The sequence below is a fragment of the Bacteroidetes Order II. bacterium genome (assembly GCA_016788705.1).
In the GTDB taxonomy this organism is placed as follows: domain Bacteria; phylum Bacteroidota; class Rhodothermia; order Rhodothermales; family UBA2364; genus UBA2364.
This window is the reverse complement of record JAEUSQ010000032.1, coordinates 1-57,671: the sequence shown is the minus strand read 5'-3', so window position 1 is coordinate 57,671 and position 57,671 is coordinate 1. Positions and strand designations below refer to the sequence as shown.

Below are 57,671 nucleotides of genomic sequence, written 5' to 3'. Positions count from 1 at the left end.
AATCGCCATATCGCCAAAAATGGTTTCTGGGCGTTGTGTAGCAATAACCAACGTCTCGCCGGTTTCTAATACATACCGTACATACCACAAGTTAGAGTCCACCTCTTTATTGTCCACCTCCTCGTCCGAGAGCGCGGTCAGATCGGAAGGACACCAATTTACGATATACTCGCCTCGGTACAACAAACCTGCTTCATAGAGCTTCACAAAAACCGTCTGAACGGCATGAACATAGCCCTCATCAAGGGTAAACCGCTCGCGTTTCCAGTCGCAAGAATCCCCCAACAGGCGTTTTTGTTTGAGGATAATCCCGCCATATTCTTCTTTCCACGCCCAGACCCGATCCACAAAGGCTTCTCGGCCCAAGTCATGGCGGCTTTTGCCTTCATTGGCCTTTAGTTCCCGTTCCACTACGTTTTGGGTGGCAATCCCTGCATGGTCCATTCCGGGCATCCAAAGGGCATCAAAGCCCTGCATCCGCCGCATCCGCGTCAACACATCTTGAACAGTATCCTGCAAGGCATGACCCATGTGGAGTTTCCCCGTAACATTCGGTGGCGGCATCATGATCACATGAGGCGGTTTGCCGGAGTGTAGGTCGGTATCGAAATAGCCGTTTGACTCCCAATACGAATACCATTTTTGTTCAATTTCTTTTGGATTATAGGCGGACATAAGTTCTTGGGGTAGTGAATCTGTAAGAATGCGCACCATTTGGTACGAAGTGAGAGAAGATACAAGTCTTAGTAGAGGGCGGGATGTAAAATATGAAGGAAAACGAAGCACACCAAAAGGCATACAACCATTTTTTCAAGATCAAAATACCTCGATCTCATCACAAAAAAAAGCCCTGTACCAATCATGTGGCCAAGGCGGTGATGCGATTTTCGCGGTGGTGGTGCGACAAGGTATCGGGGGCGCAACATCGTCGGGAAGGGGTGGTGAGAGTAGTGGTGTTTCCCGTCGGCGTTGGCTAATGGTCGCAATATCCGAAAAAATTACATGGATATACCGTCACCTTTAGATGAACCCATGTTTTACTTCGACCGATTATCCACTCAGGGCGATGAACAAGTTTATTCTAACAGAAAAAGGCCATTTCTTGTGAAACAGCCTCCATTCAAAACATGTCATGATTTATCAAGCGACTTGTTTCGTCATTTGGACGTCCAAGACCAGTTTTACGTCGTCGGACACCACAATCCCGCCCGCTTCGGTTACAGCATCCCATTTTAGATCGAACGCTTTCCGACTGATATTGCCAGAAACCTCGAAGCCTGCTTTTGTCTGACCATAAAAATCCGTCATGGTTCCACCATAAGTTGCCTTGAGGGTCAGGGGCAGGGTCACATCACGGATGGTAAGGTTGCCGGTCATTTCGTAGGTGTCTTCACTTTTGGCATGGAATGCGGTGGAGACAAAACGGAGGGTAGGAAATGCAGATGCATGGAAGAAATCTTCACTTTTCAAGTGGCCGTCGCGTTGCTCAACACCCGTCTCAATGCTATCCACCTCGGCCTCGAACTGAAGGCTTGCATTTTCCCAGGCATCGCCCTCGGTGGTGGCCGTCGCGGAAAAACGACGAAATTGGCCTTTTACCGTTGAAATCATGAGGTGTTTTACCCGGAACCCAATTTCGGAATGAGTGGGGTCTATGGTCCATATAGTTGCCATGATGGTCTCCTGTTTGTTAAAGATAAATATTACGTGTTACGACACACAATATACAAAGAGCGTGTTACAACACACAATTTTTTATCTGTGTCTGACGAATATTTCACGAGATGACAAAGGTCTTGGATTGTGAAAAAGCCTTTACACCCCAACAATTTGGTATCAGCTAAGTATTTTTATCAGCAAAAACCCATTCGGGGTTAAAATCCAATAAAGGAGTGTATATAATGAGACCGAACGTCGTGGCTTTAGGGCATGGCTATTGGGGCCGTAATATTGTGCGCAATTTGGCTTCCTTGGAAGTTTTGCGTGGTATCTATGAGCCCGATGAAGCCATGCGCAACGAAGCCAAGATATTATACCCTAACACCTTGTTTTATCAGCACGAACAAGAGATTTGGGAAGATGACAAAGCCATTGCTGTGGCCATCGGAACACCCGCCATACACCATGCCAGACTTGCATTAAGGGCAATGGCTGCTGGAAAAGATGTTTTTGTGGAAAAACCGCTTGCATTAACCTTGGATGAAGGACAAAGGATGGTCACAGCCGCGCAAGAGACCAACCGGGTATTGATGGTAGGACATCTCCTCGAATATCATCCGGCCATTACCCAACTCCGGCAGTGGATAGACGAAGGCATATTGGGAGATTTACAATACATCTATTCCAATCGGTTGAATTTGGGGAAATTCCGGCGCGAAGAAAACATCTTATGGAGTTTTGCACCCCATGACCTTGCCATTCTCCTGCGGCTGATCCAGCAGATGCCCACGGAAGTCGTTGCAACTGGCGGGGCCTATTTGACGCCAGGTGTGGCTGATATTACCACAACGAATTTGCGATTTGATAACGGTATCCAAGCCCATATTTTTGTATCGTGGCTACATCCGTATAAAGAACAAAAATTAGTGGTGGTTGGCTCGCAAAAAATGGTTGTTTTTGACGACCAAGCCCCGTGGGATCAAAAACTCACCTTGTTTGATAAAGGGGCAGACTGGGTGGATAACGTACCGATTCCACGCCAAGGTATTGGACGCTCGGTGACGCTTTTGCCCAAAGAACCTTTGTTAGAGGAGCTTCGCCACTTCATAGATCGGGTAGGAGACCGGAAACCACCTCTTACGGATGGTGACAGCGGCCTGCGGGTGCTAAAAGTCTTACATGCAGCCCAATATTCGCTCCAACAAAATGGGATTCCCGTTTCCGTCCACCCATAAAACCGTCTTTTACACATGGATCATCTTAAGTCACCTTTTGTCCATCCTACTGCTATCGTGGAGGATGGGGCAAAAGTAGGTAATGGAACACGTATCTGGCATTTTAGCCATATTTTATCGGAAGCAGAGATTGGGGAAAACTGCACTTTGGGGCAAAATGTGATGGTGGGAAAAGGGGTAAAAATTGGTCATGGATGCAAAATACAAAACAATGTCTCGGTGTATGAGGGAGTTATTTTAGAGGACTTTGTCTTCTGCGGTCCCAGCATGGTTTTCACCAATGTACGGACACCCCGCTCGGAATTTCCAAGAAATACGTCGGCGGATTATGCAACCACTCACGTTAAGCGCGGGGCCAGTATTGGCGCAAATGCGACCATTGTTTGTGGTATTACCCTGCACGAATGCGCCTTTGTGGCTGCTGGGGCGGTCGTTACCAAAGACGTTCCGGCCTATGCGATGGTGGCGGGTGTTCCCGCCCAACAAATTGGTTGGATGAGTGCCTATGGCGACATTATGGATTTTAGCCATAATACCGAATTTACCGATAGTATCGGACACTGTTATGTATGGCAAGAGGGTGCTGTGCAACGTGTCTCCTAAATATCGTAAACCAAACCTAACTACCCATGAACACAAAATCTTCCCTAATCCCCGTATTAGATCTTTCTCCGGAAATCGAGCGGCTTTGGCCACAACTAAACGAAGCCATTCAGCGCGTACTAAAGTCCGGCCAATTCATCATGGGACCAGATGTCAAACTGTTCGAGGAAGAAGTAGCCCAGTATTTAGCGGTAAAACATGCCATAGCCGTAAATTCTGGCACAGATGCCCTTGTGATTGGTCTTCGTTCGCTGGGTATTGGGCCTGGCGATGAAGTTATTACAACCCCATTCACCTTCTTTGCGACGGCTGAAAGCATCTCGGCTATAGGAGCAAAGCCTGTTTTTGTGGATATTGACGAAACAACTTTTAATATTGATCCGCTCAAAATAGAGGCCGCCATTACCCCCAAAACCAAGGCCATCCTGCCAGTTCATCTTTATGGCCGTCCTTGTCGGATGGACCATATTACCGCTATTGCCCGAGAACACCGTCTGAGAGTGGTCGAGGATTGCGCCCAATCGTTTGGGGCACGTTTTAAAGGACAACAGACGGGTACTATAGGAGACGTTGGTGCATACTCGTTTTTCCCTTCTAAAAACTTAGGCGGTTTTGGAGACGGCGGCTTGATTGTGACCAACGACGACGCGACCGCCAAAATGGCCCGAATGCTTCGCGTTCACGGAGCGGTAAAAAAATACCATAACGAGATACTGGGGTATAACTCCCGCTTAGACACGCTACAAGCGGCCCTGTTACGGGTAAAACTACCCCATATAGACGCACAGAACACGGGGCGTTTGAACGCCGCCATTCGTTATAACCAACTCCTACAACATCCAAAGATTCTTCCTCCAGAGGTGATAGAAGGTCATGTTTTTCATCAATATACCATCCGAATTTTACAGGGCGACCGGAATTTATTACAGAAGCACCTTGCAGAATTGGGTATTGGCAGCATGATTTATTACCCGATCCCACAAGATCGCCTCCCGATCTACAAAGACCAATATCCCCCCAACCCCTTAAGTGATGTATTAACCACACAAGTAATTAGCCTCCCAATCTGGCCAGAAATCACGGAAGATATTCAAAAACGAGTCTGTGAAGCGATTTTGGCTTTTCTGCATTCGTAACCAACCGTTGATCCATCCTACTCTATATGAAACTCATCATTCCAATGGCTGGTCGTGGAACACGCCTCCGCCCCCACACACATGTTACGCCCAAACCCCTTCTTCCGGTGCTCGGTATTACCATTGTTGAACGTATTGTGCGAACTTTTGTGGACTTAGTCCCCGAAAAAATTACTGATGTCGTCTTTGTATTGGGCGATTTCCCCGCCGAAGTACAGGAAAAACTTACCGAAATGTGTACCAAAATGGGCATTGGCGCAGCATTTGGTTTCCAAAAAGAAGCATTAGGCACTGCTCATGCCGTGTATTGTGCGGCAGAACACTTAGACGGTGAGTTGATCGTTATTTTTGCTGATACCCTGTTCTATACGCATGACCCACTCAATACCGAGGCCGATATTGTGGCTTATGTAAAACAAGTGGAAGACCCCAGACGGTTTGGAGTTGTTGCACGTGATGCAGCAGGAAGGGTGACCGAATTGATCGAGAAACCCAGTCATGACCGATTTAAAGAGGCCCTGATCGGAATCTATTATATTAAAAATGGCGCCCAGTTCCGTGACACCATTGCCTATATGATGGAACATAAACTAGTGGGAACCCGTGGAGAATATGAAGTGACCGATGCCTTAGATATGATGATGAAAGCAGGCGCGGCATTGGAAACCGCTTCCGTAACCGATTGGCTGGATTGTGGTACCTTACCTGCACTTGCAGAAACCACGCAGTTCATCTTGGATCGGGAGGGCAATCAACTTTTGGGTGACCTCATCAACACGACGGTGATCGAGCCTGTTTACGTAGGTCCGGGTGTTACCGTGCGCAACTCTGTTATCGGGCCTTATACGTCCATCGAGTCGGGCGCAGAAGTTAACGGATCGGTTGTAAAAGATTCCATTATTTTCTCGAATGCCGAAGTCGCAAATGTGGTTATGGACCGGTCTTTTATCGGACATTCGGCTGTGATTAAACAGCGTGCATTCAGCGCCAATATCGGCGACCATACCGTCATTGAGTATCTAAATTAACCCCTCCACAAAAGTTCATACACCAATAATAATATGCCGCCCATGCCTGCCCACCATACGCACACAACTGGTCTTGTCATACAAGCACGCATGGGTTCGGTACGGTTAAGGGGGAAAGTCCTAAAACCATTTGATGGCCCTGTTTCTATCCTACAAATGCTCATCCGGCGATTTGGCGCGGCGTTTCCAGCGATGCCCTTACTCGTAGCAACATCCACAGCCTCCACTGATGATATAGTGACAGAACGTGCCATAGCAGAGGGCGCACTTGTTTTTAGGGGATCAGAAGAAGACGTACTGGATCGGTTTATTGGGGCGATGGAAGCAAATGGCCTCTCGGCGTGCTTGCGTATTTGTGCCGACAATCCTTTTTTGATTACCGACTTTGCAAAAGAACTTTTGGATGCAAGCAAGTGTAGCAACCACGATTATATGAGCCACCGGGTTTCTGGGACTCCGGCCATGCAAACACATTACGGGGTTTTTACGGAATACGTCACCTTGGCAGCCTTAACAAAAGCATCCACAATGCCAATTCCACCCGACGACAGGCAGCACGTCACCAAATTCTTATACGAGCATCCGGACCTATTCGACGTCAGGTGGTTAGACGCCGATATAAGCATGGAAGGAGTCGAAGACATTCGAATGACGGTGGATACCTTACAAGATTTTGAAATTAGCCAGACCTTGTGGCGGCAAATAAACACACCAAACGAACACTTAGACTGGCCCAGCCTAAAACAGCAACTGCTACAAGAAACCGAACTCAGAAACCGTATGTGGCTGGAACGATCCAAACAACCCAAATGATGGAAACCTATTTTATTTGTGAAGCCGGACAAAATCATAACGGCTCTATGGAAATTGCACGCCAATTGATTGATGTAGCGGCCATGCGGGTTTTTGATCCGTTGTTCGATACCCCATTAGGCGGCGCCAATGCCATCAAATTCACCAAACGCGACCTAAACGAAGAATTGAGCGCTTCTCAGATGGCCCGCCCTTATCAAAGTGCCCACGCATTTGGAGCAACGTATGGCGAACACCGTGCTAAACTGGAACTGGATGACGAACAACATGCCGAGTTGTTCCAGTATGCAAAAGCCAAGGGGCTGGACTTCATAGAGACATTGTGTGCGCGTGGATGCCTTTCGATGTTTCGGTTATTTGTGCCAGATCGCCTCAAAGTGGCCTCGCGAGACCTGACCAATCTGCCGTTGTTGGAAGCATTGGCCGAGACACAGATTCCAATTATCCTCTCTACAGGAATGGCCGATCAGCGGGCATTAGCCGAGGCATTGGCGGTTATTACCCGTCACCACAACCAAATTTCTATTTTGCATTGCCTATCCCAATACCCTGCCGAATACCCAAACATCAATCTACGCACCATTACGTGGTTACAAAAAGAATATCCGTCACACACCATTGGCTATTCTGACCATTCTATTGGAATCATGGCTCCTGTTGCAGCAGTAGCACTTGGCGCGCAAATGATCGAAAAGCACATTACCTTAGACAGAACCATGAAAGGATCAGATCATTGGGGATCATTGGAGCCGGATGGCCTGAGACGGGTCTTGCGCGACATTCGCAATCTGGAACGGGCGCTGGGAGAGGAAAAAATGTCTTTAGATCCGGTTGTAACGGCAACCCGCACCAAATTGGAACGCTCCATTGCTTCACTACGAAAAATCCCTGCTGGAACACGTCTTGTGGCAGAAGATCTGCACCTCCTAAGCCCTGGTGATGGCTTTAAGTGGCGCGACCTTCACGAGGTAATAGGCAGAATGGCCGCACAAGATATTCCCGCCAACGAAGTAATTTATCCACACATGCTCCAGAACACACCTTTAAACGGCAGGATTTAACTTGGTAAAGGATAGCACTTAAGCACCCTTAATGCCCGGAGCGTATTCCATCGGCTTGGTTGTCTGGGTTTTTCCATCTCGAAATGAACTTGTCCGAGGTGTTTGGTCTGCAACTTCCACCAACCCTCCGGCTTACGTTTGCTCAGTAGTAACCGTAATGCATCTTCCATGCGTGGATCGTAGGGTAATCCCACTTGCTGAAAATAATCTAAGGCGCGTAAAATATCGTATTTCCAGCGACTTGGAAAAGAAAGCATCGTCATTTTAGGATCAATAACGACCCCTGTTTTGTCCGATTTGTACAAACGGTGCATTAATAGAAATTCCTGCGAACTGCCTGCCGCCGCTTGTAATTCCGGAAGGCGATAACCATATCCATTCCGTTCATATTCGGCAATCCCTTCCAAAACCGAAAGGGTAGAATGTAATGAACTGTGTACGCACCCTTTGCGGTTAGAGTGGCAATTAAAACCACCATCACCCACTTTCTCGGAGAGCAAAAAATCCACCATAGAAGCCAAGTCAGATGCCTCTGCTCCAAAATAGGAAGCAATATTTAAGAACATCCCGTTTACGCAAACATCACTTTTTTGAGTAGTACCAATGGGCAAAATCCCCCCATCCTTGCCCTTTTCAGTCTGTAATACGAGTCGGATGGTTTCTTGAATTTCGGGGGTGTCTGGAGTAATGCCCAGGTTTTTGAGGTCGAGCAAAGTGTAGTGTGTGGAAATCCACTTGGGTTGGTAATAAGACTGTCCCCAATGCCCACTAGATGTTCTTTTCTCCAAAAAAGATTTTCCCCAGCCTTCGCTATGAATACGTTCTTGGAGTTCGGGCACCCACTGGTGCTTCAAATCACGCATGACCTGAAATTGAATGGCCACATCCCCATCCAAAAGCCATCGGATAAGCGCATCAGATTTCATTTTTCACACCTGTTAGGTATTTTTCAAACGTTATCACTGGCATCGTTAAGGATGAACAAGATCATCACACAAGCAGTTTAATAGGCTCACGCAGGATGGTTTTCAACCGATGTTCAGGCGTTTTCCGGAAGTCCGAGAGGTAGATTTCGTGGTGCAACCCATTATGGGTAAAGTTGTTTTCTTCCATAAACTGATGCAATTTTTGCAGCGATGCAGGCTCGTCGGCAAAGGCACCTAAGTGTAGTATCTGAACGGATGGTCCTTCTGTCATTTCATAAAACCGGACGTTTGCCGCGTGGAGTTTTTTCTTTTTGGAAACCACCTCTTCTATGGCTTTTTCTACCCCGCTTTCTGTCACATAATGGGGCATTCGGAGGAGCAGACGATACGACCACTCGCTTCGGGGAACTTTTGCAGGGGCCGAGGCAAGGTCTGGCATACCAAATTTTTCCATATCGAACCACCATTGACCTTCCAGTTTAGGCACAATAAAATCTTGGCCCAACACGTTAAAATAGAACTTAATGGCGTATGCAACCGGAAAAAGGGCCTCTAAGTCGGTGGCAAAGGCTTCTCCGGATGGATCGCCCTTGCCCTCGATGACAACATATCGGGCAGGCCCAATGTTCACCAGTTCTGGCATGGGCTTGGCCGAGTAATAAGATTTGTATTGTTTGGTCAGATCAAGTTTTTCCATCCACTTTTCCAAGAAGCGTGGGAGGAATATCCATGAACTCCAAAGTCACGTTACTCAGGGTCATAGGCCCATTTTAAATAACTGGCGCCCCATGTAAACCCGCCACCGAAGGCCGCCAAGACCAGGTTTTCGCCTTTCCGCAACCGAGGCTGCCATTCATAGAGGCACAGCGGAATGGTGGCCGCTGTCGTATTCCCATACCGTTCGATGTTGAGCATCACCTTTTCAATAGAAAGACCCATACGGCGCGCGGTAGCATCAATAATGCGTAGGTTTGCCTGATGCGGAACCAGCCATGAAACATCCTCACCACTCAGGTTATTGCGTTCCATGATCTCGGCGGCGGCATCTGCCATCCCCTTTACAGCTAGTTTAAAAACTGGCTGCCCCTCTTGACGAATGTAATGCCAGCGGTTCTCGATAGTTTGGACGCTAGGTGGATGGAGGGAACCCCCACCCAGCATACATAAGTACTCCCAGTTATTGCCATCGGTACGGTGAACTGTATCCATAAGACCATTTCCATCGGTATCGGCCTCCAATAACACACCCGCTGCCGCGTCACCAAAAAGAATACAAGTAGAGCGGTCGGTATAGTCCACAATCCGGCTCATGTGGTCTGCGCCAATCACCATTACTTTTTTATAGCGACCACTTTCCACCAACCCCGCTCCGGTGGTGAGGGCAAACAAAAAGCCGCTACAAGCTGCAGAAAGATCAAACCCCCAAGCCTTGGTGGCGCCAATCTCTTTCTGTACCAAACTGGCCGTTGGCGGAAAAAACATGTCTGGCGTTACCGTCGCCACAATAATAGCATCCACCTCTTCTGCATCAATCCCCCGATTTTGGAGAATCTCTTTGGCACACTCGGCGGCCATGAAAGAGGTGGCTTTTTCGGGGTCGCGCAAAATGCGCCGTTCACGAATGCCCGTTCTGGAACGGATCCATTCGTCGTTGGTATCCACCATTTTTTCCAATTCGGCATTGGTTAAAATTTCTTCGGGCACATAATGGCCAACGGCAGTTATGGCAGCACGTATCATACAAGGTTTTGATTATATCGTTATTTTTAGATGATTCAAACCGGTGAAGCTGCAAAGGCTTCGGCGATGGCTTGCGGAAGTTTGGACTCGGCCAACTCCACACCGCGATAGATGATCTGTTCAAACGCCATCTCTTTTGAAGACCCGTGCATAATGAGGACGTTCCCATTTACGCCCAATAAAGGCGCACCGCCTACTTCTTGGTAATCAAAACGGCGAATGGCGCCCCGAACCACTTGGTCAATATGTCGTTGTTCTTCTTCAGGAAGGTTACGAGCGATCATTTCGGCCTCGGCCATTTCACGGATGGCTGTGGCAATGCCTTCACCCAGTTTGAGCATCACATTTCCCACGAATCCATCGGTAACCACCACATCTGCTGCATGATGCAGAAGGTCGCGCCCTTCAATATTCCCCAAAAACCGAATACCTTTTTGCGTCTTGAGCATTTCGTATGCAGCTTTCACCAGCTCGTTTCCTTTCCCAGGTTCTTCGCCAATGTTCATCAGGCCCACCGACGGGGCTTCTACTTTCATAATTTTTTGTACAAAAACAGCACCCATCTGTGCAAACTGTACTAGATGCTCAGGCTTACAATCTACATTCGTCCCCGCATCCACAATGATACACCATCCTTGTGTGGTGGGGTAATAACCCATTACGGAAGGGCGCATCACACCGGGCAACCGTCCCAATATGAATAACGAAGCACCCAAGACTGCACCCGTATTCCCTGCACTAATAAAGACATCTGCCTTGCCCGCTTTTTGCAATCCTGCACCAATATGGATGGATGAGCGGGGCTTGGTTTTAACAGCCACCGCAGGAGATTCGCCCATTTCGATGACTTCCGGTGCGTCTATGAGATGAAGACCACCACCATCATAGCCCGCAGCTTCCAGCGCTTTTTCTAACGCTGCCTGCTGGCCCACCAATAGTATTTCTACTTTATTACCCAATTGACGTCGCGCATTCACGGCGCCAAGGACGGCTTTTTCGGGAGCATAGTCGCCTCCCATTGCATCAAGTGCGATTCGTATGGCCATACCGATTGTTAGATGGTATTATGGTGAATAAGAATTAGGGTACAAATCATATGAGCATACTGCAAAAAAGGTGGATTGTGCACCACGTTCCGGCGAATTTGCCCATTGCAAGCAACGTCTTCTAAAACCCGTACCCAAGTATTTCTTACGGTCAAAAACGAACACTTGCCCAGCAGCCTTCAGGACGAAACAAACAGTCACCCAATGTCCGGCCATTTTACAAACAAGAAAAGGCCACGTTGAAATTACTAAACGTGACCTGAAAGCCGAATGAATTTTGCAAAACGTGCAGATTACCTTTAGAGTGCGTCTTGGCCTTCGATTACGGCACGACCACGGTAATGTCCGCACTTAGAACAGGCGCGGTGGTATTCTTTAGGCTCACCACAGTTCGAACAGGTGGTGAGTTGCGGGATGTTTTGCGCCTTATATTGCGAACGGCGGAGCGCCGTACGGGCTTTGGAGTGTTTACGTCGTGGGTTTGCCATGGCTGTAAGAGTTAAAACGTTAAATTAATTATCAGTAGAAAGATTCAGACCCCGGAGTGCTGCCCAGCGCAGGTCTGATGGTTCATCTTCGTCATTCGGCCCACCGAACGAGAGTTGAATGTCTTGTTCTTCGGCATTAGGAGCAACTCTTCGAATGGGTAGCGCCAATAAAAGTGTGTCGCGTACAGGCTCTGTCAGGCTTAACACTAAGGTACTGTGTGGGAACGGCCACAAATCTTCCCCACGTTCATGTTCAGGCATGGTTACCGCCTTATCAGAATACAAGACCTGAAACGCTCCAGATACCGTTTGATCGAACGCTTGTAAGGTTCGGTCGCAGATGAGGTGTGCAATGCCCGTAACCTGAAACGAAACCAGCGCTTGGCCAACTTTTAAGTCTAATTTCAAGGAAAGGGACAAGTCTGAAAAGTCATCCCCGGCTAACTCTAAAGCTTCGGCTGGGAATGTATCAGAAAACTCGTGTAAGCCTTCCTTCAAAGAAGCAATTCGCAAAACTAAACCATGTGGCTTAAGAACCTTCAAAGACACGGTAAAAACAGTTTTAGTCCAAAGAGCGTGTTTTGTATTTTATACCAGAACGACTAAGATAAGAATTCTTGAAGTGGATAGCAAAGTTCAGAAGGGGGGGCAGAAGGCATTATCATTGTTAAATTCAACTTTTCATCATCATTCCTTCTTGATCATTAAGCCTGATGATGTATTTTGGGAACAAGTGAACCATAAAAAGAATCATAAGTCTTTTATAAATATTTATTTGCATTTATCTTTAATAGACTCATGGCAAGCAATGCCCCCCTAAAGCGGAGAGTAACATCCTGCCAATTATGAAAAACGAATCTCGACTTAAAAACATTCGGTTAACCCGATGGTTTTTTTTCCTCAATATGCTAACTTCTTACACCGATTGGTAAGCCCTCCTCGTGCCAATCGCTCCCAATAAGTTTCTGCCTCTCGGCTTTGATACCTCCTTAAAATACACCATGCTGGACGCTGCTCATCATATTTGGCAAGAATGTCTTACAATTATCCGGGATAATGTGGACAAGCGGAGCTATAAGACATGGTTCGAGCCTATTAAGCCGTTACGCTTGGAAGAAACTCCTAATGACCGAACGCTGACCATTCAGGTCCCAAGTCGTTTTTACTATGAATGGCTGGAAGAGCACTATGCCTCTTTATTGCGCAAGACCGTCAGCAAAGTAATGGGCCCCTCTTCTCGCCTGATCTACGATATTTTAATGGAGCGCGACCGCCCTGAAGAAAAGAGTCGTCACATTCGGCTTCCGGCCAATCCTTCTGGACGGGCAATGAACCCTCCCGTACATCACCAACGCCCTTACCCACATGGCTTGCAGCAACAAGCCAACTTACAGCAAAGTGGTACACCACCCCAACCAGGAACAGGAGGAGGCGCTACACCACAGACACCACATCCCGTTAATCCGCCGCCCAATCTTTCCAGTCCATTCGTCATCCCTGGAATACGAAGCCCTAAGGTTGACAGCCAATTAAATAGCAATTACACCTTCGATCGGTTTATTGAGGGAGATTGTAACCGTTTGGCAAGAAGTGCGGCTTGGGCAATTGCAGAACGGCCAAGCGAGACCAGTTTTAATCCATTCTTGGTCTATGGGGGCGTAGGTCTTGGAAAGACACACCTTATCCAAGCCATTGGAAACTACGCCAAGCAGCACCAAAAAATTGAATCTATCCTTTATATTTCTTCTGAGCGTTTTACAAATGAATTCGTACAATCCATCCAATACAACAGGGTTTCGGAGTTTTCACTTTTTTATCGGCAGATAGATTTGTTGATTGTGGACGACATTCAGTTTTTTGGAAAAAAAGAAAAGACCCAAGAAGAGTTCTTCCATATCTTTAATGCTCTACACCAGGCGGGTAAACAGATCATCCTTTCGGCAGATCGTCCGCCAAAAGACATTGTGGGCATTGAAGAGCGTTTGTTGTCTCGGTTCCAGTGGGGGCTTACGGCTGATGTGCAACCGCCGGATTTGGAAACCCGGATCGCAATTTTACAACGTAAAGCCGAGGATGATGGTATTCAGATTTCTTATGACATCATTGAATTCATTGCCCATAACATCACCTCGAATATACGGGAATTGGAAGGAGCCTTGATTCGTTTGCTGGCCCACTCCACCCTCCGGCGGGAGGAAATTGATTTGTCCTTTGCCAAAGAGGTGCTCAAGGACCTGATCAAAGAAGTGAAGGTAAGTTTGAGTATCGAAGAAATATTACAGATTGTATGCCACTATTTTCAGATTCCAGAAGATCAGGTACGTGCGAAAACCCGTAAACAGGAAGTTGTGCAAGCCAGACAAGTAGCGATGTACTTTGCAAAGCAGTTTACCAAGCATTCATTAAAAACCATTGGCCTGCATTTTGGTGGCCGGGATCATTCTACGGTGATACATGGTATCCAGAGTGTGGAAGGCTACATGGAGACGGATCCAAAGTTTGCGGATACCATCCGAGACATCCAGCACAAGATCAAGATCCAAAGTCGTTCATAGCCGTTTTGGCAATCCTTTTAAGAAAAGATCCATTATACGAACCATATACAACCTTCTATGCGTTTTACCCTTTCGAGCAGTGAACTTTTACGCGCCCTCAATATGGTGGCAGGCGCTGTTCCCGGAAAAAGCACTATGCCCATTCTGGAGTGTATTTTATTAGAGAAAGACGGTGGTCGTCTGATCCTAAGTGCCACCGATCTGGAAATTTCCATCAGCCAGAATCTGGAAATCCAGTTCGATGCCGAAGGTTCTGAGGCCATAGAGCGAATCGCTGTGCCGGCCAAACGGCTTATCGAGACCCTACGGGCACTACCAGACCTCCCAGTAACCTTCAGCAGCTCCGAGGATTACCATGTAGAACTCAAGACCGATCAGGGGCAATATAAAATGGTGGGCTATGATGGAGCCGATTACCCCAGCCAGCCCCAGCTTGCAGAAAGTACCGCCCTGCAAACAGATGGTGGTATCTTGCGAAGAACCTTCCAAAAAACCAGTTTTGCCGTAAGTAAAGATGCACTCCGTCCTGCCATGATGGGGGTTTTCTTTAAAATTGGGGCAGAATATAGTGAGGCAGTTGCCACAGATGGTCATCGTCTGGTCAGAAACCGACAGTATGAATTAAAAAACAGCGATCCAATCTCTTTTATTGTCCCGGAAAAGGCCTTAAATCTGGTAGGAAAGATCGCTACAGACGGTCCCTGTACCATTTATGTATCTGAAGGCTTTATTGCTTTTGATTTTGAGGATGTACGCTTGGTGACACGTGTAATCGAAGAGCGTTATCCAAATTACGAAGCCGTCATTCCGAAAGACAATACAAAGCAACTATTAATTAGCCGTGCCGCCTTATTGGCTGCCGTTAAGCGCGTAGGGCTCTATTCATCCTCCCTGACCCATCAAATCCGGCTTACCATTACACCAGATGAAGTGCTAATCTCTGCAGAAGACATTGAACGAGCTTCCGAAGCAAAAGAACGCATTCTTTGTGAATACAACGACGAGCCGATGGAAATTGGATTCAATTCTGTTTACTTGGTCGAAATGCTGAATAATGTGGATACCGCCGAGGTGATCATGAACTTCAGCTCCCCCAACCGCGCAGGGATTGTTCACCCTTCCGATCAACATGAAAACGAGGAGTTGATGATGCTGATCATGCCTGTAATGTTAACGAGTTACACCTAATTTCCTTGGAAAGTACTGATTCATTGCGGGATGTTGTCAGATCCGACACATCCCGTTTTTGGTTTTGTTGCCCTTTCGTTTTTGTATCCGGAAGGGTGGGTGGGGATGAACGATAAAATATCCGTATATTTGGCAACTCACCTCCTTCTTTAGTGCCATGGAACTTGTTGAACCAGCTCAAAACCCGACTCCTCCTCCTAAGAAGCGCACACGCTGGCTCCGTTGGCTATTGTGGCGTCCGCTATTATTTGTACTGATCCTATTCTGGTTCCTGGCCAGTACGTGGGGAACCCTACAAACCCGCTGGGGAAGTGATCAGTTTCGTCGTTTTGTGGTGGCCCAACTAAATGAACAGTTGAATGGCACGTTAGAGATCGGGCATGTGGATGGTTCATACTGGCGCAACATCCGGGCGACCAATCTGGTTATTTGGCAAAAAGGCGAGGCAATTGTTCGGATCAAGGAGGTCCGGGCTGCCTATACGCCTTTGGATATTTTAGGTGGAACCTTGCACATTACCGACTTACAGGTTCTGCGGCCAGAACTTGTTGGACGACAACTTGCCGATAGCACTTGGAACCTCTTGGGCCTGTTAAAATCGCAACCAGAAACAGGTGCCTCCTCTCAACAAACCATTCTCGTGGATCACTTACGCATCTTAGATGGTAATGGAAAATTGGTGGTCTTAACCAATCCCCTTTCTACAAAACCACCTCATGAGCAACCCGAAGTTGAACGAACGGCAACATATCAAGGGCTGAGGTTCGAGGCCCGTAACCTGATTTACAAAGCGCCCGGACTTACGGGAGATGTACAAGACCTCCAGCTAACTTCTCGTCTGCCGAGCCGAAAAGACGACCTCGAAATGCAGTTCTCTGGCAAAATTACCGAGTCTTCTGCTCATATACGGTCTTTCAAACTTTCTTCTGCCTTTTCAAAAGTATCTGCCGAAGGATATGTGGCCCTACCACGCAAGGACGGTCATAATTTCTCCAATTTTCAGTTAAAAGCCGCACCGTTTGCTTTTAAAGAAATTGCTCCGTTTGCTCCATTCTTAGACCCCGAAGAGATCCTTGAGAGTGATATTCGGGTTTCGGCACCAAATGGCACATGGCGTGCAGAAACCCAAGGCCAGTTCAAACGAGCAGGCACATGGGACTTGGTTGCAGTAACTGATTTCCGAACACCCGCCCAAATCGCCTTGACGGGCGAGATTGGTCAACTCAATTTGGCCTATCTCACCGCACAAGCATCTTATGCCTCGAATCTGACCGGACGCATACAGGCACAATTGTCTGGATCATCTTTGCAGGCATTAAATGGAGCATATGCGCTCACTTTAGAGGATGGCGGTCGTTGGCAGCAATATATGCTTCGCAAAATCAACCTAAAAGGAAGCGCCCATGATGGGAAAATGGCCTTCCAACTCCAAGGTGGTATAGGAGATGCTGCGTTGGATATAAATGGCACAGCAAGACCTTTTGATGTCCTCCCTGTATATGACCTGTCTGGTAGGGTAACGCAATTTACCCCAGCGTACCTAAATCCTGCTTTCAATTATGGCACCTTTGGTGGCCAGTTTGAATTACGTGGTCAAGGAATTGACCCAGACTTGGCCACCTTATCCGGCCAACTAAAACTAATGCCTACAGAATTTCACTATTCTCCGTACCAGTTACCCATTAGACAGACACAAATAGGCTTTTCTTATGATAAAGGCACGGGGAAGTTTGATTTTTCTTCGGAGGTCGGTTCTGGATTTATTGCGGCGCAAGGTGGGATCGTATTGGGCGAGCAGTTAGAGTACTACATCAAAAATGGCAGTATCCGGCATCTCAACGTAAGAGAATTTATCGGGAATGAGATTCCCCCAGGAGACATCAATACACGCTTTTCCTTACAAGGAACCGGAGGTGATACCAACGATCTGCGTCTTACCATACAGGCCGAAGTACAGCCTTCCCGTTTTGACATATACAACATACGGTCAGGAAACCTGACTGCCTCTTTATCAAATGGTACTCTACGGTACCAAACCAATGCTACCATTGGAGAAAGCCACCTATCGCTTGCCGGAATTGGAAAACCTTTTGATCGGGTACCTGTTTTTACGATTTCTGAAGGCGCCTTTACAAACCTAAACCTCGACGACTTTGTTTTAGATCAATCTTTGGATACACATCTGAACGGACGATTTACGGCTAATGTAACGGGAACCACTCCAAAAACGATGACGATTTCATCTGCATTTACGTTGGGACCTTCGCAGTTTCGGGCTTATCAAATAGAAGGCTTACGCGGGAATATTACCTTGGTGCAAAATCTTTTGCGTTACGACGTAGATTTCCGTTCGGCGTTTGGCAATGCCATACTTAAAGGACGCGCACAACCGTTTTCGCAACCGCTTATGGCACAGGTTGAAGAAGGCCGCTTCTCGGCGGTAAACCTTGCAGCCATTACCGGACAAGCAAACCTACAGTCACACCTGAATGGCGCCATCACGGAAGGGCAGTTCACGGCTTCTGATGAACAAAATTTTGCAGGGCAACTCTTGCTTCGGTTGGAAGAAAGTCGCTTTAACTGCGAAACGGTACGTTCTGGATTTCTGGAGCTAAAAGGAAACACGCAACAACTCGATTATCGCTTACAAATTAATCCTGACAGTGGGGGGATTACCTTGGCTGGCACAGGAGGCCTAAAAGAAAATGAGCCTTTCTATCAGGTTAAAGGTAACTTAGTAAATATTTCACTGGCCAAGTGGCTCAATCTTCCGGATACGGTAGAAACCCGAATAAACGTAGATTTAGACCTAGCAGGACGAGGGATTACCGCCGAGACCATGCAGCTACAAGGATTGATCTCGTTGAAGAACAGCCATTGGGACACCCTGCTGCTGTCCTCCGCATGGGGAAACTTCCAATATCTCGACGGCACCCTCCAGTTGGACTCCTTGCTGGTACACAGCAATTTGGGTACATTTTCAGGACAAGGCCCGCTTGCTGTTTATGACAACCTGATGGGAACGGAGTCGGACATGCAATTTTCAGGATACATTAAGACCTTGGCACCTCTTTCTGGCTTGGCCGCCGCCCAACTAACCGGAAGAGGCCAGATTCGAGGCAGTATTCGGGGGCAGATAAATGCTTGGCGCATTCGATTTGATACGGTGGATGATGGGCTTACCATTCTATCTTATGATGATCTTCATATCGGAAAAGCACGTGGAAGGGCAACCGTCGAGTACGAATCTGGCGTTCCTATCTTCCAAACACGTGCCGAACTGGAAAATATATCGGTACCGGGCTATGTACTGGAAGGTGCAACTCTCGAAGCAGGGTTAAGAGACAGTGTGGTCACTTTTGGTGGAAAATTCAAACTCGACGAACGATTATCGGGCAATGGAAATGGCGCCTTTACACTCCTCCCACATGGCCAACAACTCGACTTGGAAACCATTCGCATGGAATTGGGAGGAAAAAGATGGCAAATAGAACGGCCAACCCAAATTTTCTGGAACCAAGAACGACTTTTCTTCAACGACTTTTTATTAATCGCCGACGACCAGCGAATTGCAGCCAAAGGTGGGCTCGCAAGAGACGGGACGGGAGTCTTAAATGCCGTTGTAGAGCGAGTAGATGTAGCAGCCATTGCTAATATACTCAAATTCCCTGCATTGGGTGGTGTACTTAGCGGGAAACTGGAAATAAGCGGAACCTTAGACGCTCCCTTGATGCATGGAGACTTGGGCCTAGAACGGATTACTTCTTCTGGGAAGCCTGTAGGGGGGGCCATTGGACAACTTATTTATAAAGACCGACGCCTCAGCCTAAATTTGGGGTTAAGCCATATCGAAGGCCAAAACTTGTCACTTTCCGGGTTTTTACCTTTCAACCTCGGACAACTCTCCAAGCCGCTCGTAGGACCCGTTGACCTGAGGTTAAAAACAGAGCGCTTTAATCTGGATTGGGCCAATCCCTTTATGGATGAATCGTTTATGCGCGATATAAAAGGCCGCGTATCAGGTGACATGACCATTGGTGGGACGTTCGATACTCCCGACTTCAGAGGCGCCCTTTCGGTTCGGAATACCCAGTTTTATCTGCCTTTTTTGGGAATTCAATACAACGAGGCCGAGGCCGATCTTGTTTTCGGAGGCGATGTAGCACAAGTCCAAAATCTGTCTGTCCGGACGGGCAAAGGAGGACTGAAAGGAACAGGTACCATTTCGCTGTCTAAACTCAACCTCGGCTATTTAGATCTGGCACTCGAAGCAGATGGTTTCCAGATGATCCGTGATAATACTTTTCGTGTTACAGGAACCGGAAAAGCGAGCCTAAAGGGGACTACAACAAGACCCGTTTTGGATGGGGATGTGGTCTTAAATGAATGTGATGTCCAACTCAACGCAGAACTCATGCAGTCTGCACGAGAAACCATCCAACTTTCAGAGGAAGATTTACGTGAGGTAGAGGCACGTTTTGGAAAGCAGGCCAATATTGCGGATACTTCTACCGTCACCTTTTATGATGCGACCGACGTGAAACTGAGGGTTCGTTCAAATGGGAATTCTTGGCTCAGGAGCCGATATAATCCTCGGATGGATATCGAAATGACTGGAGATTTAGAGTTCCGAAAACCATATCGAAGCCCCGAAGTGGTCGTAGGACGCCTGAAAGCCGTTCCGGGAAGAAGCCGCGTAGAATTTGGGCGACGGTTTGACCTTACCGCTGGTGACATTCTTTTCAATGGCGATATGCTCAATCCGGTACTGAATATCAGCGCAACATATAAAGCGGGAGCAGGCGGATGGGGAGACGATCAGGCCATTTCCATGGAAATCAGTGGAGATGTAAATAATACCAATTTCCGGTTTTCTTCTAATCCACCAATGGAGGATACAGAGATTCTCAGTTATCTGGCTTTTGGAAGACCTGCACAATCGGCTTTTTCATTGGACAATGGGATTGTAGGGGATCTACTCTCCACCTACGGCTACAATTTGGTTGAATCCCTCTTGTCTCAGCGTGTACAAGAAAGTGGTCTGGCAGATGTCGTCGAATTAACCTCCGCTAACGGAGAACCCTCCCTCAAAATTGGCAAGTACATCTCCCGTCGGTTCTTCATCGCTTTAGACTCTAAAATTCTCGGTGGAACGGGGGGATCCGGATTTTTATTAGAATACCAAGCACAAAAATGGGCCCTCTTGAGAATACAACAATTTCCGAGTACCGACGACCTACAGGACCGCACCTTGGGGTTATATGTCTTGCTCGAATATGCTTATTAACCCCGCTTAGACCGAATACACTGGCGATAATAAGGATTAGAGACCTTGTAAAAATGATTCACTAAATATTCAACATTAAAAATGGCAGAAATTTACCCACCTGCATGTTTTACAAACCTTACTGGAGGCACAAAGAAGAAGCAAAAAATCGTTTGTACTTAAAGGCTCCTATATACCGCGATTATTAACCCCATAAGGGGATTTCGCATATCATAAAACGGGGTTGATTAAAAAAAACTTCCAAATTAAACCTTTCTTTAAGGTGCTCCGTCTGAAAGATAACCACACCCACTACCACATCTTTCTGAGCAACCTCGGATGAATTTGTTCAACCGAGTAAATTTTGAGGGCATGTTCTTTTGAACATGGAACCAAATTTATGACAGGATTCAGGAGCAGGCCGTTCGCAGCCTGTTGCGGCCTGTCGTTTGGTTTAGTACCTTCAAGCCTGTGTGTTCCTCCAAACTTACACACAAGAAGCATCCCTTGCCTTAAAACGGGAAGCTGGCCGCAACCATGCAGGCCTCACCACCACTGCTCACCCAATGTTAGGCCGAACTATGCTCGACAACATTAAACAACTACCTTCACGACAAGGGCCAAGCGATCTGGAGTTGGTCCGCCGATTTAAACAAGGAGACCGGGACTTGGCATTCGACCAATTGGTCCGTCGCTATCAAGAACGTATCTATTGGACGGTTCGCCGGATTGTAGGTTCGCACGAAGATGCCGATGATGTGGCTCAGGAAACCTTTGTGACCATGTGGCAGAAGCTCGACAGCTTCCGCGAAGATGCCAATTTCTTTACTTGGCTATATCGCGTTAGCGTTAATGCCGCTTTGGGCCATCTCCGGCGGAGCAAAATGAAGCGGTTTGTCAGCCTCGAAACACTGGTACAACCCTTCGAAGATCCCGATATGCAGTCTGATCGGAATATGTTGAATGATGAGCGGATTTCCGCTGTCGAGCAAGCCATTCAGGCCCTACCCCCACAGCAACGGGTTGTTTTTTGTATGCGGTATTACGATGGTCTCAAATATGAAGAGATTAGCGTCATGCTTGGAAAGAGTACCGGGACCTTGAAGGCGAATTATCATCACGCCATCAAGAAACTAGAGCAGGCACTCAAAGATGAGTTTGCACAAACCTAACGTTCCGGAAGCAGGTCGGGCCAGTCGGTTCGTCCGCGCGCATAGCCGCCAACATTTGCCCCAGTGGCTCGTATCCCCCCTTGATGAATATCAAGGCGCCTTGGAAGTGACCGAGGCGGGGGTTCCGGTGGATTATTTTCAAAACTTCTCCGATTCGGTGAACGATCGAATACGGAGGCGTGAAGCCGAGTTTACCCATCGTCGGTTGCCTCATGCACTGGCTATGCGGCTCTCGATGCCCCTCCCCGCCGAGATTCCAAACGGCGCCACTTCCTATTTCCGCACCTTACTTGAAAGGGTCAAGCATCAAGTGGAAGCGATTGAAACTTCTGGCGTCCCCTCGTGGGTGCATGATGCCTTAGACCTGATGGAACGAAAAGTACCGCCAGAACGACAGGAAAGCTATGTACAGGAATTGATGGATACCCTTGGAAGGGCCATTAGCGAGTTCGAGTCGGTGCCCGAATGGCTACAGGAAGCCTTGTCATTTCGGGATGAGACGATGCCCTTACATGAACAAGCCTATTTTACGTCTTTTGCAGACCGTGTGCGGGTCAAACTGGCAGATGCAGATGCTGATGCTGATGCTGATGCGCCTATTTCTGAATGGATGCAGCAAGCCCTTGAGGCAACGCCAAGCCTTGAAAGTGCGGATACCGTCTATTTTGAACGCTTCAATAAGCGCGTCTGGCAACGAATTGAGGATGATGCCCTTACCGTTGTTCCGGCATGGCTCGACCGTACACTCATGACCGCCACACATCCCCACATACCCGGCAGTGCAGAAGCCTATTTTAATACCTTTTCTACCCAGGTTTTGCAAACCATTTCGGAAGTTTCGCATCTTGAGACCGAAGAGTTGGTGGATCCAACCACGGTTGAGCGTTTAGTAGATACGCCAGATCGTTTTCAGGAATTACTCGCCTCGTACAACGATTTATCGCTGCCCGTGGGACAAGAGCTATTTTTTGAAGACTTCGCGGATCGGGTCAAAGCCCGTATTCATGCACGAAAGTTAGACCACATTTCCAATAATTCGATTGTCAGATTAATGAGCCGCCCACCCGTTCAATGGGCAACAGCTGCTTGTTTCGGATTATTACTCGGCTTCGTGTGGTTCTGGAAACCAGAAGCCCCAACCGTTCCTCCGTCTTCCGACAAGCCTCCCATTCATGCACCTGCCTCACAGCCCAAGCGTGATGCAAACGGAGTTCGGTATGAACAACCTATACCGGAACGTGCGCCCAATGTGTCACCTAAAGCACTCGAAAAGCCAGATACTCTTCCGGTAAAGCAGGATGAAAAACGAAAATCAGGCCTTAATGCGCCTAATGCCACTCAATAACCGCCTTTTTTTATGCGTATCATTTCAATCTCCAAATTTTGGCTTTTTTGGGGGATATTCTGCCTATTATCACCAAAGTTCACCCCTGCGCAAACACCTGCAGCCACCTTTTCCAAACAAGTGGCCGAACGCCAAATTGCCCACTTTAAAGACAAAATGGGCTTGAACGAACGAGAACTGGAACAATTCTTAGACTATTACGAAGCATATCAGATTGCAGTCATACGTTTGGACCGCGTCAAAAAGCAGCAATATGATGTCTTGACTACGCTTATTGAAAAAAAAGATGACCTGAAGCTAATAGAGAAACTTGCTTTGGAACTCAGCAGGTTCGAAGAAAAACAGGAATTGGCCCGACAGTCTCTGCATAGACACCTGATTAATACCTTCGGCGCCCAGAGATTTGCCCACTACCTGTTGGCACAATGGGAATTTGGGAAAATTCTGGAGCAAATGCGAAATGATTTTCTCGGACGCCAAAGGGACTCCGAGAAACCAAAGTCATAAGCCAGGCCCAAGTGGTTTATCGAACGGCGATTGTAACACTTCGGTTGGCCTGATCGGTATCCTGGCCCGAGTAAAAGGGCTTTACCGGACGGGAAGAACCATATCCGATGGTGGACAGCCTAATTGCCGGGATTTGGTATTGTTCAACCAATATTTTCTTGACGGACTCAGCCCGCTGCACGCTTAGCAGTTGGTTGGTAACGGAGTGTGGGCCATCTGTTCTTCCTTCGAGGACGATGGTTGGATAAGGCAAGTTATTTTCTTCTGCAACATGAAAGATTTCTTTGATTTTGGCAGCCGTTGCACCCAGCATAAAGGGACTCAACAACGACTTTCCCCAATCAAAAAACACCCCACCCTTTGATAGCTCGGGCAGCATATACTGATACAAATACTGTTCGGGCGAAGAGATGTACTGCGTATCCAAACCATTTACGCCATCAAAAGCCGGAAGGATGACTTGGGCTTGATTCACCCACATTGCATTGGCAACACCAATTGGTTGTAATACCAAGTCATCTGTAAGCCGGAGTTTAAGCCGTATAGGTGGATTGAGGCGTTTCTCCAACCGCCGTAATAAGATTGGTTTTTCTAACGAGGTGAAAGGCGTCCAATCAACATCCAGCCGATCCGGGTTCAGTCCAAGACCCGTCATGTTTTTGGCGGCCACATCTGCTGCCAACGGGTCCTTAATCCCTCGTAGCCGATAGCGCCCCAAACCAGAGGCACTAAACCAATCTTTCTCGGCCTCAGTAATCATATATCCGGGTGTTCGGCGCATTTCGAGGATAAAGCGATTCCAGCGAGTGGTATCGTAGGCAATCAAATAGGCGATTGCAGATACGAGCAGGAGACAGGCACCCCACTTTAGTGCCAACTCCAATTTAGCTGGACTAACACTTTGGCGCGTCGAACGATAAGAGGCATCCAGACACGTCTCTAAATACTGTTTGGACGGCTCAAAGACCGCAGTATCTCCATTAAATGAACGGAACGCCAATTGTTGCTCGAAGTGTACATTCTCTAGAGCTTCCTGAAACAAGGTACGCAGGCTCTCAGGCGGATGTCCTTTCACTACTGCGGCAATAAAGGCTTTGGGGCCATCTTCCATCACAATCGTAAACCCCTCGTATTCCAACGTACTAAGGCCTTCTTTTCGTCCCAAGGAGTCTTTGGCAAAATCTCGCAATGCAGTCAGCATCCCAGAAAACATGTCCGCTTCCATGGCTGGTACATTGCTGGCCCGTACTTCCTGAAGCAAAAGGCCACTTTCGTGATGAATCAGGAAAAGATGCTCTACTCGATACAGCAATATTTTTGCCAGCAACACCTCGTCAAAACTCCTGCCCTGTCGGAAGGCCTCCCAACGCCATTTTAGCCCTTTAATCGAAAAGAAGCTACGGTATTGCTCGTGTTCAGGCCGATTGGTTTCTCCCAATGCCCGTAATGCCTGAGCAATAGACTTGCGGATGGCTGGCCCCATAGAAGGGAATAAGATATCTGCGATCCGAAACCGGTTTTGCGAAATAGATTCTCGGATTGCTTCTTCCACCACAGGCGTAAGACTCCTAACCAACCGATCATCTGTCTGTGCTCGCTTTACGATACTATCAGGCAACAAGTCACCCACTTGGTCCGACGTAATCCCTCGGTGTTCAAATTCCGTTACTCGTTCCTCCAATTTTCGGAGTTCTGCACGCTCTTTGCCCATAAGCAACCAGCGCAACGACTCCAATTCGCTGGGGGAATCGTTGAATGGAAGAGCTGCCTTCTGCTCGACTTCTGAAGGCGTAAGTTTTTTACGAAAAAAGAAAGCCATGCAGGATTAATTCGACGGCGAGAGGGCTTCTGCCATTTGGTTTAGCAGTAACGAAAGTACCTTACGATCCGTTTTGTCTGCCTGCATTTGCGTAAGACGTTCCGCAAGACCTTCAACCGCTTGTGTACGTTGCTGGGTTTCTGTTGTTAGTTTGTGCCCATGGAGGGTGAAGGTATCATCCATCGTGGACTGCATCTCCTCCATAGACTCCCGAAAGTTTCGTTCCATGAGGATAAGGGCTTCACCACGGGCATTCGTTTCTGCCGAGAGCGCCATACGCAATTGGGCCATTTCCTGACGAAAACTTGTCTCAAGCCCCTGAAGCCGTTCATCCATCACCTGGCGGATCTGGGTGGTCTCACGCAATAATTGTTGCTCCAGATCCAAAATTCGCTGAGAGAACTCATTTGATTGTGCCCCAAAAAGAATATCTCTGATTTTTCCTAACTCGTCATGCTGGGGCGATATCCCATTTCGAGACGAAGCTTCCTGTAAATGTTCTTCCGGATGCATAGTTTTTTGGGTTTATCTGGAAAAAAGCAATTCCGTTCGTTGTCTTTTCGCCACGATATCAGGTCTTGATGTAGTAGGTAATTGAATATACTTAAATACTGTAAAAATGCAATATCCAACAACTTATCGTATTTAAGGGATAGACGATTATGATTTAGGCACACTTTATGTACAGGGACAAGTACTGGACTGTCAAACTTCCGGGCAAAGGGTTAAGGCTGCGCTGTGCAAAGAGCATAAAGCGGGCTTAGGTAATAATAAAAATAGTGGTACAATTTGGACCTTTACCACCTTAATTTTATTGATTTAACAACTATAGCATGAAGACGTTTTTTTTATTTATTTATCTTTTCATACAGATAAAAATAAAGCGTCATAGGAAGACGAACGCACAACGAATAGGTGCCATGCAGCGAATGGCCTTGGAAAAGGTCGCCGAGGTCATCAAACGGCAGGTCCCCGCCTATCAAGACCTAAACACAGAAGACGTAGCACCACAGGCCGCGTTTCCTGTACAAACACCCGACGCTTTTGAGCACAACTTTGACAAGGGGAACGCCCTGGGCCTTACCTATGCCCATGCGAGGAAAATTTTGAAACTAGACGGAGCACAACCTCAGACCCACGGATATTTTCGACAAGCAAGACTTTCGGTATCGGATGGGACAGCCGGGCGAAAACGAATCTGGATTCAATCCGAAGAAGAACTCATCACGGAAGCCTTCTCCCTGTTTGAGGTGCTAATACCTGCATTGCCCAAAGGACATGTTCGGATAGCTTGCTTTGTTCCCGGAATATCAGCGTTGCTAACCCCTTTCAACAATCGTTATATAGAAACCCTAGCACTCGCTTGGAATGGACCTACAGAGTCTTTGAAACTGCTCTTGCGGGCATCAAATCCAACTATTTTGATTGCCCCTCCTGCTGTTTTGCGGGCACTAGCAACAGAGGTGATACAAGGCCGGCTTCGCCTTTCTACGGACCGTATCTTTTCTACCGCAGAAGTTTTGACCGAAGAGGAACGGGAGTGGTTATCCCGACAATTCGGAGTGGCCGTCCAGAATATATATTGGACCAACGAAGGTTTTCTGGGCCACAGTTGCCCATTTGGCACCCTACACCTAAACGAAGACCTGTTTTTGGTAGAGCATGATTATTTGGAAACCGATCGCAAGCGCTTCTTTCCGGTTATCACCTCCCTAAGTCGGAGGACGCAGCCACTGTTGCGTTATAAATTGGACGACATTCTTGTGGAACGCCGTATGGCCTGTGCGTGCGGATCCCATCATATGGCCATAGAGCATGTGGGAGGACGCTGGTCTGATGTGTTCTATCTAAGATCTGAAATTGTAGATGACTGGGTCCCTGTTTTTCCGGATACCCTACGAAAAGTCATTACAGGCGGATCTACGGCCATTCAGCAGTATCAAATTCGCCAGATAAGCCCTAATGAAATTGCACTGTATCTAAAAGTGCCAGAAGGCATGTTTGGGCAAGTATCTTGGGCAATCGGGGAAGCATTAAAACGCTTATTTGGCCAACTGGGTGTACGCTTACCGCTGCTTTATTTTCATATTTTAGAAAAAGCGGAGGAGCAAACACTACGCTTTAGGAACGTAAGACAAACGACCCCAATAACAGATTTCGAGGTTAGTATAGAGATGTCTTTAGATTCGCTTTTTGCCCCAGACAAACCACCCGCCGAGGCTGTGTCAAATCCTGCAATGCGGGTTTTGCGTATCTTGCACCCAATCGCTCACAATGAAGGGTTTACAGGAACAGGTGGTTAAAACCCATTGTCTCGTGCCTTCCACACAAGCCGGATAGCGACAGCTCCGACCGAAATGGGTAACAACCACGAAACAACGTTGTTTAAAACATCATACAGGCTGTTCCATACTGAAAAAATCCATTCCATAGTCTTAAAAATTAAGTACTTGATGTCTCATTTCCTTCATCCAACCGAACAAAAAATTTCTGCCGATCCATCGCTACAATGCGCACTTTGCTTCCTGAAGAGATAAACCCACCTTCGGTTACAACTTCCATGCGTTCGCCCTCCACCTCAATAATACCTGTAGGGCGCAATGGCGTTAAGACGGTTCCTGACTTTCCAAGATAATGCCCGCGTTCTCCGCCTTCCAGTTTTGCCAGTTCTTCGCCCGAAAGCAAAGTGGTTTGCAGAATAAACTTATCCCATGCACCATTTTTTTGTGCAATATAGAACAAACTAAAACTTGCTGTTGCCGTTAGACCAAGCGCCGTAATACCACTAAAAAGGCCAAAACCCGTAAAGATGAGGAAAAGGCCAAACGCAAGCGAGAGCAAGCCTCCAACCCCTACCACATTAAGGCCAGGTACAATCCAGATTTCTAACCAGATTAAAAACAATCCCAGTAAGAGAAGTCCGATGGGCAATATTAATTCCATTTCCAGCGCAAGTTCATAAGGTTAGCAGGATAGCTTTAGCGGATTCGGGAGCAGGGTGCGGTTCGGGTTGCTGATGAAGCTATATGACTAAATGATTTACAAAGTACAAATATTCTGACAAAAAAGTACGGCTTAAGGGCCCTAAAAGTTGCGCATTCTTAACGCTCCACCACTACAGGAGCCCCCAGCGGCACCAGTGTCCATAATTCATCCATATAAATATCTCGTAGAGCAATGCAACCCTGTGTCCAATTCATGCGCCTTCCAGAACCTTTTCCATGAATCTCAATCAATCCTCCGAGTGCCGTGTTCATGGGTGGCAATCGAAAGTTGGCGTGTGCTTCCAGAATGGCCCGGTGTTGTGCGGGTGTGATCATCTTTTTTTCTAACCCTCGTTCAGCATCCTGAGGCGTGGGGTAACTAAGGATCATCGCTTTGTAGTATTCACTTTGGGGGTTGAATTGTGCAATATAAAAGGTACCTTCTGGTGTTACCCAATGTTTTTTATCTGTTAGGGTGCCACGTTGTACTTTCATGGTATCTTGAGTATTATGCCCAAAATCTGCCGGAAAAGATTTTATTAGACGGCTTCCTGCAAATACATTCAACCGCCCTTTTGTTTTTTGGGCTTGTAGCCAAATATTGGAGAGCGATCTTGACCTTACATAGGCATAAGAGTTGTCGGCCCTGCGAATATAGTCCCAACCTGATGTACGATTAATCACCCAGACCGTTTCTCGGAATCGTAACGTTCCCTTTGCGGCAGTAGAGTCCCGGTCCAGATACCACTTTGCTTTCGGGGTAATTACGTAATACAATTCTTGTACCTCAACAGGAAGACCTGCGGGCGTTACTTCTTGGGCCAATAGTGACCGTGGGGTAAAACCGAGTAGAGCGATTAGAGATAGAAGATACCAGACGGGTCTATACATGGGCGTTCAGCTAAGGTTGTTGCGTCATTTCACAACGAAAATAACTTGCTTGGCATATATCTTGTGCTGAAATATTAATAGAATTTACGAACAACTTTATGCACAAATACCTTCTTATTTTCCTGTTTTTAGGCTTGGCCAGTATATCGCTGGCCCAAACCCCATTTCGGATCGCTGGGTTTTATTCGCCGGAAGCGCTGTATTCGCGACAATTTGAACCTGCCGATATACCAGCAGACCAACTAACACATCTTTTTTATGCCTTTGTTGTCCCAAAAGACGTAAATGGCGATGGTTACTACGAAGCCGTTTGGGCAAACACCGACGTAATACAACATGCGTTGTTCAGTCGGTCCCTTATTCCACGAGACACCTCCCGTATTGATCGGCGGGGAGTACTACGTCAGTTGGTTTATTTGAAGCGAAAACACCCCCACCTCCGAATTTTGCTCTCGTTAGGAGGGGCTTGTTCCTATGATCAGGCAACTGGTTCTTGTGCTGCCTTGCACGAGCGCTTTGTACAAATTTCTCAACATCCGATCCATCGGGAGGTATTCATTAACACCCTCATGCAGCTCTTTACCAATCCAATGGGAGATGGTAGTATGTCGGGGCTTTTTGATGGATTGGATGTGGACTGGGAGTTTCCAGGAGCCGGAGAGAAGGCGGCTTTTGTTTTGTTTATGCAGACACTGCGTGATAAATTGGATGAGGCAGGAAGCAAGCGAAGAGAACGTTATCTTCTAACCTTTGATGGGCCTGCAACTTCATATTTTTTGCAGCATTATGATGTTCCTGCATTGGCCAAGATTGTGGATTGGGTGAATGTTATGGCCTATTTATACCACATGCCACAACCTTGGAACCCACATACCGGACACCTGGCCCCCTTTGCAGGTAATGTAGCGGATGAACATGGAAGCGGCTATAACATCCAAGAAATGTCGGTTGCGGCCTGGATAAAAGCGGGAATGCCTCCGGAAAAACTTTCCTTGGGCATTCCCTATTTCGGCGTAGGTTATACTGGCGTCAAAGCAGGGAAAAAAGATCCGCTGCCAGGGTTATTCCAGACCTATCACGGCCCTTTGGTTCCCGGTGGCGAAGTACCGTATGCAGACCTCTGGGGCGAGACTCCATCTTATCGGGAAGCATTGCTGTATTGGGATGACTCCGCAAAAGCGGCATTTTTATACCATCGTTCTAAAAAAATTTGGATCAGTTTGGAAACACCCAAAGCCTTATTCATTAAAACCCAATGGGCCAAGCAAAAAGGGCTCGGTGGCATATTTGTTTGGGAGCTAAGCCAAGAAACAAGCAGCGGAAGCGGGCACGCTCCTTTGACAAGAACCATCGGCCTTGCAGCCCGGTCTGTGGCATCGGCTATTCCAGAACAGGGGGTTCTCGTTGAAGCCTGCACCTCCCATGTGCCAACACAATGTACTTTTCGGCTTATGCTCCATCAGGCTGCAGTCGTAGAGATTCTGCTTAAAGGCAACAACGAAGTTATCCAACTACAAAAACAAAAACGCTTATCTCCCGGCTTATACCAATATCATCATACAGGGATCGGGCAGGCGTTGGATGGGTATCGTATAGAAGTATCAATAGGAATACAAAAACAAGTTTTTACCGTGCGACCAGGGGCTTTCAATCGTCTATAATTTCGATTGAAATTTGGTCATAGAAACCCTACATTCCAGTGGGATCTTTTTACAAAATCTTGGGTATTGGGAGTCACCTTCCCGATAGGGTTTCAAGTTTTTCTTATCCGGAAACATTCCGCTATTGTTTTTAATCAAATGGGCATAGGAAACAATTTACATGGTGAAAATCCTTCGGTAGAGATGCCGTCTTTTTCGGGGGGAAATGCCCGGAGTGGTAAATCGTACGAACTACCCGGCGTTCAGATAGACTCCTCCGGAATGCCTACACGTGAATTGCATCCCGAAAGAGGAAATATTCAAAACCCTGTGGTGAACATCAATATCAATCCCCAAAATACAGATTCACACGATGGTTGGCAGCAGTACCTTCCGACAGCACCGGAACCCAAAATAGAAGAAGAAAGCAAGCCCGTTTCGGATGCAGGAATAGAAAGTATTCGTGTTTTTTTTGGATATTTATTACTCATGTTTGGCACTTTTTTAACTATTATCCAGTCTTTCATTTTTTTATTGGGGAAAGAGTCTGGCTTTGGGTTTGGCAGTTTATTTGGGTTGACCTTAATTACTGCGGCAGCGGTGTTGGCTGCGGTTTGGTTAATGCCCCTTCCCAATACCCTGGGCAGAAGCATTGTTACAACAACCACCCTTAGCATTGCTATTTCGTTGATGATGCTCATGGCTGGATCGGCATTGGTGCAAAATGAAACCCATATTCTCACAGGTGGTGAGTCGTTGGTACTCTCTGTTTATCTGGTTTGCTTTAGCATCTATGGCCTCTGGGGATTGGGGGTCTTAGACCGATGATTACTGTTTCAGAAACAAGTCTATTAATGTGTTTCAAGATTTCATCTTAAACGTCCATGCAGGAAAATACACGAATTCGTTTAAACCTCCTAACCACCACCATTCTGCTGGTAATTGGTCTTTTGGCCATGCGGTTGGTCAAACTTCAGATTGTTGACTCCGATGTTTATTCTGGAAAGACCCGACAAAGCAGTATTCAGGAAGAAGTAAGACATGCTGCCCGTGGACTTGTTTACGACCGGAATGGGACGTTGATCGCAAACAACGAGCCTACATACACCATGCAAATAACGCCACGTTTTTTCAAAAAAGAAAAAGCAAAGGTTTTAGCAGAGTTGTTAGGAAAAACAGAACAAGAGCTATTGGCCAAGGAAAAAGAAGCACGCGAATACACGCCACTACGCCCATATGCAGTTTTTAAAGAAGTACCTTTCTCTATTGTTACCAAAATTGAAGAGATGAACTATGAGTTTCCGGGTGTAGATTTTGTTGTGGAGCAAAAAAGGCGGTACAATTCTCCGCGAGCAGCCCACATTCTGGGGTACATCAAAGAGATTTCCAAGGCACAACTCGACCTCAAGAAAATGGAGGGATATCGTCGTGGAGACGTGATCGGGCAATCGGGCATCGAACGATTCTACGAGACCCAGATGCGCGGAGAACCAGGGCTTAGGCTTGTAATGAAAAATGCACACGGTCAAGTCGTCAGTTCTTATCGAGACGGGAAAGAAGACAAAGACCCTATTAGTGGCTATACGTTTCACCTCTCCATAGATGGACGCTTGCAAGCTCTCGCAGAGAAAATGTTACGGAATAAACGCGGTGGATTGGTTGCCATAGATCCCAAAACGGGTGAAATTCTGGCACTTGCCAGCGGCCCCGACTATAATCCCGCCCTACTATCTGGCGCGGTAGATCGTGATGTTTGGATTGGCCTGAACCGAGACCCAAGCAAGCCCTTGTATAACCGAGCCACTTTGAGTGTACAGCCGCCTGGCTCCACATTCAAACCATTTATGTCGCTGATTGCCCTTCAGGACGGAGCCATTACCGAAACGTCCAAAATCTATTGTAATGGAGGATGGGGAACCCACAAATGCATGGGAGTGCATGGTGGGATGGATGTACGAAATGCCATCCGAAACTCCTGTAATACTTTTTATTATACCCTCATGACCCGGTTGAATTTTGCCCGATGGACCAATTGGGCCCATGAATTCGGATTTGGGGTTAAACCGGATGTGGACATTATTGAACGCTCCAAAGGGATCATCCCGGACTCTTCATATTATGATAAAATATACGGCGGACGAAATCGGTGGAAAACCAGTAATTTAGTTATTTTAGGAATTGGGCAAGGCCTCACGGTTTCCCCTCTTCAGTTGGCGAACTATGTGGCAACCGTAGCCAATGGGGGTACAAAACACATGCCTCACTTGGTTCGGTATATGGTGAATCCTGCGGGTAAAAAGATTTATCCAACGATAACTCCCCCTAAAAAGATGCCGATTAAGCCAGAGTTCTTTGCTGCCGTACAAGAAGGAATGCGTCGTTCTGCCATGGAACATACCCGAAATGTGGTCTGGGACCCCAAAGTAAAAGTGGGTGGTAAAACGGGAACAGCCCAAGCGCCAGGACGAGGACGGAAAGACCACTCTGTCTTTATTGGGTTTGCCCCCCTCGAAGATCCTAAAATTGCCGTTGCAGTATTGATCGAAAATGCTGGGTTTGGCGCCACGGCTGCTGCGCCAATGGCCAGTCTGGTTATGGAACTGTATGTGACGGGCAAGATGAGTCGTCAAGGACTGGTCAACTCAGTCTCTGGGGTAAGTAGTCAGGGCTTCGAAAGAAAAGTAGATTGGACCAAGGGGGTAGATACGGTTCTCACAGCGGTTAGGCGCGTTAAAGAAGCGAGCAAAACCCCTGCGGTGGGCTCCACAACCAAGGCCGGACAAAAAACACCTACCACTACCCCTAGCACCCTCCCCAAACCACCAGCGCCCGGAACACAGCAACAACCTATTCCTCCAAAACCTGATACCCGGAACCAAACGCCTGCAACATTGCCCACCGGAACCGGAAATACTGCCCCCAACAGAAGATAGACCTCTTTTTATCCTACACAGCTACCTGATATGCGTCGTTCACTTTGGGAAAATCTTGATTATGCCATTCTGTTTGTTTGGTTTTGTTTGATCTTTATCGGATTAGCGGCGATCTATAGCGCAACCAATGGTCCTAGTGCCGAGATTATTGACCCTCAGATGCGCCAGAACTTTGGTAAGCAACTCGGCTTTTTCTTTGTTTGCATGGTGATGATGGTCGTGGTCATGAGTTTACCCGTTCGGTTTTTCATGAGCGCTGCAATGGGCATCTATACATTTATGATCCTATTGGTGATTGCAGCCCGATTTATTGGAAAAGAAATTAATGGTGCCCATTCTTGGATCATGATTGGCGGTTTTGGACTCCAGACATCAGAGTTTGCCAAAGTGGCTACAGCCCTCGCTTTGGGGTGGGTAATGAGCCGTGCCAAATCCAATACTTGGGATATTAAAAGTGCTGCTACGGGTATTGGATTATTGATTCTCCCAGCAGCCATCTTGATTTTTGTACAAAATGACACTGGAACAGGACTGGTTTTTCTTTCATTGGTTCCGATGGTTCTTTTTTGGAGCGGGATGCCCCTACACTGGGTCTCTCTTATGATCACTCCTGCGATTGCAGGCTATCTGACCATTATCTACGAACCAGCCGCCTTGGTGTTTTCTGGTATTGTGGTGGTGGCTTTGTTTTTTACCACACGCGACTGGAAGTTGATTGCACTAGGAGGCGCTGCCGGATTTGGGACTTGGGGGAGTTTTCAGGTGTTGTATAAATTATTGCTTCCACACCAAGTAGCCCGTATCAAGGCGCTGGGTAATCCCGAAGAATATGCCCTAACCACCGGGTATCAAACGTTGCAATCAAAGGCAGCAATTGGTTCGGGGGGATTTATGGGCAAGGGTTGGATGCAAGGTCTCCAAACCCAAATGGGGAATGTGCCAGAGCAGTCCACCGACTTTGTTTATACCGTTATTGGCGAAGAATTTGGATTTTTAGGCTCTTTTTTGGTTTTAGTACTTTTTGCGATTTTACTGGTGCGACTTATCCGAACCACTTCACGGATCAATCACCCTTTTGCGCAATATTTTTTCGTTTCCACAGTCGGCATTTTCCTCACTCATATCTTGATTAATATTGGGATGACCGTGGGATCTATGCCTGTAATTGGTATCCCGCTTCCCTTTATTTCATACGGAGGATCTGCGCTTATGGCAAATACTGCCCTTTTGGCAATTGCAATGAACTTTCAAATGCGGGCACACGAGTTTCCGGCGCATGGTTACTAACGATGGGCAATGAAGAGGTCTTTCACGAAAAAACGACCTACTTGCAGCACGTTTGGCATCAGAATCACCTTCAGACTTCGCAAGTAATCCATCGCGGGACGGCAATCCGTAGGTTTCAAAATGATTTTTTGGTTACGTCTGCGATATTGCCCCAAAACCCTCCCTTTGATCCATTTCCAGCACCCTCGCCAGAACTGGTTCCGTTCCTGAATGTGATTGCAGAAACCGCCTATTTTGCCTCCCCACAAGTCCGAAGCCTCAAAATAGAGCATCTCTCCAGAAGCCGCGAGATTGATCTTAAGACCCCCGAAGGTTTTCGTGGCCATTATTTCCATACCTTTAATGAGCTTAGGCTTACGCTTAATTGTCGGGTTCACAATGCCCTATGCACTGGCCACGCCACCAACGGTAGCAGCAGCCAAGATACTTTTTTTGAACCTTCGGTAGATCACCTTGTACAGGCAGCACTAACCAATGCCCTCCATCAGACAACTGCGGAGGTACCAGCAAGAGGCGAAATGCCGGTCGTCATGTCGTCTGGATGGAACGGTATTTGGCTTCACGAAGCCATCGGACATCCCTCAGAAGCCGATGTTTGGCAACAATACCCGTTTTTGGGAGACCCTGATGGCCGGAAAATTGCTCCTGAGACGGTGAACGTTATAGACCACCCTACTTTGGAAGGAGCTAGGGTATTTTTACCCTTTGATGACGAGGGTAGCCAGACAAATCCGGTTTTTTTGATCCGTAGTGGATGCTTTGAAGGCCTGCTCACCGATCGAAAAACGGCATTTCAAACAAAACGCCTCGGCATGGCGCGTGCTCGGCGAAGCTCTTTCCTGCACCCTCCTATGCCAAGGATGAGTAATTTGTGTTTGCTTCCGGGAGACAATGCCCCAAGAGACCTATTGATGGGTATTAGAGAAGGCATTTACGTACAAACTGCAGGTACAGCGGTCTTTAACCCGAAACGCCGTATGGTTCAGGTATTTGTAAAGACAGGATTTAAGATACAAGATGGAAAACTCACGACTCCTCTTGCTGGTTTTTGGGTTGGAGGGCCTCCCCACAAGATGCTGAGGGCCATCGAAGCATTGGGGAATGATTTTAAGTTAGAAACCGGGCGCGGCCATTGCGAAAAAAAAGAACAGATTGTTCCAATCTCGGTGGGACAACCATCGGTTAGGTTTTCCTCTTTGTGGGTAGGGCCTTAACCCTCGTATCGGTACACTGCCTGAACGCCTTCTACCGTATAGAGGCGCTGAATTAACGTGTGCAATTCACTGATGTCATGTACATCAACGACAATGGTGCCCTCAAAATATCCGTGGCCCTGATCGCTATTTACCAGAATAGAACGAATATTTAACTTGAGCGACTTTGAAATGACTGTTGAGATATCATTGAACATCCCCAGCCGATCGGTACCAATCACTTTAATTCCTGTTACAAACGTAACGGCTGCATTCTTACTCCATTCTGCCTCTAAAATTCTGTCCGAATGGTTCAAAAGTAAGTCTTTGGCATTTTTGCAATTGGTACGATGAATACGAATCCCACGCCCAGAACTGGTTAGCCCAAAGACCTCATCACCGGGAATAGGATTACAGCAGCTTGCATACTGGATGATCAGGTTCTCGGCCACTTCCTCCCCATTAATCCGTAGAGCGCCATGACCATTTGACTGTGCGGCTCCTAAGAAGCTCTCAAACTGCTTATTATCCACCAGAAAGGTTTCTACGGTCGGGGGCTCCTTTTCATGCCCTTGATCGACACGCTGTTGAACAAAGCGGATGAACTCGTCCGGATCTAATAATTCTGCACCAATGTCGTGGTATAAGTCATAGGATTTATTATATTTAAACTGTCGGACATATTTTTCGAACTGGGCTTCTGTCAACTCCGGCTTAAACTTCTTCAGTTTTTTAGTGAGTAGTTCCTTCCCCTTCTCAATGGCTTTCCGTTTGCGCTCATTGATCCATGCCCTAACTTGAGACTTCGCTTTTTGGGTCACAACAAACTTGATCCAGTCTGAGTTCGGCGTTTGGCGTTTGGAAGTTAGGACTTCCACTTCATCCCCATTTTTAAGTTTGGTTGGCAGCGGGACCATTTTCCCATTCACCTTAGCCCCTACGCAATGCAGCCCCACTTCCGTATGAACCTGAAAGGCAAAGTCCACCGGAGTTGCATCTTTCGGCAGGGTTATCACATCCCCCTTGGGGGTAAGAACATGTATTTCTTCTGTATAGAAATTAAGCCGGAAATCTTTAACAAATTCAGAAGCATTTTCGGAGGCTTCCTGCGAAACAAAAGCATCTCGTACCCAAGCATATAAACTTTCCGATGCATTCTGAGAAGTACCGCTACCTTCTTTGTATTTCCAGTGAGCAGCTACACCACGCTCAGCAATTTCATCCATTTCTTTAGATCGGATCTGGATTTCCACGCGCTTACCCTTTGGCCCCAATACCGTAGTATGTAAACTCTGGTAACCATTAGACTTGGGCATGGAGATAAAATCCCGAAAACGGTCTGGTAACGGCTTGTATTGATCTGTAATTAGTGAATACGCCCGCCAACAATCTTCTTTCCCCTTAGAGGCCCCTCGGTGCATAATGATACGAATGGCATACAAGTCGTAGATGTCTTCCAATGATTTTCCCTGCCGGGTCATCTTGTTATAGATGGAAAAAATACTTTTTGACCGACCCTTTATATCGAAGCTAAAACCAGCATCTGTCAATTCATTTTTAATAGGCTCCATGAACTGGGCAATATATTGATCCCGCTCCTCCTTTTTTTCCTCTAAGCCACGGGCAATGGTATTGTACATCGGACGATCGGTCACTTTCAGGCATAGGTCTTCCAGTTCACTCTTGACTTTAAAGACACCAAATCGGTGGGCCAACGGCACAAAAAAATCCATCGTTTCATGTGCTATCCGGAGTTGGGCTTCTGGTTTTTTGGCTCCAATGGTGCGCATATTGTGTAGTCGGTCTGCAAATTTTACCATAATCACGCGAATGTCGGAGGCCATATACAAAATCAGTTTGCGCCAGTTTTCCGCCCGTCCGATTTCTTTTTTCTCAAAAACCTCGTCTATTTTGGTCAGACCATTAATCACCACAGCCATCTCTTCTCCAAATTCTCCCCGAACCATGTCGAGCGACATTGCGGTGTCTTCTACCGTATCATGGAGCAAAGCCGCTGCGACACTCAGATCATCCACCCGGATATCACTTGCTACAATTTCGGCAACTGCAATCGGGTGGAAAAAAAACTTCTCTCCAGACTTACGTTTATCATGGCGATGTGCCCAATGGCCAAGAATAAAAGCCCGGTGGATGAGATCGGCATCTACCCGCAGTAAGTGTTGCCGACACATGTCTAAAAGAGAAGCTAGCCGCTCGGAAAATACATCGTCTAGCGGCGCTTCTTCCAAGGCTTTCTGAATAGTCGCAGACCAAGATGTTATAGGATGCATAAACACTTTGGGGTAATCGAAGTTCGACGAAACGAAACGGCACAAGGTAATCGTTAGCGCCGATAATGACACTGTTTATTATAGGGCCAGATTGCGGATTTTATACCTTACCTGCACAATTACTGAAATTTTAACCTATTATCAAGAGGTAAGGCTTAAAAAAGGCACAATTTTTACTGTCTTAATAATTCGCCATCACCATACTTCGATTATTCTGGCGCGTTTAGAATCAGGCAGGTATCTTTACGTAGCACAAATGTCTCTTCGGGAAACCGCTATGCCCTTGAATGGGTTTAATTGACCGATCTCTTCAAAAAGGCTCGGGCATAAGAGCATTTCTCGGATGGTTTAACATGAGTCAAAATGAGTACAATACAACTCAATCTTTCCGATAGGTTATCACCAGGGACGTGTGTGGGTCGGTTTGTCGTGGGGCAATGGTTGGCTTCTGGCGGAACTGCTGATATTTATGGTTGTTATCCAACCTCTGATGCTCCCCCAAGTTCTACGGAAGCCTATCGTTATGTAATTAAACTATTCCGGTTCCAAGGCGATGCGGAGCAGTACGATCGTCGTGTTCGACTTTTCGAAAAGGAAGTGTCCACATTAAGGGGGTTGGCAGGAAACATACACATTATCAATGTCTTAGAACATGGTGAATACGTTACTAAGACCAATACAACTGGCCGTCCATTTTGTGTATTACCGCTTATGTCTGGCGGAACCCTTACGAGTTTGGTGCATCACACCCAATTGACCGCAGACCAAACGGTCAACATTGCGCTTGGCTTGGTAGATGCACTTCAGTTTGCTCATCAGCGGGCTATTTTACATTGTGATATTAAACCAGACAATGTGATGTTAGACGACAGCCTGAATCCGATCTGGATAGACTTTGGGATTGCCAAGGAAATAGATACCCGAACGGATGTGGTTTCTGTAATGAGCGAAGTGGGGAATGTAGCTGTTGGTACAGCGCCGTATATGTCGCCAGAGCACTTTGCAGGGCGTCACGCACTTTGCCCACAATCCGACTTATGGAGCATGGGAGTGCTCATGGTACGGATGCTTACCCGTACATACCCTTTTGGTATGCACTTCGAGCAAGTACGGCAGCGGACACTCATCCAACGTTGGGAGACGTTAGGGCAACTACCAGCTTTTAAGGACAGTGGCTTGCCTGTAGATATCTCGAATGAAATGCAGGCCGTTTTGCTAAAGTGCCTACAAGTGGAACTAGAGGATCGCTACCAAACAGCGGTGGAGTTAAAAGCCGATTTGTTGGCCCTTCAACAACATCGTGTCCCATCCTATGCACTACCTGAGCAGGCCGCTATCGCCGAAACAGAATCCATGACGATGGAAGTAACGATGCCTTTGGAGCCAGATCAAGGTGCCAGCAGGCTAACAGAAAAAGAAACCCCACAAGGCAAAAAGATTCTCCGATGGCTTGGACTTGGATTGCTAATAATGGGGGCCAGTTTTGGCAGCGCGATGATGGCAAACCGTTTTTTTGGCAACTCCCCGTCTGAGTTAAACAATACCCAGACGGGGGAGCCAAAATCCACTTCGATGAATCCATTGCGCCCAGATCAAGCCTCAAACGATACGGCCCTGCTTGCCCATAGGAATGTACCTCAAGGCAACCCGGCCACTACACCCCGCATGGATCCTGGTAATCTGGTACGCATTGCCCCAACAAACCCGCCCGTCCTCGACTCCGGCACAAACGCTGGACAGCCAGCCAAAGGTCCTATCCATTCAAGCCCTCAAACAAATGCTTCTCCCCAAACGCCTGAAAAAGTAATGGTGACCTTTGTCCCAAACGTAAATTATGATGCGAGCAAATCGGTAATTAACCACAAAAGCTACAACCCCTCTATGGGGATGGTTAAACCTTTTGAATATTATATCGGTCAAACTGTAGAGTGGAGTATCGTCGGGAATGGCGAGTTTGCCGGAAAAGTATGTACAGGCCGAGAAGTCCTCACCGGCAATAGGTCTTCCAAAATATTTTGGACCCAAAGTTGTCAATAAATTCGTCATCAAAAGGTCGCTGTCTGCAACGGGCCTTAAACCATATACCTCAATGAAAAACCGCCTCTTCAGTGTGTTCTTGCTCTTTTTCTTCGGGCTTTTCTCGCTGGTAGGTGCTCAAAGTACCCCTAACGTTGCACCGAAGGCGTTCAAGTGCCAAGCGCTCAAAATGGCCTTCCAGCACTACGCCTATTCCGAGTTTGAGGAAACACGGGCAGCACTCGCCGAGCTAAAAGATGATACGCTGACACCCGCCTGTAAAGCTGAAAAATACATGTTGATCGGTGCTGTGAATGTGGTTTCATTTATGATGAACCAATCGGGTTCTTTTGAGGAAGCGGACCGTAATTTTGTGATTTCACTTCTTGCAGACCCCTTTCGGGCCATGGATGAAGCCGCATTTCCGCCTTTGCTCATCCGCAAACGTTTCGAGTATAACCGTCAGCAATTGAACCAAGGGGACCTACAAATGGCGTCCTCGTCGGGCGCGGCGGAGAGTGCCGAAGATGCCCTTCGGAGTGCCGAATTAAATGCCGTCCGTTCTTATGTAGGGCAGTATTTTTCGGCAGAGCGCTTTGCTACCATTCTCTCGGATACCGATATGGCCGAGGCCATTCTTTCAGTTCGCCATGCAAGTAAAAGTCGTATAGAAGAAATGATTCGTGATTCATCGGGCGTTACGGTTTCTGCTGCGAATCTGATAGATCGGAAAAGTGTCCTTTCATCGGTCAATCAAAGTGGCGTATTGTTCGACATGGAGAAGCCCTATGTACGTTTAGACCTTACCGAAACCATAGAAGGGGTTGTAAGTCAGAGCCGTGTAGCCTTAACGGGTATTAAAAAAGCCCTGCAAGAAGCTGGTTTTACCGTGATAGACGAAACCATGCCCAATACCGAAGCGCACATTTTGGTCAGAGGCAATGTGGATGCGACAGCCGAGCGAATCGGAATGGGAATGGGATGGGGTGGATGGGCCATTTCCAACCTCACGATGCGGTGGGCAGATGGCAGCAACTATGAGTTTGGGTCTCAAATCGAGAAAAGAGATGGTAAAGGCAAGATGATGCAACGTGAGGCCGCTTTTTCGGCCCTCGAAAACCTAACAACCGCTCTCGCCTCCCACATCAAACAAACCTGTATCTCGGAATGGAACAGCCGCACCCTAAACGGAGCCATACATTTGATTGAGTTAAAGGGTAATTTAAATTATGAAGATTTCCGCCGGATGTTGGTACAACTCTCCACCTTTGCGCTGAACGATCCCTTGGACAACCCACGTTTTGTGGCAGACGGGACGACGCAAATTTACATCCGTTATCGTCCACAAGACGGCGATCTGGCAGACGTGATCCGTCGGGAGGGTTTTTATAACCTGAGCAAGAACTATAAAACCGAGGTTCAGCAAGTTTCGTTTAATCATGTCGTATTAAACGTGAAAGCAGATCTTTGATTCGTCAACAAGCGCTTGTTGCTCCGTATTGTTAAGCCTATGTCTTCGTTATGCTTCAAGCGCTCCATTCGCATTTTTTTTGGGTGGGGCGCTTTATGTTTTTTGTTTTGGGGCTTCGTCCAGGCCCAAGATATTCCCGTGTTGCCCATAGCACCCGATAGTCTTCAGGCGACTCCTCCCCTTCAGGCGGCAGAAGCAGTTCCCGATACGGTACGGATTGCCATATGGCCCTTCCAATTTACTGGCTTGCTCCAGAAAGATTCAGATTTGGTATATGCCAGCGGGTTACGGTTATTACTGGCGAGCTATCTGAGCGCTTATCCTACCATCCGCACCAGCGACCGCGTAGAGATGCAAGAGGTGCTACAATTGGCACAGATCAGTCGTTTTGGTCCAGAAAGCCAATCTATCCCATTAAGTTTTGAAGGGGCTGACTATATCATTATGGGACAATACTTTATGCGAAACCGAACAAGTTTTGCGCATTTAGAAGTTAGGATGTTTTCAGTAAAAAATGGCGCGATTCTTGCACAACGACATTTAAATCTCCCGAGGCTCTCCATAGAGCGGGTTCCTGCTTTTTTACAGGCTTTTGCGTCTGAGGTGGCCAACAAACTCAAACGACCAGAAGCTACCCCTGTATTTTCGGCACAATTACCTTGTAAAAAAGGGGGCCTTCAATGGATTATGCAAGCAGCAGCAGAGCGCGAAGCAGCTTTTGTAATGGACGATGCCACAACAGCCGTTCAAAAGTTAGACAAAGCGCTTATTGCGTTTGAACAAAGCAAAGCCCGGCGTTGTGGTTCAGTTTGGTTGGATCGGGAGATTTTGGAGACACAGCAGATGCGAGAGACCCTCGTGCGCATCCTTGAATCCAATGTCGAAGAACCAGATGAACAACAAAAACCCTAATTCATTTTGGCGCTGGCTCGCAGCCCTCTTCTTTATGGCACTCTTTGCTCAAATGCCCCTCTGGGCGCAAGGCGTTGAGGCCCGGATCAGCTCCCTTCTGGAAACAGCAGATGGTCATCTCGAACGGGGAAGGGCCCAACAAGCCTTAGATGCCTTAGTGCAGGCGGCAACCCTCGCAGATTTACCGGACCCCACCGACTTGCGTGCCCGAGGCACTTCGAAAGGCAGCCCAGATCTATTCGGACGGATTCTCATTTCACGTGCCCGTGCTTATGAGGCTTTAGAATCCTTTGCCGAAGCCAGAAACGACTATCTCGCATTTGTGGCCCTTAAGCCTTCCAGCGAAGAAGCACAAACAGCACGTACACAGATACAGCATATAGACAAACAAGCGATTCGCTACCTAACCAATATCAGCCGACAAAACGAAAATCGGTTGGCACATTTTTACAATCGTGAAGAAAGCCGGTTTACCATTGGGGTTCTTCCCTTTTTGAATCAAACCCAAGAGGCAGATTTAGGCCGGGTTGGGTTTGGGATTTCGGGATTTCTGACAACCGTTTTTGCCTCGCTTGGCCGTTTGACCGATGTACCCTTTAGCACCGTAGAACGCTCGCGCCTCAACACCATTCTTACCGAAGTCAATATTGGCCGTTTTTATGGCGGGGATCGGCGGATTCCACCGCCATCGGTTGGAAAAATACTTGGCGCGGAATTTATTATCAGCGGTCTTGTAAAAACTGAAAATGGCCGACTTATGGTGCAACCCATTGTTACACACGTACCTAAAGACACCTCCTATGTACTTCCTGCACGAAGTGCAAGCGAGAATAACACAGGTTTAAGAAGCCTTCAAGAAGAGTTGACCTTTGCCATTGCCGATCAGATCCAGCGCATTACACGCTTCAAGTACACAAATGGTAGAATGGCTTTTGCCGATGCTGTTGGGACAATCGTGGCCGATGACTTACAACGTTTCCTTATGTTCTCGCAAGGCTTTGATATGGCCGAGGCGGGGACATCGGATCCCGCCGGGCAGATTCTTTCCGACGCAAACATCGGCATCACCGGACGAGATCGGAACGCTGTGGAACAGACCAGGGTAGTGGTTTTACAATCATATACCAATGTCTCGGACATCTTGAATCAAACCGCTGGATTCGGTGGGTTTGCTGGCGGCGGCGGCGGAGCACTTGCTGCAACTGGATCAAATAAGAAGGTGATCAAGGCCATTAACTTCGGTTATGCAGCCACACAACTGGGCCTTTTGTCATTAGGTGCAGCGGGTATCACCGATGGAGATGCCGGTATAGGATCTAACGTAAACGAGACGGGAGATGCCACCAACAAGCCGCCAGGTACGCTGAACCCCGCCAACCAAGCCTTTATTCGGGTGCAAGTGATTGCCCCGTTGCCAAAATCGAATTAACACAACCCTATGAAGCGCCTCCGCCTCCGCGAAAACAGCTCTGGAAGATTGGCTTTCGGCCTGTTTATGTCCGTCCTTGTTGGGTGTTTTCTCTTGCCGCAAGCAACGGCCCAAATATCGCCGGGTACACCCTATAGCACGGCCATCCAACTGTTCAGCCAAAACTGGACGATCACCGAAGGCGATGCCTCGACCAAAATATCACAGACAGTTTTACCAATTGGCTTGTATCTGCCGTTCAAAGATCGGTTAGAAATGCGTTTATCTTCCTCTTATGTAAACTTTCAAAACCAGACGGATAACACCCAGACAACCGTAAGTGGTCTTTCCGATTTAAAAATCCAAGCGGGGTATGCCCTAAACGCAGAACGGCGCATGGTGGTCAATACCGCCTTTAGCCTTCCAACAGGGGTAAGTAAACTGACCGATAAACAGCAAGATGTGGTAACTGATTTTATTGCACCCGATTTATCGGTACGGGAAAACCGGCTGGGCGAAGGGCTAAACGCCGGCGGAACCTTCTCTTTTGTGACAGACACCTCCGAAGAAGGGTTGTTTGGGGGCGCAGTCGGATTTTTGTATCGGGGTTCTTACGAGACCGCCTTGATTAATGCGGACCGAAATGTAGCCCTAAGACCTGGCTATGAAGCGAGTTTGACCATGGCCTACAGCCACACAACCCCCGTTTCGTTTTTCCAAATCAGTCCTACCTTAACCCTGTATGGCGACGAATACATAGACCACGTGAAGGCTTTACGCCTTGGGCCAAAGTTCCAGACACAGGTACTGGTAACCCAGATGTTTAATCATCGGAAAGGATTATTTACAGCTGCTTTACAAGGCGTTTTACGTGGCGAGACCATGACCTTCGAGGAAAACACCGAAATCTTCCATATCAAAAATCCCAATAGTCTAACCGCTCTTGCGTCATTAGACTATAGTGTTATTCCCAAACTTCGACTTACCCTAACGGGTGTAGGACGTTTTATACGAACGCCGGGAACACAAGAAGCAGCGGTGGTAACGGGTTCGGGCCGGAGCAATGTATTCGAGCAAGGTGCTACGATCAGCCTCTCCGTCAGCAAAAGGGCCTCTATAAGCATTGGACAACGGTATATACAGGGGGATGGAATCAATGCTAAATCCGAAGCACGAACCATCAAAGGTTTTGAAATCTTCCTTCGGACATCCATCCGGTTTTGAATGAGGCACTGATACCTTACAGGATAATGACATGAAATATTTCTTTTTAATTGGTTGGTGTGCTTTGGCGTTTATGGCTTCTGGTTGTGATGTCCATCCCGTTGCAGAGGACGCTATGGTGCGTCCCAAACTACGTATCGGATTTGTTGCGCCAAGGATGTTAGATGGCGCTTCTTTGCTAAGCGAGGTACATGCCAAAACACAAGCCATCTGGACCGTAAAATTGACCGTCACTTCAAAAGGTGGGCGGGATTATAGCCCAAAAGAGGCCATTACAGCCGACAATACCACACAAGACGAGGTCTTTTTTGACCTACAACTGCCTTTAGACTCCACCTTTACTTTTCAGGTGGAATACAGTCAGAATGGGCGAACACGCGCACGCGGTCAGACGTTACAGCGCATCTCCCGCGACAACTATACCGTGTATCTGCAAGCTGTTTTTATCCCCGAAAACAACACAACGCCAATTGTAGGCTTTGGGCCTTCTATCGTTTCGGTCAAAGCTAATTCCGGAGAATTAAAAATGGCCTTAATGATTGACGGAACCACCGACCTCATCAAAGCGATTGCGGGTAAGATGAACATAAGCGGTATTGATCCTTCACGCATCCGGTTTAAAAATGCCTTGACCGTGAGGCAGGGTTATGGTGTGGATGTGGCTTGGGCTTTTCCGTCTGGAAAACGTGCGCCCTTTGTTTTAGATACCTTGTATGTCCCGCTTGATACACCTGCCGACATCGAAATAAAATTTCAACAAGGCACATTACAGTTATTAACCAGTCCGAATACTGTCCGATCCTATGCAGTCACCGATGCACGGGTGATCATTAAGTAGCCACTCAACCTTAAGAACCCTTACGACCGTGAATCGCATAAAACGAATATATTCCTTCCATGTATTGGGCATCTTGTGGAGTTTAGGAATAACGAGTTTGGCTTGGGCACAACCCAAAGCACCTGCAAACCTTGTTGTCACGCCTTTAAGCGAAACGGGTATTCAGCTAAACTGGCGGCCCGAAAGCACAGGAACTTCCTTTTTTTTGATAGAACGTCAGTTGAATTTCGGAAACTGGGAAATCCTCTCGGCAAGACCCTCCGGACAAACCAATAGCCATATAGATACAGGCTTGGCCAAGGGAGCTTATTATTGCTATAGAATGTACGCAGAAGGTATCTCTGGTAGGTCTATTGCCTCCGATATGGCATGTGCATTGACCGGAAAACAGGTGGAAGGGACTCCTATTTTGGCCAACATCGCATTGACCGATCCGGTGACCATTGCCATTGCGTGGGCTGTTAACCAAGCTGAAAGCTATCGCTTCCGGGTACAACGGCGAACGCCTACTGGCGGATGGCAAACCATCGCCGAAGAATTGGAAAAAACGGTATGGAGCAATACCGATTTAGACGAATTAGCCACCTATTGTTACCGGGTACAAGGGTATAGACTTGGCACCACCTCCGATTTTAGCGCCGAGGCTTGCCAAACTACTTTTGTACTCACACCCCTTCCGGTAAAAGACCTGATTCTCTCGAACGATTCCACACACCCAGATCAGGCTTTGAAGGCTGATTGGAAACAAGGGGATTTGTTCCGAAATGTAGTTTTTGAAGTCCAAATCCGTCGTTCAGGAACCGAATGGGGGCCGATACAATTGGTCGCTGCCCCTTCCCTTTTGCTAAATAATTTACCCAACCTGACACAATATGAACTCAGGGTGCGGGCACGAAGAACGGTTGGGAGCATCTCCTTAAACTCCGATTGGGTGACATCCGGTTCGGTCAGCACTTGGCTGGCGATTTGGCCAGGGGATACCGATGGCGATGGACAAGTAGGCCCGGCAGACATCACCCGGCTCACGAGTAATACTGTTTATGGGAAACGTACCCCCTTTTCCGGAACCCCCGTTCCCCTCACCTTGGTCTGGGAAAAATTCAGCGTCAATCCTGGAAGTAGTACCGATCTTGCTGCGCTCAGGGCCGATGCAAACCGTGACGGCGTGGTGGATGTATATGATATTTTTCCAGTTATTGCAAATTATGGCCGAAGCATAACTGGAAGTCAACAGACCAGCGCAATAGCCCGCATCACAGAAGACCATCAGGCTGAACTGATTCGTCGGCTGGGAGCGATGCTACTGGAAGAAGAGGCATCGGCTATGGTAGTAAACGATTTAAAAAACCTTCTCGAGGCATGGGAAGCCACTGCCCATGAAGAAACAAAAACGATTGCCCCAACAACGACAGCCCTCTTACCCAATTACCCCAATCCATTTTCCGAAACCACCAACCTAAGTTGGCAATTAGCCGAGGCATCATCGGTAAAAATTCGGATCATAGACTTGCTGGGACGAGAGCAGGTATTGGTGAATGACTCCTCCTACCCTGTAGGTACTCACGAAATAACTTGGCAACCACAAAACCTGCCGTCGGGAACCTATTTTTTGGTATTCGAGGCCAAGAACTACCACGCTGTACGTTCGGTTCAAAAAGTACGTTAAGGCATAATGCGTCTTCTATTTCAACGATAAAAGCCCACTCCCTTAGGTGAGCGGGCTTTTCTTTGCCCTATTCGCAAAATTGACATGTTTGATAGATAGCGTTACATCCTTAACTTATATGGATTATACATTATCCACGATAATCAGACGATTTTATGTTGTATCGTTTTATTGCCCTGTTCCTGCTGATTGGCTTAGCTTCCGGATGTAAACAGGAAAAATACCCAAAGGCCGATCAGGATGAATCTGACCAATATTTCCGACAATCAGGAGACTTTGCCGGAAGCCATATTTTGGTATCATACAAAGGGGCCGAGCGCGCAACCGCCACCCGCGCTAAAGAAGAGGCCCGGAAAACCGCCAATGCCATTCTAAATGCGCTAAAAACAGACCCAAGCAAATTTGAGGAGTTTGCCCAAAAAAACTCGGACGATAAAAATGCTGCTGCCAGAAAAGGGGATTTGGGTTCTTGGCCTGTGGGTGCGATGGTTCCCGATTTTGAGCTCGCGGTACGTCAGACGGGTATTGGCAAGATTCATCCCAAAGTGGTCGAAACGCCTTTTGGCTTTCATATTATTCGCCGGAACTCGCTGCGCACCAAATTTGTGGGTGGGACGGCCATTCTACTGGGTTACAAAACACCTGAAACACCTCAGTTTACCCGTTCCAAAGCGGCAGCCGAAGCACGCGCTGCCGAAATCAAAAAACAATTAAATGCGGCAAACTTTGATGCACTCGCCACGAAGTTTAACGACTTCGAGAAAAAGGCGACGTATTGGAAGCCTTTTACACGACTCGACCAAAACAACAGCGAAGAGATTATGCCCCTCTTCGAGTCACTTAAATACGGTGAAGTAGGCGGGCCTATAGATTTAAAAGGGGTTATTGGTTTTTTCAAGCGCGATAAAATGGTGTTGGTAACGGCTGCACATTTGCTCGTTTCTTGGAAAGGTGCAACCCCCGTACCTGCAACGGGCGCAAACCCGACCATCCGAACCGTAAGTCGGTCGAAAGAGGAGGCCCGAGCTTTGGTGAACCAACTTGTTACACAACTCCGCCAAAATCCCAACCAATTTGAAACACTTGTTTCAACCAGCAGCGATGACGTCATTACCATGAAAACAGGTGGGCAACTGGGTACTTGGTTTTTGGGTGGTGGCTTGCCCGCATTCGATGAAGTCATCAAGAAGGTGCCAGAGGGACAAGTGTTTGCAACCCCGATCGAGACCGAGTATGGATTTCATATCCTGCGCCGGATGAAAGTTCCGGAAATGGCCTTTAAAGACTAAATTAGGCTTTTTTTGCTGTACTAAACTTGCCAGACTCCTTTTGGTTGTTGCCAAAGGGAGTTTTGTCTTTACCCCCCTTGATTAAGAAAGCATTAGACCAAGACGGTTTATACAAAAAGCATAAGCAGATGCCTCCCATTATGCTTAACTTAGGCTCTTTGAAAGCCTTTACACCCACCCAATTGTGCCTCTAAACCAAATCGAGATATGGGAAAAGCTATCGTATCCTTCAACTCTGTGCCGGAAATGTTCTTCCGACTTGCCGAGCATTATGCCAACGCTCCTCAGCCTGCCTTGAGCTTTAAGAACAAGCAGAAGAAAACATGGGAAGACATTAGCTGGCCGGAACTGCGCGCAAACATTGAGGCCGTAGCGGCCTATTTATATCACAAAGGCGTCCGAAAAGGTGACCGTGTGGCCATCCTTTCGGAAAACCGACCGGAGTGGACCATCACCGATGCAGCTACACAACTACTGGGCGGAATTAATGTCTCTTTATATACCACACTTCCAGCTTCCGAGGTGGCATACATCCTTAAAGATTCTGGCAGTAAAGTCTTTCTGGTTTCCACTGGTATTCAGCTAAGGAAAGCAGAAGACGTTTTTGAGGATTGTCCGGAGCTAAAAGAAGTTATTTCCATGACCGTTCCTAAAAAAACCATCGAGTATGTCTCGACATGGGCCGATGTAGTTGCGCAGGGAAAGACGCTTTGGCCCCAATACAGCAACGAAATAATGGCCATCATGCAAGGGCTTACCCCCAATGATATTTCTGCATTAATCTATACTTCCGGAACGACCGGAAACCCTAAAGGGGTTATGCTTACACACGAAAATTTTTGTTCCCAAGTAGAAGCTTGTTTACCTAAAATCGAAATTCTGGAAGGAGATCTTCATCTTTCGTTTTTACCGCTCTCCCACTCTTTTGAACAAACAGCAGGATACCATGCTCTTTTAGCCGCTGGTGGAAGAGTGGCCTATGCTGAAAGCGTAGAGGCCGTCATTAATAACCTATCAGAAGTACATCCTACGGTCCTGATCTCGGTACCACGTGTTTTTGAACGGGCCTACAACGTAATCATGAAAAATGTGGAGGAAGGCTCGCCAACCAAAAAGAAAATCTTCGCATGGGCGTTGGCAACGGGCCAAAAAGTAGCCGATGCCCGTGGTGCAGGCAAAAAACCCAATCCGATATTGGCTGCCCAATATACCTTAGCCACCAAATTAGTCTTTTCCAAGATACACCAACGTTTTGGCGGACGTGTTCGGTTTGCCATTTCGGGCGGTGCAGCGCTTCCGGCACCAATTGGTAATTTCTTTAATGCTGCGGGCATTCCGGTTATTGAAGGCTATGGACTCACTGAAACAGCACCTGTTCTGAGCATTAACCCGATGAACAGCCCACGATACGGCACCGTCGGGCATGTAATCCCAGGAGTTACCGTGGCTATTCAACGGCTCTCGGATAACAAAATTATTGGGGCGCTTACCGGAGAAGATTATCCCAGTAACCTTACAACCGAAGAAGGTGAGATCATCTGTAAAGGCCCTAATATTATGAAAGGTTATTGGAACAACGAAAAAGCAACAAGTGAAGTTATTGATGCCGACGGTTGGTTCCATACGGGCGACGTAGGTAAGTTCGAAGACGGGTATTTGCGCATTACCGACCGAATCAAACACATGCTCGTATCCAAAGGCGGCAAAAACATATACCCCGGCCCCATCGAAGACCGATTTAAGACCAACCAATTGGTAGATCAAATTATTGTCATTGGCGAAGCCCGGGAATTCCTAACGGCCTTGGTGGTTCCGAATATGGAAAATCTTTCCGCTTGGGCTAAGAACAATGGCGTATCGGTAGCACAACCCTCCAGCCTGATTACCCACAAAGCCGTTCAGGATGAGTTTACCAAAACGTTCCGTGAATACTCAAAAAAGGCCGCTTCGCATGAAAAAATTCGAGACTTTCGCTTTATAGAAGAGCCGTTTAGTGTGGAAAACGGCATGATGACGCCTACGCTCAAATTGAAGCGAAAAATCATTGAACAGCGTTATACCGACCTAATAGACCAAATGTATCAGGATGTATAAAAAAATCCACTGCATAAAAGCCTCATGCGTCTTGTATGAGGCTTTTGCCTTATATATACAAAAGGGCAACAATTGTAAAATGGATGAGAAGCACGGAACCCCTTGAAAGCGTAGGGGTATTGGAAAAATTTTTGCTTTTAAACCACAACTATTTATGGACTACCGTGCGTTGGAAGGCGGACTTCGTCGGATGCTGGATCGTCTCCATACCGAAGGAACCGCAACCAAGAATGCCGATGCAGATGCCTTTTTGCGCGAAAGCAATAATGCTAAGTTATTGGGTATGCTATTTGATCAGCGCATTTTGGCAGAAGTGGCCTTCATTGGCCCTTTAAAGTTACACCAACGCCTGGGGCATTTAGACCTGCAAAAAATCGCTTATATGGCACCCGACACCTTCAACCATATTTTTGCGATGCACCCCACCGTCCATCGGTTTTCCAACAAAATGGCGGAGACTACGCAGAAGGTGGCTCATATCATTGCCACCGAATATGAAAACGATGCCGCCAACATCTGGCAAGAGGCACCCGATTGGGCTACGGTTACTAAAAGGCTTCGTCAATTACCCGGCTTTGGCACTGAGAAGTGCATGAAATTCCGATATGTCTTACACTATTTTGGTGAAAGAACTTTTCAAAAACCGTAAGTTTGGCCGTTCATCATACTTGTACTTTTGATTCCCCCCATCCTGAGTGACATCTTACGGTTTACATGTATAAACAACCAAAAACTTCTTCTCCAACTTTATGGCGGGCGTTCCGTTTGGGTTTATTCCAGACAGGAGCGGCACTCACCGACCTGCTAACCTCTGGAATCTGGAACCGTGTCTTAATTTCTGACCTAAAAATGATGGCATGGCCTGTTGCCTTGCTCTCTGCACTTAAATATCTATTGGTTCCCATGACGCTTTGGATTGGACATTGGTCAGACACCAAGCCTATTTTCAAACGATACCGCCTGCCCTACATTTTCATGGGCCGATTACTGGTGATTGTGGGTTTATGTTTTTTGCCCCTCTCCGTCTCTTTGCTGTCCGAAGGAGACTCCTCTGGCTGGATCGTGGCGTTTTTTGCGATGCTACTTTCGGGGATTGGGAGTACGGCTTCAGGAGCACCCTTTTTGGCATTGGTGAACGACACCTTTCCATACCACAAGCGCGGAATTGCTATTAGCATTGTCGAAACTTTTTTGATTGCCAGTTTTGCCATTTCACCGCCCATTTTGGGTAAGTTTTTACCACACTACCATCCTGAGGCATTTACCAATCTGACCTATGGTGTACTGGCCATCGCCGGATTCCTTTGGTTGGTCGCATTGTGGGGTACCGAACAACCCAATACCCGTCCGGCTCAATCCAATCTGGAACCACAAATTCCTGTCTGGTTCCGAATACAAACCATATGGACAGATCCGCATACGCGGCGCTATGCCTTTTTTGTTGCGATTTCCGCCTTTTTCGCGTTTATGCAGGATGCCATGCTGGAACCTTTTGGGGGAGATGTTTTTGGACTTGATGTAGGAACGACCACACGGTTTAATGCATGGTGGGGAACAGGTGTTTTACTGGCCATGGCCATCACGGCCATACTTACCCGTAAATGGCCCCCTCACTACCACCTTAATACCACTGCTATTGGGCTTGCGGCAATGGGTTTGATGATGAGCATGATGGGGTTGGTTGCCTTAATGCGAATAGATTCAATTTTGTATCCAGTATTGTTTCTATTCGGCGTTGGATTTGGGCTTTATGGAATTGGTGGGTATAATTTGTTGATTTTGTTTAATACCGATGATAAAGCCGGCATATATCTTGCTCTTTGGACGGTGGTTCAGCTCTTGTCTCGTGGTGCTGGCATATTGGTGGGAGGGATTATGCGGGACTTGGGATTTGCCATATCTGGTAGCTATACCATAGCCTATGCCCTGCTTTTTGGTTTAGAAGCAATGGGTTTGTTTGCAGCCCTCTACATGCTCCGGAAAGTCCAAGTAGAGCCATTCGTAAAACGCTAACCACAAGCACTATTTCCCAGCCAGTCTTACCTCTTTTTAAAGGGCTAAAGCGCCGCTTGAAGGACCTCTAAGTTCAAGCACAGACATACCCCAAACAAAATTCATTCTTCAGATATGCCTGCCCAATCTAAGATATGACGTGGCACCATTGGCTCACCCGCAAAATAAGCAGCAGGCTGATTGGCCGTTTTGGCCCAACGATGTAACCAAGAAATGCCCTGACGCCCCGAAAAGGTGTCTTCCGACAGATAGACCGTGTCCTTCAACGCCACTTCGAGCCTCACGAACGTGTATGACAACCGTGTAAACATCTGCAAGAGGCTGTCCATATGATCAGCGTTTAAAGCATTCGCATGGAGAAGAAGGATCTGTGGAATGGCACGTCCAAACATTTTATGGCCCATCTCTTCAAAATATAGGGTTTTCGCTTCCATATAGCGGATATAATCGGTAGCGATTGTTTGCATGGCTACGTAGTCCTTCTCTTGCATACGAAGGTGGTACGCATGAGCAAATATCCACTCACCGTTGTCAATCGTTACAGGCGCCTCGGTGTACCCGTTGTTTTTCAGATAAGCAGCCAACGCAACCACCTTTTCTGGTGTATTGCCACGATGCAGATATGGGTGACGAAAAAAACGATAGGGGCGGTTAGACGCTTCCGAAAGTGGCCGAGAGATGGTTTCTCCTTTTTGGATATCGGCGATAAAAGCAGCGGTAGTCATATTGTTATAATCCCCATGCGAGAACGTATGGTTGCCCAGTTCCAAGCCAGCCGAAAGCCATTTCTGGAGGAGGGAGACCCTTTCCGGCAACAAAATACTTTTTTCGTACAATTTGTTCTCATTCACAAATCCAATGGCAGGCACTTGATTTTCGGCCAAGCACTGCACCAAGCGATCGGTCATGCCACGCATTATATCCGGATCATAGGTTCGGGTAAAAGGCAAATCATCCAGCGTGATAACCAGTTGTTTTTGGGCAACCAAAGGTCCCGTAATCCCCAATAAGAGCCAGATCAAAACTATTTTCCGCATTTGTTTTCGAGGCTTGTTACAGGTATGACGTTTATAAAGCGGTGATCGTTACCCCAAAACCCACACCAGAAATCGTATATTTTTTCTTTATACAAATCCACCCCTGTACGGGTTTTGCCTATACAAACTACCAAAGGCTTTGCATTGAATATTTCTTAGCTTTCATTTACCACCTTTGTTCCTTCTAACATTCCCTAAAGGTCATGAACCGTCGTCAATTTCTTGTACAAGGCGCAACTTCCGTTTGTATTTTACCTTTTGCAGGCTGGCAAACCGCCTTCACCCCTCAAAGAAAAGAAGTCGTCATTCTGGGCGCCGGGCTTTCTGGTCTGTATGCGGCATTATTGCTGCAAGAGGCAGGATACACGGTCACGGTTTTAGAAGGCAAAGACCGGATCGGTGGCAAGGTGTTTACACTGAATCAGCTAAACGGAAAACCAGAAGGTGGCGGATGGACCATTGGTGATCATTATACCCGGTTCCGGAGCCTTGTTGAACGGTTTAAACTTACGCTATTGGAATTACCTGTCGTTGCAGGACCTCCCGGAACGTTGTTTTTTGTGAACGGACAACGGGTTGCTTTACGAGACTGGTCTATGGCCAAGCCCAATCAACTTTCCGATGGAGAACGTCAAACCCCGCCACCCGCTTTATTGGGCAAGTTCATCCGATCACATAACCCACTACAACATCCGCGAGACTGGTTCGACAACCCACACCCCAACTTAGACATCTCGATAGAGGCATTTTTACGCAAACAAAAGGCCTCCAAAGAAGCCCTCCGATTGATGCGTGTGGCCCCTAATACGAATGACCTTCACAAAACTTCGCTCTTGTGGGCCATGAGAGATGATGAACGCCGGAAACGCCATTCGGGCGACCGATTTTACCGGATCGAGGGGGGAAATAGCCGTTTAACCAATGCCCTTGCAGCGTCATTGAACCATTCGGTTATGTTGAATAAAATTGTTCAGAAAATTCAACAGTCAGAGGGCAAGGTATCGGTCACTTGTACAGACGGCTTGGTAGTCAAGGCCGATTATGTCATCTCGACGTTGCCCTTCTCGGTTATGCGAGGCTTAGACATCAAACCTTTTCCACCTGTTTTGCAAGCAGAAGCCATCCAACATTTACCCTATACCGCTATTACCCAAGTCTATCTTCAGGTAGAGCAACCATTCTGGGCCGATGATGACTTTCCAGTCGCCATGTGGACAGACACGGCGATCGAACGGGTTTTGCCCATTACCAACGAAAAAGGACAGATTAGCATGTTGGTGGTTTGGATGGACGGCAAAAATGCACTGGCCTTTGATAAACTTCCACCGGAAAAACAAGCAAAACAAATCATAAATACCATAGGCGCGATCCGGCCCGCCACACGCGATGCACTTACAGTGGTCCATACCCAAAGGTGGGCCCGTAATCCGTTTGCACTGGGCGCTTATTCCCATTTTGCGCCAGGGCAAATCACCCGCTTCGCCCGCCAGATGGCCCAACCTACTGGAGCATTGTACTTTGCCGGAGAGCACACCGCCATTGAAAGCCCCGGAATGGAGGGGGCATTAGAGTCCGCAGAGCGGGTTGTCCGGGAACTAATGGACGCTGGTTAACACATAATCGCCAAATCAAAATTAACGTAAACATGAAGAATATCAATCTTTTACACGGGCTTATAAACTTTGTGCAGGGTAAAAGTATCTTTCTTGAAGGCATCATCCCATCACCAACCATTGATGTAAATCCATGCAGACCCCAGTACAAACACCCGAACCAGAAAAAACCAGCGACTTTCCTTATCGCACGTTTTTGATAGATCCAGCGGCCCATAAACCAAAACCCAACGTAGTGGTAACCCGAAAACCATACCCCACTTCGGCCCCCAACCTCAAAACCCATCTTCGCTATCTGGCGCTGATGGTGATTGGTGGCGTATTTTTGTGCATGATTATCTTGCCCGGAATTGTGGTAAAGATCTTCGCTTCTCTTGGGGTAGTTTTTGCAGGAATGTCTATCGGGATTGTTTCTTTGGTCACGTCCCAGATGTACCAAATGCGCCAGACTTACGATGTATATCAGCCTACACACATCGAAGAAAAAACCCTTGCGATGCTGGCTGGCCTTCAATAAGCGAGACAGAAACGTTTTCGGCTAATCCACATGGTTTTGGGTTTGGATTCACTGCTGGATCGCCCTATTTTTGTGATCTATTGTATCCGAATTCCACATAACCATGCAATATCACGCTACCTCTGGCTTTTATTTAAATCGAAAAGCCTATTTCATGCGCCTTCTCCGGATTGGAGGTGTTTTGCTTGTTGTGCTCATTGCTGTTACGGCAATTGCACCCCATGTTTTTGTATCGCTCTTGATGTTCATTACTTCTGGGGTGTTGTTTTTTGCTTTGTCCATTTTTTTCCGTTCTCGAGACATGGCACATCTCGAGATTTTCAGAAATCCGGAAGGTCAGTGTGAGTTAAATTTTAATGCCTTAGATTTCTCCGTCGCTAATCCGAGTGTGGTGTATTTCGGGGTTTCGGACAAGCCAGACGGAAAGCGGTTTTTGTGCTTGGGTATTCCATCCGGAACCCGCATGGCCATCTTGGAAGAAGAGGTCGTGATGGATACACTACTCCCCGATGTTCCCAAGTTTGAACTTCCCCCCTCGACTACTGGGAAACCCCTAACCTTCCAGAGCCGAACTTCGTATCCAGGCGATTTGCGTGAAGCAGCGTTGACCCTTGGTTTTATCTAAATTCGTAACTGGTTAGCCTGCGGGGCCCCGATACTCTGGGATACCGCCAGATAGCACGGTATAGAGTTCATTGAAAGGATTGAATTGGAGTTTTCGGACAGTGGAGATAAAGGATTGAATACGGGCATAGATTTCCGCTCCG

46 protein-coding genes (1 of these 46 running past the window's edge) are annotated in these 57,671 nt (G+C 47.3%); 32 read left to right on the top strand and 14 right to left on the bottom strand.

Annotation, left to right across the window (positions count from 1 at the left end; genetic code table 11):
• Positions 1-714: the beginning of a valine--tRNA ligase gene (locus JNN12_08560; protein ID MBL7978378.1), read on the bottom strand. It extends 1,950 nt beyond the left edge of the window; only the first 714 of its 2,664 coding nucleotides appear in the window; its start codon is at positions 712-714; the stop codon falls past the left edge of the window.
• Between the two features lie 426 nt (positions 715-1,140).
• Positions 1,141-1,674 (bottom strand): polyisoprenoid-binding protein, encoded by a 534-nt coding sequence (locus JNN12_08555; GenBank protein ID MBL7978377.1) that lies wholly within the window; start codon positions 1,672-1,674, stop codon positions 1,141-1,143.
• Between the two features lie 227 nt (positions 1,675-1,901).
• Here JNN12_08555 and JNN12_08550 point away from each other — a divergent pair, with 227 nt between their 5' ends.
• Genes JNN12_08550 through JNN12_08525 form a run of 6 tightly spaced genes read left to right on the top strand, consistent with a single transcriptional unit; the run spans position 1,902 to position 7,535 of the window.
• On the top strand, positions 1,902-2,894 hold the full coding sequence (locus JNN12_08550; GenBank protein MBL7978376.1) for a Gfo/Idh/MocA family oxidoreductase: 993 nt from the start codon (positions 1,902-1,904) through the stop codon (positions 2,892-2,894).
• Positions 2,895-2,909: 15 nt separating this feature from the next.
• Positions 2,910-3,497, top strand: a complete 588-nt coding sequence (locus JNN12_08545) for an N-acetyltransferase (protein MBL7978375.1) — start codon at positions 2,910-2,912, stop codon at positions 3,495-3,497.
• A gap of 26 nt (positions 3,498-3,523) precedes the next feature.
• A complete protein-coding gene (locus JNN12_08540; GenBank protein MBL7978374.1) occupies positions 3,524-4,633 on the top strand; it encodes a DegT/DnrJ/EryC1/StrS family aminotransferase in 1,110 nt (369 codons plus the stop codon).
• Positions 4,634-4,659: 26 nt separating this feature from the next.
• Positions 4,660-5,661, top strand: a complete 1,002-nt coding sequence (locus JNN12_08535; protein MBL7978373.1) for an NTP transferase domain-containing protein — start codon at positions 4,660-4,662, stop codon at positions 5,659-5,661.
• A 42-nt stretch (positions 5,662-5,703) separates the two neighbouring features.
• Complete coding sequence (locus JNN12_08530; protein MBL7978372.1) at positions 5,704-6,474, top strand: hypothetical protein; 771 nt, start codon at positions 5,704-5,706, stop codon at positions 6,472-6,474.
• A complete protein-coding gene (locus tag JNN12_08525; GenBank protein ID MBL7978371.1) occupies positions 6,471-7,535 on the top strand; it encodes an N-acetylneuraminate synthase family protein in 1,065 nt (354 codons plus the stop codon). The genes JNN12_08530 and JNN12_08525 overlap by 4 nt, the downstream gene beginning before the upstream one ends.
• On the opposite strand, the gene JNN12_08520 is transcribed toward JNN12_08525, so the two are convergent.
• From JNN12_08520 to JNN12_08495, 6 genes are all read right to left on the bottom strand, one after another.
• A complete protein-coding gene (locus JNN12_08520; protein MBL7978370.1) occupies positions 7,532-8,461 on the bottom strand; it encodes a hypothetical protein in 930 nt (309 codons plus the stop codon). The genes JNN12_08525 and JNN12_08520 overlap by 4 nt on opposite strands.
• Positions 8,462-8,525: 64 nt before the next feature.
• Positions 8,526-9,158, bottom strand: coding sequence for a GyrI-like domain-containing protein (locus JNN12_08515; protein MBL7978369.1), 633 nt, complete (start codon positions 9,156-9,158; stop codon positions 8,526-8,528).
• A 50-nt stretch (positions 9,159-9,208) separates the two neighbouring features.
• Entirely contained in the window at positions 9,209-10,201 is a 993-nt protein-coding gene (locus tag JNN12_08510; protein ID MBL7978368.1) for a ketoacyl-ACP synthase III, read from the bottom strand.
• Between the two features lie 35 nt (positions 10,202-10,236).
• The gene (gene plsX / locus JNN12_08505; GenBank protein ID MBL7978367.1) at positions 10,237-11,247 is read right to left on the bottom strand and encodes a phosphate acyltransferase PlsX; all 1,011 of its coding nucleotides are present in this window, start codon (positions 11,245-11,247) and stop codon (positions 10,237-10,239) included.
• A gap of 299 nt (positions 11,248-11,546) precedes the next feature.
• Entirely contained in the window at positions 11,547-11,735 is a 189-nt protein-coding gene (gene rpmF, locus JNN12_08500; GenBank protein ID MBL7978366.1) for a 50S ribosomal protein L32, read from the bottom strand.
• A 24-nt stretch (positions 11,736-11,759) separates the two neighbouring features.
• Positions 11,760-12,284: a DUF177 domain-containing protein gene (locus JNN12_08495; GenBank protein MBL7978365.1), complete on the bottom strand. Its 525-nt coding sequence runs from the start codon at positions 12,282-12,284 to the stop codon at positions 11,760-11,762.
• Positions 12,285-12,736: 452 nt separating this feature from the next.
• On the opposite strand from JNN12_08495, the gene dnaA reads away from it, so the two are divergent.
• The 6 genes from dnaA (at position 12,737) to JNN12_08465 (ending at position 23,768) form a co-directional block, all read left to right on the top strand.
• Entirely contained in the window at positions 12,737-14,290 is a 1,554-nt protein-coding gene (gene dnaA, locus JNN12_08490; protein ID MBL7978364.1) for a chromosomal replication initiator protein DnaA, read from the top strand.
• Positions 14,291-14,347: 57 nt separating this feature from the next.
• Positions 14,348-15,478, top strand: coding sequence for a DNA polymerase III subunit beta (dnaN, locus tag JNN12_08485; protein MBL7978363.1), 1,131 nt, complete (start codon positions 14,348-14,350; stop codon positions 15,476-15,478).
• Between the two features lie 157 nt (positions 15,479-15,635).
• Complete coding sequence (locus JNN12_08480) at positions 15,636-20,765, top strand: translocation/assembly module TamB domain-containing protein (GenBank protein ID MBL7978362.1); 5,130 nt, start codon at positions 15,636-15,638, stop codon at positions 20,763-20,765.
• A gap of 452 nt (positions 20,766-21,217) precedes the next feature.
• The gene (locus JNN12_08475; protein ID MBL7978361.1) at positions 21,218-21,916 is read left to right on the top strand and encodes an RNA polymerase sigma factor; all 699 of its coding nucleotides are present in this window, start codon (positions 21,218-21,220) and stop codon (positions 21,914-21,916) included.
• Positions 21,897-23,261 (top strand): hypothetical protein, encoded by a 1,365-nt coding sequence (locus JNN12_08470; protein MBL7978360.1) that lies wholly within the window; start codon positions 21,897-21,899, stop codon positions 23,259-23,261. The genes JNN12_08475 and JNN12_08470 overlap by 20 nt, the downstream gene beginning before the upstream one ends.
• Positions 23,262-23,273: 12 nt before the next feature.
• Positions 23,274-23,768 carry a hypothetical protein gene (locus JNN12_08465; protein ID MBL7978359.1) on the top strand — a complete coding sequence of 165 codons (495 nt, stop codon included), beginning with the start codon at positions 23,274-23,276 and terminating at the stop codon, positions 23,766-23,768.
• A 16-nt stretch (positions 23,769-23,784) separates the two neighbouring features.
• On the opposite strand, the gene JNN12_08460 is transcribed toward JNN12_08465, so the two are convergent.
• Both JNN12_08460 and JNN12_08455 read right to left on the bottom strand, forming a co-directional pair.
• Positions 23,785-25,587 carry an OmpA family protein gene (locus tag JNN12_08460; GenBank protein MBL7978358.1) on the bottom strand — a complete coding sequence of 601 codons (1,803 nt, stop codon included), beginning with the start codon at positions 25,585-25,587 and terminating at the stop codon, positions 23,785-23,787.
• 6 nt (positions 25,588-25,593) lie between these two features.
• On the bottom strand, positions 25,594-26,100 hold the full coding sequence (locus tag JNN12_08455; GenBank protein ID MBL7978357.1) for a hypothetical protein: 507 nt from the start codon (positions 26,098-26,100) through the stop codon (positions 25,594-25,596).
• Positions 26,101-26,507: 407 nt separating this feature from the next.
• Between JNN12_08455 and JNN12_08450 the strand changes: the two genes are divergently transcribed.
• Positions 26,508-27,890: a hypothetical protein gene (locus JNN12_08450; protein ID MBL7978356.1), complete on the top strand. Its 1,383-nt coding sequence runs from the start codon at positions 26,508-26,510 to the stop codon at positions 27,888-27,890.
• A 139-nt stretch (positions 27,891-28,029) separates the two neighbouring features.
• Here the strand turns inward: JNN12_08450 and JNN12_08445 are convergent, their stop codons facing one another.
• Together JNN12_08445 and JNN12_08440 are read right to left on the bottom strand one after the other, a co-directional pair.
• Positions 28,030-28,530, bottom strand: a complete 501-nt coding sequence (locus JNN12_08445; protein ID MBL7978355.1) for a hypothetical protein — start codon at positions 28,528-28,530, stop codon at positions 28,030-28,032.
• Between the two features lie 158 nt (positions 28,531-28,688).
• Entirely contained in the window at positions 28,689-29,462 is a 774-nt protein-coding gene (locus JNN12_08440; protein ID MBL7978354.1) for a L,D-transpeptidase, read from the bottom strand.
• Positions 29,463-29,560: 98 nt separating this feature from the next.
• On the opposite strand from JNN12_08440, the gene JNN12_08435 reads away from it, so the two are divergent.
• From JNN12_08435 to JNN12_08415, 5 genes are all read left to right on the top strand, one after another.
• Positions 29,561-31,123: a hypothetical protein gene (locus tag JNN12_08435; GenBank protein ID MBL7978353.1), complete on the top strand. Its 1,563-nt coding sequence runs from the start codon at positions 29,561-29,563 to the stop codon at positions 31,121-31,123.
• 138 nt (positions 31,124-31,261) lie between these two features.
• Positions 31,262-31,930: a hypothetical protein gene (locus tag JNN12_08430; protein MBL7978352.1), complete on the top strand. Its 669-nt coding sequence runs from the start codon at positions 31,262-31,264 to the stop codon at positions 31,928-31,930.
• Between the two features lie 56 nt (positions 31,931-31,986).
• On the top strand, positions 31,987-34,035 hold the full coding sequence (mrdA, locus tag JNN12_08425) for a penicillin-binding protein 2 (GenBank protein ID MBL7978351.1): 2,049 nt from the start codon (positions 31,987-31,989) through the stop codon (positions 34,033-34,035).
• A 30-nt stretch (positions 34,036-34,065) separates the two neighbouring features.
• Positions 34,066-35,322, top strand: coding sequence for a rod shape-determining protein RodA (locus tag JNN12_08420; GenBank protein MBL7978350.1), 1,257 nt, complete (start codon positions 34,066-34,068; stop codon positions 35,320-35,322).
• A 2-nt stretch (positions 35,323-35,324) separates the two neighbouring features.
• Positions 35,325-36,536 (top strand): TldD/PmbA family protein, encoded by a 1,212-nt coding sequence (locus tag JNN12_08415; protein ID MBL7978349.1) that lies wholly within the window; start codon positions 35,325-35,327, stop codon positions 36,534-36,536.
• Here JNN12_08415 and JNN12_08410 read toward each other — a convergent pair.
• Positions 36,533-38,806, bottom strand: coding sequence for a bifunctional (p)ppGpp synthetase/guanosine-3',5'-bis(diphosphate) 3'-pyrophosphohydrolase (locus JNN12_08410; protein MBL7978348.1), 2,274 nt, complete (start codon positions 38,804-38,806; stop codon positions 36,533-36,535). The genes JNN12_08415 and JNN12_08410 overlap by 4 nt on opposite strands.
• A gap of 363 nt (positions 38,807-39,169) precedes the next feature.
• On the opposite strand from JNN12_08410, the gene JNN12_08405 reads away from it, so the two are divergent.
• The 11 genes from JNN12_08405 to JNN12_08355 all read left to right on the top strand — a co-directional run bounded on the left by JNN12_08405 (position 39,170) and on the right by JNN12_08355 (position 53,737).
• On the top strand, positions 39,170-40,843 hold the full coding sequence (locus JNN12_08405) for a serine/threonine protein kinase (protein ID MBL7978347.1): 1,674 nt from the start codon (positions 39,170-39,172) through the stop codon (positions 40,841-40,843).
• A 52-nt stretch (positions 40,844-40,895) separates the two neighbouring features.
• Positions 40,896-42,293: a hypothetical protein gene (locus tag JNN12_08400; GenBank protein MBL7978346.1), complete on the top strand. Its 1,398-nt coding sequence runs from the start codon at positions 40,896-40,898 to the stop codon at positions 42,291-42,293.
• 138 nt (positions 42,294-42,431) lie between these two features.
• Complete coding sequence (locus JNN12_08395) at positions 42,432-43,205, top strand: hypothetical protein (protein MBL7978345.1); 774 nt, start codon at positions 42,432-42,434, stop codon at positions 43,203-43,205.
• A complete protein-coding gene (locus tag JNN12_08390; protein MBL7978344.1) occupies positions 43,186-44,634 on the top strand; it encodes a hypothetical protein in 1,449 nt (482 codons plus the stop codon). Before JNN12_08395 ends, JNN12_08390 begins: the two co-directional genes overlap by 20 nt.
• Before the next feature lie 9 nt (positions 44,635-44,643).
• Positions 44,644-45,837, top strand: a complete 1,194-nt coding sequence (locus JNN12_08385; GenBank protein ID MBL7978343.1) for a hypothetical protein — start codon at positions 44,644-44,646, stop codon at positions 45,835-45,837.
• Positions 45,838-45,868: 31 nt separating this feature from the next.
• Positions 45,869-46,675 carry a hypothetical protein gene (locus JNN12_08380; GenBank protein MBL7978342.1) on the top strand — a complete coding sequence of 269 codons (807 nt, stop codon included), beginning with the start codon at positions 45,869-45,871 and terminating at the stop codon, positions 46,673-46,675.
• 28 nt (positions 46,676-46,703) lie between these two features.
• Positions 46,704-48,341, top strand: coding sequence for a T9SS type A sorting domain-containing protein (locus JNN12_08375; protein ID MBL7978341.1), 1,638 nt, complete (start codon positions 46,704-46,706; stop codon positions 48,339-48,341).
• Between the two features lie 155 nt (positions 48,342-48,496).
• Positions 48,497-49,630, top strand: coding sequence for a peptidylprolyl isomerase (locus JNN12_08370; protein ID MBL7978340.1), 1,134 nt, complete (start codon positions 48,497-48,499; stop codon positions 49,628-49,630).
• A gap of 207 nt (positions 49,631-49,837) precedes the next feature.
• Positions 49,838-51,724, top strand: coding sequence for a long-chain fatty acid--CoA ligase (locus JNN12_08365; protein MBL7978339.1), 1,887 nt, complete (start codon positions 49,838-49,840; stop codon positions 51,722-51,724).
• A 154-nt stretch (positions 51,725-51,878) separates the two neighbouring features.
• Positions 51,879-52,373, top strand: coding sequence for a hypothetical protein (locus JNN12_08360; protein MBL7978338.1), 495 nt, complete (start codon positions 51,879-51,881; stop codon positions 52,371-52,373).
• Positions 52,374-52,438: 65 nt separating this feature from the next.
• Complete coding sequence (locus JNN12_08355; protein MBL7978337.1) at positions 52,439-53,737, top strand: BCD family MFS transporter; 1,299 nt, start codon at positions 52,439-52,441, stop codon at positions 53,735-53,737.
• A gap of 101 nt (positions 53,738-53,838) precedes the next feature.
• Here JNN12_08355 and JNN12_08350 read toward each other — a convergent pair whose 3' ends face one another.
• A complete protein-coding gene (locus JNN12_08350; protein MBL7978336.1) occupies positions 53,839-54,774 on the bottom strand; it encodes a polysaccharide deacetylase family protein in 936 nt (311 codons plus the stop codon).
• 203 nt (positions 54,775-54,977) lie between these two features.
• Here JNN12_08350 and JNN12_08345 point away from each other — a divergent pair, with 203 nt between their 5' ends.
• The 3 genes from JNN12_08345 (at position 54,978) to JNN12_08335 (ending at position 57,529) form a co-directional block, all read left to right on the top strand.
• Positions 54,978-56,387, top strand: a complete 1,410-nt coding sequence (locus JNN12_08345) for an FAD-dependent oxidoreductase (protein MBL7978335.1) — start codon at positions 54,978-54,980, stop codon at positions 56,385-56,387.
• Positions 56,388-56,520: 133 nt separating this feature from the next.
• Entirely contained in the window at positions 56,521-56,904 is a 384-nt protein-coding gene (locus tag JNN12_08340) for a hypothetical protein (GenBank protein MBL7978334.1), read from the top strand.
• 103 nt (positions 56,905-57,007) lie between these two features.
• A complete protein-coding gene (locus tag JNN12_08335; GenBank protein ID MBL7978333.1) occupies positions 57,008-57,529 on the top strand; it encodes a hypothetical protein in 522 nt (173 codons plus the stop codon).
• Positions 57,530-57,671: the final 142 nt, after the last annotated feature.

Coding starts and splice junctions, on each gene's coding strand:
- JNN12_08450 (MBL7978356.1), top strand. CDS start 26,508: ATGCAGCGAATGGCCTTGGAAAAGGTCGCCGAGGTCATCAAACGGCAG.
- JNN12_08400 (MBL7978346.1), top strand. CDS start 40,896: ATGAAAAACCGCCTCTTCAGTGTGTTCTTGCTCTTTTTCTTCGGGCTT.
- JNN12_08430 (MBL7978352.1), top strand. CDS start 31,262: ATGGGCATAGGAAACAATTTACATGGTGAAAATCCTTCGGTAGAGATG.
- rpmF (MBL7978366.1), bottom strand. CDS start 11,735: ATGGCAAACCCACGACGTAAACACTCCAAAGCCCGTACGGCGCTCCGC.
- JNN12_08355 (MBL7978337.1), top strand. CDS start 52,439: ATGTATAAACAACCAAAAACTTCTTCTCCAACTTTATGGCGGGCGTTC.
- JNN12_08405 (MBL7978347.1), top strand. CDS start 39,170: ATGAGTACAATACAACTCAATCTTTCCGATAGGTTATCACCAGGGACG.
- JNN12_08390 (MBL7978344.1), top strand. CDS start 43,186: ATGAACAACAAAAACCCTAATTCATTTTGGCGCTGGCTCGCAGCCCTC.
- JNN12_08520 (MBL7978370.1), bottom strand. CDS start 8,461: ATGAAATCTGATGCGCTTATCCGATGGCTTTTGGATGGGGATGTGGCC.
- dnaN (MBL7978363.1), top strand. CDS start 14,348: ATGCGTTTTACCCTTTCGAGCAGTGAACTTTTACGCGCCCTCAATATG.
- JNN12_08440 (MBL7978354.1), bottom strand. CDS start 29,462: ATGTATAGACCCGTCTGGTATCTTCTATCTCTAATCGCTCTACTCGGT.
- JNN12_08525 (MBL7978371.1), top strand. CDS start 6,471: ATGATGGAAACCTATTTTATTTGTGAAGCCGGACAAAATCATAACGGC.
- JNN12_08510 (MBL7978368.1), bottom strand. CDS start 10,201: ATGATACGTGCTGCCATAACTGCCGTTGGCCATTATGTGCCCGAAGAA.
- JNN12_08335 (MBL7978333.1), top strand. CDS start 57,008: ATGCAATATCACGCTACCTCTGGCTTTTATTTAAATCGAAAAGCCTAT.
- JNN12_08555 (MBL7978377.1), bottom strand. CDS start 1,674: ATGGCAACTATATGGACCATAGACCCCACTCATTCCGAAATTGGGTTC.
- JNN12_08435 (MBL7978353.1), top strand. CDS start 29,561: ATGCACAAATACCTTCTTATTTTCCTGTTTTTAGGCTTGGCCAGTATA.
- plsX (MBL7978367.1), bottom strand. CDS start 11,247: ATGGCCATACGAATCGCACTTGATGCAATGGGAGGCGACTATGCTCCC.
- JNN12_08340 (MBL7978334.1), top strand. CDS start 56,521: ATGCAGACCCCAGTACAAACACCCGAACCAGAAAAAACCAGCGACTTT.
- JNN12_08550 (MBL7978376.1), top strand. CDS start 1,902: ATGAGACCGAACGTCGTGGCTTTAGGGCATGGCTATTGGGGCCGTAAT.
- JNN12_08410 (MBL7978348.1), bottom strand. CDS start 38,806: ATGCATCCTATAACATCTTGGTCTGCGACTATTCAGAAAGCCTTGGAA.
- JNN12_08380 (MBL7978342.1), top strand. CDS start 45,869: ATGAAATATTTCTTTTTAATTGGTTGGTGTGCTTTGGCGTTTATGGCT.
- JNN12_08365 (MBL7978339.1), top strand. CDS start 49,838: ATGGGAAAAGCTATCGTATCCTTCAACTCTGTGCCGGAAATGTTCTTC.
- JNN12_08370 (MBL7978340.1), top strand. CDS start 48,497: ATGTTGTATCGTTTTATTGCCCTGTTCCTGCTGATTGGCTTAGCTTCC.
- JNN12_08350 (MBL7978336.1), bottom strand. CDS start 54,774: ATGCGGAAAATAGTTTTGATCTGGCTCTTATTGGGGATTACGGGACCT.
- JNN12_08530 (MBL7978372.1), top strand. CDS start 5,704: ATGCCTGCCCACCATACGCACACAACTGGTCTTGTCATACAAGCACGC.
- JNN12_08445 (MBL7978355.1), bottom strand. CDS start 28,530: ATGGAATTAATATTGCCCATCGGACTTCTCTTACTGGGATTGTTTTTA.
- JNN12_08480 (MBL7978362.1), top strand. CDS start 15,636: ATGGAACTTGTTGAACCAGCTCAAAACCCGACTCCTCCTCCTAAGAAG.
- JNN12_08460 (MBL7978358.1), bottom strand. CDS start 25,587: ATGGCTTTCTTTTTTCGTAAAAAACTTACGCCTTCAGAAGTCGAGCAG.
- JNN12_08385 (MBL7978343.1), top strand. CDS start 44,644: ATGAAGCGCCTCCGCCTCCGCGAAAACAGCTCTGGAAGATTGGCTTTC.
- JNN12_08515 (MBL7978369.1), bottom strand. CDS start 9,158: ATGGAAAAACTTGATCTGACCAAACAATACAAATCTTATTACTCGGCC.
- JNN12_08540 (MBL7978374.1), top strand. CDS start 3,524: ATGAACACAAAATCTTCCCTAATCCCCGTATTAGATCTTTCTCCGGAA.
- JNN12_08455 (MBL7978357.1), bottom strand. CDS start 26,100: ATGCATCCGGAAGAACATTTACAGGAAGCTTCGTCTCGAAATGGGATA.
- JNN12_08470 (MBL7978360.1), top strand. CDS start 21,897: ATGAGTTTGCACAAACCTAACGTTCCGGAAGCAGGTCGGGCCAGTCGG.
- JNN12_08545 (MBL7978375.1), top strand. CDS start 2,910: ATGGATCATCTTAAGTCACCTTTTGTCCATCCTACTGCTATCGTGGAG.
- dnaA (MBL7978364.1), top strand. CDS start 12,737: ATGCTGGACGCTGCTCATCATATTTGGCAAGAATGTCTTACAATTATC.
- JNN12_08345 (MBL7978335.1), top strand. CDS start 54,978: ATGAACCGTCGTCAATTTCTTGTACAAGGCGCAACTTCCGTTTGTATT.
- JNN12_08420 (MBL7978350.1), top strand. CDS start 34,066: ATGCGTCGTTCACTTTGGGAAAATCTTGATTATGCCATTCTGTTTGTT.
- JNN12_08465 (MBL7978359.1), top strand. CDS start 23,274: ATGCGTATCATTTCAATCTCCAAATTTTGGCTTTTTTGGGGGATATTC.
- JNN12_08360 (MBL7978338.1), top strand. CDS start 51,879: ATGGACTACCGTGCGTTGGAAGGCGGACTTCGTCGGATGCTGGATCGT.
- mrdA (MBL7978351.1), top strand. CDS start 31,987: ATGCAGGAAAATACACGAATTCGTTTAAACCTCCTAACCACCACCATT.
- JNN12_08535 (MBL7978373.1), top strand. CDS start 4,660: ATGAAACTCATCATTCCAATGGCTGGTCGTGGAACACGCCTCCGCCCC.
- JNN12_08415 (MBL7978349.1), top strand. CDS start 35,325: ATGGGCAATGAAGAGGTCTTTCACGAAAAAACGACCTACTTGCAGCAC.